The organism is Mycobacterium sp. AZCC_0083 (assembly GCF_014202335.1).
GTDB lineage: Bacteria > Actinomycetota > Actinomycetes > Mycobacteriales > Mycobacteriaceae > Mycobacterium.
This window is the reverse complement of sequence record NZ_JACHGP010000015.1, coordinates 112,341-169,608: the sequence shown is the minus strand read 5'-3', so window position 1 is coordinate 169,608 and position 57,268 is coordinate 112,341. Positions and strand designations below refer to the sequence as shown.

Here is a 57,268-nt window from a genome sequence, read left to right as displayed (position 1 = left end):
TCGCAGGGGATCGGTAGATCGAACAGCTGCGCGTTCTCGTCGAGCTCCGCGCGGCTGCGCGTCCCGGTGAGGACCGCCGCGACGCTGGGATGGGCGATCGGAAACTGCAGCGCCGCAGCCTTCAACGGCACCCCGTGGCGCTGGCACACTTCCGCCAGCCGATGGGCGCGCGCGATGAGGTCGGCCGGTGCGGGATCGTAGTCGTAGCGTGCGCCCGCGCCTGCGTCGGCCAACAAACCGCTGTTGAAGACGCCCCCGGCGACGACGGCAATGCCCCGCTGCGTGCACAACGGCAGGAACGATTGCAGCGCAGTCTGTTCCAGCAATGTGTATCGACCGGCGAGCAGAAACATGTCGGGATCGGACTCGCGGGCGAACCGTTCCAGCGCCGCGGTCTGGTTCATGCCTGCGCCGATCGCGGTGACGACCTTCTGGTCGCGTAGCTCGATCAGCGTGGGCAGCGCCGTCGCCAACGCCTCGTCGACGTAGTCGTCGGGATCGTGCGCGAGGGCGATGTCCAGACGGTCGGTACCGAGGCGAGTCAGACTCTCCTCGATGGAGCGCAGCACGCCGTCGCGGGAGTAGTCGTACACCGTGGCGACGTCGGGCGCCCCGGCGTCGTAAGGGCGGCCGGTCGAGTCGAAATCGTCGGGGTGGGGCGGCGCGTCGGCACGCAGCAGGCGACCGACCTTGCTGGAGAGCACATAGTCCTCGCGTGGGTAGCCGGCCAGTCCACGGCCCAGTCGCACCTCGCCGTTGCCGCGCCCATACTGCGGCGCGGCGTCGAAGTAGCGCAGTCCGGCCGCCCATGCCGCCGCGACGGTGTCGAGTGCGGCGTCGTCGCTGACCTCGGTGTACATCCCGCCGATCGCGGTGGCCCCGAATCCGAGCGCGGTGACCGTCAACGCGGTCCGGCCCAACCGAACCGGGGTGTCATGCGCCATCTACCGCACCGTTCCGTCGGGGTGCAGTTCGGTGACCGTCTCGACACCGTCGTAGAGCGCGGCGACGACCTCGGTCGTCTGGGTCTCGTCGGGGCCGAGCAGTCGGGCGCGGCCGGCCGCGACGGCCTCGTCAAGGGGACTCGGGTAGCCGGTCCACGGTTCGATCAGGGCCTGCTGATACCCGCGCCACCCGCCGTACACCAGGCAGAACCACACCACGGGAAACAGCTCGTGATCGAAGCACAGTCCGAAGCCGCGCCGGTCGGCGACATCGGTGGCCGCGACCCACCCTGCCGTCAGGCCGGTCAGGTAGTGCAGCGCGAACGCGCCGACGTCGATGTCATCGGCGAGGCGCAAGTCGTGCTCACGCAGGACCGGCCAGGCGTATTCGTCGCCGGGACGGCCGAGCAGCTCACCGCCTGCTTCGTCGACGAGGCCTCGAGTGGCCGGGATGTCGAACCGCATTCCTGGTCTGATGGCCAGGCTGGGATGCACGCCCCAGTTGTAGTCGAAGGGCATCGTGCCGATGTTGCGCAGCGCGTAGCTCAAGGTGAAGCGCTGCTCGTCTGCGCGCAACGTGATCGTTCGGGTGAGCTCGGCAGGCGTGATCGGGGTGCGCACCGTGGTGGTGAGCGCGACTTCGTCTGCGGCAACGTGCATTTGATAGTCCGCAGGGGCGGTCCACACCTCGCCCATGTAGGGCAGCAGATCGCCATAGCGGTTGCGGCTGGATCGTCCGCCGGGGAAGGCGTCGTCCCAGCCCCCGGCCCAGTGGTCGTCGAAGTCGGCGTGAACAGCCGCGACATGGGGCGCCACGCGTGGCGACTTCCACAGCAGGTCGATGTCGCGGTGCTTGTCCAGTACCCGAAAGATGTTGGCGCCGCGCTGAGGAAGCACGTCGAGGGCCAGGTGCTGATTCTGCAGCCGCACCACCCGCATGCCGTGGTAGGTCCAGTTGTCGTCGATGTCGAGATGACGTTGCATGCGGGTCATTGGGTCATCGGGGTTTTCGCTGCGTCATGGCGCTGCAGGTGATCCTCGACCTCGTCGACCGCGACGGCCAGATAGCCGGCCTCGGTGGACAGCCCCTCGTCGCGGCTCAACGACTCCGCGATCCGGCGAGTTGTCTTGGGGGCGGCGATGATGACGGCGATGATGGCGATCACCCAGACTGCGGCAATGACGATGTTGGCGCGGCCGGGAGCGGTGGCCGGCCAGGGTACGACGTTGCGGAACGTGGTGTAGGCGATTACGGCGACGGCCAGCACGGGCACCACGTAATCGAGCAGGGCCGCCTTGTGGCCCTGCCGGGGCGCCCGGATGCACAGGTAGTACCACGCTCCGACGGAGAACAGCGCGTAGGCGACCAGCAGCACCAGTGTGCCGACGGTGCCGGACCAGGCGAACAGATTGAAGGCCGTGTCGGTGACCGCGACGCGCATCACCACGATGATGGCTGCAGCCAGCCCGCAGACGAACAACGTCGCCGAGATCGGGGCCCCGGACTTGGCGGAAACCTTGGTGAATCCGCGGCGTTCGAACGCACCGCGGTTCAGCGCGAACAGCAACCGCGACGCCGCGACCGCGGTCGCCAGCGCGCAGCCCATCGCGGAGATGGCGGTGCCCAATGTGACGAGGTCACCGATCACTGGGCCGATGTACTGCTCGCCCAAGGTGCCGAAGAGGGAGGCCGATTTGGAGAAGGCGTCGACCCCGGCAGCGTCGGTGCCGAAGCCCAGCATCTCCACGGTCGTGCCGATGACGTAGAACAGGCCGCCGAAGAGTGCGACGCCGAAGATGGCGATCGGAATCGCCCGTCTGGGGTTGGTGGTCTCCTCACCAAGGGAGGCGGCGGCCTCGAAACCCGCGAACGACAAGAACCCGAACACGATGCCAAGGAACAGGGTGCTCGTCGAGATCTCCGGCGGCACCGTGAACATGTCCAACGTGAAGCGTTGGCCGCCAGGAGCGCTACCGCCCACCACCCTGAACACGACGACTGCCGCGATGATGACGATGATCGCGGTCGTCACGATCTCCACCCATAGCAGCGTGGCCATCGACTTCTTCACCGGGGAGATGGCGAGCAACGTCGCGATGCCCACTGCCACCAGGGCGATGATCCAGGGCACGATGCCGGGTGTCGTCTCGTAAAGACCTATGCCGCGCAGGAATTCGGCGCCGAAGATCCCGGCCGTCATCGAGGTCGTCAGCATGAAGCTGAGGTAGGCGCCCAGCAGCGACCACCCGGCCACCACACCAGCGCGCGGACCGATGGTGATGCCCGTCAGGCCGAAGACCGAGCCGGCGTGGCTGAGGCGGCTGCAGACCCTGGCGAATCCGTAGGCGACGAGCAGCACGCCCACGGTCGCGAGAATGAAGGTCAGCGGAACGGCCCGACCGACGGTCGCGCCCGCCCCCTGCGGGTTGATGTTGATCGCCAGGCTGGCGCCCATCGCGGCGACCGACAGCGAGATCGCCGCCCACGTCGCCAGCGTCCGCCGCAGTTTCGGCTGGGATCCGGTCGGGTTCTCTGCTCGTGAAGTCATGGTTCCCATTTCTCTTGCGGCCGTTGCCCAGCCGTGATGTCGCCGGTTCAGTCGCGGCGCTGAGCCGCATCTGCATCTGGACGGTGACAACCACGCCAACGCAACGTTGCGATGAACCCACCGTTCGGAGTGGGTCGACCGTATGACCGCGTCACCCGGTACACAATGACGAACCTGCACCCCCATTGTTCGGCCACACCGAACTATGCGGCTTTCCGTCAGGCACCGGACTCCGTGGGTCCGGTGAGTTGGTCGGACACGGCACTGAAACCGGTGGCAATCGCAACGAGATCGGTGACCTTCGCGGTGTGCTCGGGCCACCACGCCAACGCGACGACGCACGGCGGGATGTCGCGGATGCGACGGAACGCCACTCCTGGGCGGTCGTAGAAGCGCTGGGCACCGGCCGACGTGACGCTGATCCCGACGCCGCGGGCCACCAGATGCAGCTCGGCGTCGCGGGTGCTCGCTTCGTCGACGACGGGCGCAGGGGTGGTGCGATAGTCGGTCAACAACCAGTAATCCCGCCACGGCCCAGGCGCCTTGGGCGCGGCGATGATGGGTTCCTTCAGCAAGTCGGCGACGCTGACGCTGTCTTGACTCGCCAGCGGATGGCCTTCGGGTACGCACACCACTCGGTCTTCACTGAGCAGCTCCAGAGTGGTCAACCCGGCCAACCCCGTCGGCGGTCGGATGATCGCGGCATGCACCGAGGAGTCCCGTAGACCGGCAGTGGGATCGCTGAAGTCGAACTCCACCGACCGCAGAGGCCGCCCCGGAAATTGGGCGGCGAACGACCGCAACAGCCACGGAACGACTTCCAACCCCGCACCGATGGTGTAGCCCAGAGTCAGCGTCGACCCGTCCCTGTCGGCGGTGCGTTGCGCAGCCTTGATCGCCGCGTCGAGGTCATCGAGCACCTGTGCGGCCATGGTGGAGAACACCACGCCTGCCTCGGTCAACTCGACGGATCGGGTAGTGCGGACGAACAACTTGAGCTTGAGTTGCCGCTCGAGGTCCTTGATCGTCTCGCTCAGCCATGGGTTGGACACCAGCAACTGCTCGGCCGCGCGGGAGAAGCTGCGGTGTTCGGCCACCACCAGGAAGGCTCGCAACTGGCGCAAGGTGACGTTGGGCTGCGTCATGTGGCGAGACGCTACTCGGCACTCGTCAAAACTGTTCGGCGACCGCGAATAATGTGCCGACGCATCCGTCATTGTTCGGCACGGGGTCTCTACCTACTGTCGGTGGAGCGTGCCGCCAGTGTGCAGTGCGCCCGTTACGAATTGAGGACGTCTTGGTTTCCGCATTGTGGTCGACAGCGCAGGCGAACATCTCCCTGCTGTTCGGCGAACTCCCGTTCGAACGCAGGCCCGCAGCGGCGGCTGCCGCGGGCTTTCAGACAATCGAGTGCTGGTGGCCGTTCGCCAGTGCCACCCCCACCTCGACCGAGGTCGACGGGTTCGTCGCGTCCATCACCGACGCCGGCGTGCAGCTGCGCGGCCTGAACTTCTACGCCGGCCACATGGCTGGTGGAGAACGCGGCATCGCGTCGCATCGCCAGCGACGCGGGGAGTTCGACGACGCCGTCGCCGCTGCCGTCGACATCGGCGCCCGACTGGGCGTCACCGGGTTCAACGCGCTCTACGGCAACCGGCTGCAGGGGGTGAGCGCCACCGACCAGCACGACGCCGGACTGCAGGCACTCACCGCGGCCGCCGAGCACGCGGACTCCATCGGGGCGACCGTGCTGGTGGAACCCGTCAGCGGAATCGAGGCCTACCCACTCAAGCTCGCAGCCGACGCGCTGACCGTGATCCGTGGCGTCCGCGAGCGGATGCAGAGCGGTCGGATCGCCTTGCTCGCCGACCTGTACCACCTGACCGTCAACGGCGATGACGTCGCCCGCGTGATCACCCAGCACACCGATGAGATCGGGCACGTGCAGGTGGCCGACGCGCCGGGCAGGCACGAACCTGGGAGCGGGAGCGTACCCATCGTCGAGCTCGTCGACTTGCTTGGTCAGCACGGCTACACCGGGGGCATTGGTCTGGAGTACGTCCCATCCGGAGAGACGGTCGCGGGTCTGTCCTGGCTCCGGCAGCTGGTTCCCGCTTTCGGAGACGGCACCGCAGCGCATGTCGAGGTGACGCAATGAGCTCGCAGGCGCGCAGTGAATTGACGGTCGGCTTCATCGGGTTCGGCATCATGGGCGCTCCGATGGCAGCGAACTTGTTGAACGCCGGGCTGGACGTAGTTGGGTACAGTCGCACCCGCGCCAAGGTGGAAGCGCTGATGCCCCAAGGACTCCGGGCCGCCGAGGATATCGCAGCCGTCGTGCGTGACGCCGATGTCATCATCACGATGCTGCCCGACTCGCCCGACGTCGAGGCGGTGGCGCTCGGGTCCGGGGGAATCCTCGATCACGCTCGATCAGGCGCGCTGTACATCGACATGAGCAGCATCCGTCCCGATACTGCACGCACCATCGGTGCACGGGCCGAGACCCGCGGCCTGCGGTATCTCGACGCCCCGGTCAGCGGGGGAGAGCAGGCCGCGATCGACGGCACCCTGTCGATCATGGTGGGCGGTCTCGCCGACGTGGTGAGCGAAGCGACCCCCGTGCTCAGCCACCTCGGCAAGACCATCGTGCACGTCGGATCCGTCGGTGCTGGCCAAACCGTCAAGGCAGCCAACCAATTGATCGTCGCAGGCAACATCGAACTGGTTGCCGAGGCACTGGTATTCCTCGAAGCCCACCACGTCGACACCGAGGCGGCGATCTCGGTACTCGAGGCCGGCTTGGCAGGCAGCACGGTGATGGCGCGCAAGGCCCGCACCATGGTCGCCCGCGAGTTCTCGCCGGGGTTCCGTATCGCGCTGCACGACAAGGACCTTGGCATCTTCACCACCGCCGCCCGCGAGGCTCGCGCCGCCACCCCGCTGGGTGCGGTGGTGGCCCAACTGATGTCCGCGGCGCACGCCCAGGGCGACGGCGACCTCGATCACTCCGCCCTGTTTCGGCTAGTGGAGCGGCTCTCCGGCATCTCCAAGGAACTGTGATGACTGCACTGGACGTAAGCATCGACGTCGACACCGTCGCCATCAACACCATCAGAACACTGGTCATCGATGCTGTGGCACAGGCCAAGTCGGGACATCCCGGAGCGGCGATGGCACTGGCGCCGGTGGGCTACACGTTGTGGAATCACGCCTTGAACTACGACGTGTCCGATCCCCGGTGGATCAACCGCGACCGGTTCGTGCTCTCGGCCGGGCACGCCTCGATGCTGCTGTACGCGTTGCTCCACCTAGCCGGAGTGCGTAGTGCCAACACCGACCGACTCTCGATAGAACTGGACGACATCCGCCGCTTCCGCCAGCTCGGTAGCCCGTGTGCCGGACACCCCGAACACGATCTGGCCGACGGGGTCGAATGCACGACAGGACCATTGGGCACCGGCATCGCCACCAGCGTCGGCATGGCGATGGCAGGCAAATGGCAAGGCGCGCACTTCAACCGGCCCGGCTTCGACATCTTCGACTACCGCGTCTATGCACTCGCCGGCGACGGTGACCTGATGGAGGGCATCGGCCAGGAAGCCGCGTCGCTGGCCGGTCATCTCAAGCTCGACAACCTCTGCTGGATCTACGACAGCAACGCCATCACCATCGAGGGCGAGACGTCGTTGGCCTTCACCGAGGACGTCGCCACCCGATTCCGGGCGTACGGATGGACCGTCACCCACGTGGCCGACGCCAACGACACCGCCGCCCTGCGAAGAGCATTCGACCGATTCGCCGAGCACACCGGATCCCCGATGCTCATCGTCGTCAACAGCATCATCGGCTACGGCGCGCCGACCAAACAGGGCACCGCGTCGGCGCACAGCGAACCGCTGGGCGAGGACGAGGCCGTGGCGGCGAAGCGCTTCTACGGATGGCCGCTCGACGATCTCTTCCACGTACCCGACACCACCTACGAGCAGTTCGAGCTGGGCGTCGCCGCCCGCGGGGCCAGCCGCCGGAGCCAATGGGACGCAACGTTATCGGACTACCAGGCAAGCCATCCGCTCCTGGCTGCGGAACTCACCTCGATGCTGAGCAGAACGCCACCGGAAGGTTGGGATGGCGACCTGCCCGAGTTCTCGCCCGAGGACGGACCGATCGCAGGCAGGATGGCCAACCATCAAGTGCTCAACGCCGTCGCGGCCACCGTGCCCTGGCTGATCGGCGGCGCCAGCGACCTGGCACCATCCACCAAGACCCGACTCGACGGTGACAGTGGGGATTTCGGCTCCGGCGACTACAACGGTCGCAACCTCCACTTCGGAGTCCGCGAAGCCGCCGCCGCGGCCTCTGCCAATGGTCTGGCGCTCTGCGGTCTGCGCCCCTTCCAAGCCGGTTTCCTCGTCTTCTCCGACTTCCAGCGTGGACCGCTACGCCTCAGTGCCCTGATGCGGCAGCCAGTCATTCACGTCTACACCCACGACTCCATCGGCATGGGCGAGGACGGTCCGACTCACCAGCCGGTCGAGCAGCTCGCCTCACTCAGGGCGATGCCCAACCTGATCGACCTTCGCCCTGCCGATGCCAACGAGATCGGTGAAGCATGGCGGGTCATCATGTCCACCACCGACCGGCCCGTCGCCCTGGTGCTGTCCAAGCAGGACCTGCCGATCTTCGACCGAAGGGACACCGGCGCCGCGTCCGGCCTGGCCCGCGGCGCATACATCCTGGCCGACCCCGTCGGTGGCGAGCGCCCGGACGTGCTCATCATCGCCTCCGGCAGCGAAGTGACCTTGGCCATGCAGGCCCGAGAACTGCTTGCGGACAACGGTGTTGGTGCCCGCATCGTCAGCATGCCGTCCTGGGCGCTGTTCGAAGGCCAGGACAAGGCGTACCGCGATACCGTCCTCCCGCCCGACGTCACCGCACGCGTTTCCGTCGAAGCCGCGTCCGGGTTCGGCTGGGAACGTCACGTCGGACCGAAGGGGCGCATCATCGCGATGAACGGCTTCGGCGCCTCCGGCCCAGCCGCAGATCTCCGAATCCACTTCGGCTTCACCGCAGAGAACGTCGCCGATGTCGCTCGCGAGTTGGTCGGCCGCTGAACCAGGGGAACATGATGCCTGCAACGGCATCAGCACCGACGGCGTTGCCGTGCTGTTCAGGCGCCGGGCACGGTGAAGCCGCCGAGCGGACTACCGGTCGCCGCTCCAGTGATCGACGACAGCGGGTTGGCACCTGCGGTCGCCGCTCCGGTGATCGATGACAGTGGATTGGCACCTGGCGTTGCCATTCCCATCATGCTTGCCGCGTTGGTCAGCACTGAGAAGTCTCCGTTGGCCAACGACGTCATGAAGTTCGGGCACTGGGACTGAATCACCAGGCCCGCCACCCCGCCTGCGAGCTGTGATCCCAGCCCACCGTTACCGGTTGCCGTCGTCGCCGTGCTGACAACCTGGCTGCCCGGTTGTACGAGCAGTGGGCACAGCGACGTGGCGACCTGCGCGATGGCTTGGCTGATCGTGCTGTTGTTGCCGATCCCGACGTCGTTGAGCAGTGTCGTGGTCTCGGGATCGGCGTGGGCGGGCGCAGGCACGGCGATGGTCAGGCCGATCAATGCGCCCACGGACGCGAAGAGGCACACAGCAGTCGAGGTTCTGTGGACCACGGACCAGCGGTGATGGGTCGGGGTCAGTGTCTGGGTAGCCATTTGTGTGCCTTCTGTCATCAGATGGTTGCGCTCATGATCAAGCACATGCGTCACTCAGATAACAATCTGACACTTTGGTAACGTTTGTAACACGACTCGGTCACCGTATGAGACCTATGCGTTTTGTGTGAACCGTCCAGGGCGTCGAGGCTGTAAACGGCCAGCCGCGTGAACTCCTACGCGGTATCGCGGGCGCGCTGATAGAGCGTGGGGTCGTGGGCGTTGACGATGAACAGGTCGGGGTCCTGGCGTTGATACAGCTCGGCGAGACGAGAGTGGTTGTCCCGAACCTTCTTCAGATCCCACGCGACGACGGACTCCATGGCCGTGAGCGCGCGAGGCACGCGCGACGAGCCATCGAGGGTGCCGTAGTGGTAGAAGGCGTCGCCGCAATGTAGTACCCAGCGATGGCCTGCGTCGACGGCGACGCACGCGTGACCGCGGGTGTGGCCGGGGAGCGAGATGAGCGCTATCCCTGGGGAGACGTCGTCGAGTTCCTTGGCAGCGGCGAATCCGCGCCACTTCTCGCCAATCGGATGGTGCTCGACGATGTCGGGATCGTGCGACCACTGGGCGGGGCGGAACCGCAGCTTCTCGCGCCACGATGGCGACCTGATGGCGCCGAGCGCCTCGGCCGCCGTGACATGGACTTTCGCCGCAGGAAAGTCCGACAGGCCACCGATGTGGTCGGCGTCGAAGTGCGTGATGATGATGTGCCGCACGTCGTCTCGCCGAAAGCCGAGTCGTTCGACTTGATGACCGGCGGTTTCCCGGTGTTCGAAGAGCGGCCTGATGAGGTGGCGAGTGGGACCGACGCGTTTCGCCGGGTGTTGACAATCATCGGAGCCGTACCCGGAGTCGATCAGAACGAGGCCGTTGTCGGTTTCGACGAGCAGGACGTGGCACACCATCGGTGCCGTCGGCATGTTCATGGTGCCGCAGTTGAGATGATGCACCTTCATGATGGTGAAACCCCTTCAGCCATGGGTGGGTTCGCCTTCGGTGGTCACCCCGAAGGTGTTGAGGAAGTTGCAGACCAGTTGGTAGAAACCCACCGTCATCACCAGATCCGCGAGTTGCGTGACGGTGAGCGACGACAAGGCGTCGTCGCGGTCGGAGCCGCTCAGGGTGTGGTCGTCCAGGAGCCGGTCGGTCCAGGTGAGGATGTTCACCTCGTCTTGGGGCAGCCCGTCGAAGTCACTGCTGGCCGCGGCGGCGATGGCCTCGGCCGACAACCCGGCGTAGCCGGCGATCATCTCGTGCTGATGGGTTTCGTAGGGGGCGGCGTAGCGGTATCCAACCCGAAGGATCGCCAATTCACGCAGGTGCGGTGGGAGCGAATTGGCTTGGAACATCGCGTCGGCCATCACGAAGAACCCTGGCGCCAGCCCCGGTGAGTGCATGACCATCCGGTAGACGTTGACGGGGGCGTGCTGGGCGAGGGTGTCCTTGAGGTTCTGCGGTAGGGCATCGAGGTCGGGGTAATCCATGGTGCTCACTCCCGACCACGGATCGGGTCGCTGCCGTCCCAGGTCGAGGCGACGTCGCGGATGTATTGGAAGAATTGGCCTTTGGGTCCGCTGATGTCGGAGATCTCGATGACGGTGCCCTGTTCGACTTCGGTGTCGAGGTAGGCGAAGCGGCCTTGCCCGCCGCCGATGCTGCCTTCCTGCCCGATGGTGTAGCCCTCGGCCAGCGCCCGATCCAGAAGGGCTTGGAAGTCGTTGGACCAGTAGGCGATGTGTTGTGCTCCTTCGCGTCCGGAGTCGAGGAAGTCCTTGTACATCGACGGAGCGTCGTTGCGTGGCTGGATCAGTTCGAGTTGGACGTCACCGGAGTTGGCAAGGGCCACGCTCATCTGCATGTCGGAGTCGGCGCCACGGTAGCGGAAGTAGTCGGTTTGCACGCGGTCGACGTAAAACCATGGCCCGACACCGTGTTTGACCCAGTTGTCCATGGCTGCATCGATGTCGCGGACGACATACCCGATCTGGGCGATGTTGCCGAAGATTCGGCTCATCAGTGACCTGCTTTCTGCTCGGTGGTCAATCGGTGGATGACGAGGGCCTCGACTTCGCTGCGGGCGCCTTCGAGGTCGACGTGATCGTCGATGAGGGATTGCAGCGCCACGCCGCGGAGCATCGCGACGATCACGGTGGCCAATCCGTGCGGATGAACCGTGCTCGGCACCTGCCCCGCGGTGACCCCTACTCTGATTCGCTTCTCGATCTCTTCGCGAAACTCCCTGTCGGCGGCGACCATTCGGGTGCGGGTGTCCTCGTCGGGATTGGCGACCGTGTCGGCCCACAGCACCAGCCGTGCCCGGTTGACGGGTTGCAGATCGGTGACGACGTCGAAGTAGATGCCGATGAGCGTGCGCAGTTCAATGACCAGGTCGTCGGCGCCGCCGCGGTCGAACATCGCGTCACGGAACTGGTGGGTCACGGCTTCGACGAGGCGCTGCATCAGGGCACCCTTGGAGCCGAAGTGATGCGTGGCCAGGCCGCGGCTGTAACCGGCGCGTTCCCCGACGTTGGCCAGGGTGACCTTGGCCGGTCCGAGCTCGCCAACGAGGTCGGCGGCCGCAGCGATGAGGCGGTGTTCGGCCTCGGCACGTCGGACCTCTTGCGTACGTGGTCCCGTCATCGTCTTCTTTCCACCACTGATCGATGTACCACTAACTTGTTGGCCAACAAGTTACGGTACTAAGGCGTACCGCGTCAAGATGGGATCGACGCGCTCAGGCCGTTCGTACCCGCCGTGATCAACGACGACTGAACGTCGCGAGGCGCCCCGTTCGGCGGAACGAGTTGCGCGACATGGAACTTGGCTACTGATCGGCGGCGGCCGGTGCCCGCTGTGCACTAAGGTGACCGTCCATGGGTGCGCTTGATGGTCGCGTCGCGTTCATTACCGGAGGGGCACGCGGGCAAGGGCGTGCGCATGCCTTGGCACTAGCCGCCGAAGGGGCATCCGTCGTGATTGCCGACGCGCCCCAGCCGATGACGGATCTGACGTATCCGCTCGGCACCGAGGCCGACCTTCGCGACACGGCCAAGCAAGTCGAGGAGCTCGGCGGCCTGTGCCTTCCGATCGCCATGGACGTGCGCGACCCAGCCGCTGTGGGTGCGGCAGTCGAGGAGACCGTGAACAGGTGGGGGAGCCTCGACATCGTGGTGGCCAACGCCGGGATCGTGAGCACCGGGCCAGTGGAAGAGGTCACCGACGAGATGTGGCACCAGCTCGTCGACACCAATCTGACCGGTGTATTTCATACTCTGCGAGCCGCGATACCGGTAATGCGGCGGCAACGCTTCGGCCGGATCGTCGTCACGTCCTCAATGGGCGGCCGCATGGGCATTCCAGAATTGTCGGCATACAACGCCACCAAGTGGGGAGTCATCGGGCTCGCCAAGTCCGTGGCCTTGGAGGTCGCCAAGGAGGGCATCACCGTCAACGTCATCTGCCCGACCACGGTGCAGACACCGATGGTGCAGCCCGAGGGCGCCGACGGCGTTCCCGACGAACTCGTCCGTCGGATGATGAGGGCAAACCCGATTCCCCAGCCGTGGCTCGCGCCTGAGGACGTCAGCCGCGCGTTGCTGTACTTGGTCACGGATCCGGGTGTCGTCACCGGCAGCGTCCTCGAGGTCGGCCTTGGCGGCAGCGCTCGAATGCATTGATTGCTCAGCCGACCCGTTGGTCGCTAGTGCCCGACTACACCCATCGCCGGTCGTGGCGGTTTCGCTGTAGGCACACATTCCAACCGAGACTCTCGGACTTTGCTGAGCCAGTTCTCAGTCCACGCTCAGGGATCGCGGGCACCTTGTGCTTAACGCACTGTGCTATTTGGCGATTCAGAAAGAGAACGAGACGCAATGACGAACCCTCCGCGGTATTCGACGGACCAGCCCGACCACCGACCAGATCCGAGTTACTCCGCGGGACAGCCGTACCCGGGCCCACAGACCCACGTTCCCTCACATCTGCGCTATGACTGGCGCTACGCCCAACAGCCGACCGAATCACCGTACGGCTCCTATCATGCGGCGCACCAGGCGATTACGGCACCAATTCCCGTCGTTCGGGTGAAGAAGTCTCGCCGTGGCAAGATCGTCGCCGCGGCACTGGCCGCGGCTGTGGTCGGCGGTGGAATCGGTGCTGCCACGATGGAGATCACCGGGCGATCCAACGACGTGGCCACCTTGAAGGGCGTCATCGCCCAGGCACCCGACCTACCCAAGCCCGCAGCCCAGCTGCCCGGCGGCTCGGTGGAACAGGTTGCGGCCAAGGTGATGCCCAGTGTCGTCAAGCTAAAGGTCGACTTGGGCGGTCAAGGCGACGAAGGTTCTGGCGTCGTGTTGACCGCCGACGGTTTGATCCTGACCAACAATCACGTCGTGGCCCCCGCCGTAGGTGGCGACCAAGGTGCCCAGCCTGCCGCGACCGGCTCACCCGACGGAGGCGGGGCCACCACGACCGTGACCTTCTCCAATGGCCAGACGGTGCCGTTCACCGTCGTCGGCACGGACCCCGCCGGCGATCTGGCCGTCGTGCGCGCTCAAGGGGTTTCGGGATTGACGCCGATCACCATGGGATCGTCCAAGGACGTGAAGGTGGGCCAGCAAGTCGTGGCCATCGGCTCGCCGCTGGGTCTGCAGGGGACCGTGACATCCGGCATCGTTAGTGCATTGAATCGGCCGGTCGCAGCAGGCGACGAACCCGGCGGCAATGTCACCGTACTCGATGCCATTCAAACCGACGCTGCGATCAATCCGGGCAATTCCGGTGGCGCACTGGTGAATATGAACGGCGAATTGATTGGGGTGAACTCCGCGATCGCGAGCATGGGCGGCAGCGATGCCGGCTCGGGCGGCGGTCAGAGCGGGTCGATTGGGCTGGGCTTCGCGATCCCGGCCGATCAGGCCAAGCGCATCGCCGATGAGCTGGTTTCCACCGGCACCGCCACCCATGGTTCGCTTGGTGTGCAGCTCAGCACCGACGCCACGAAGGGCAGCGGCGCGGCGATCGCCCAGGTCGTCGATGGTGGCCCCGCAGCCGCCGCGGGACTGCCGAGTAGTGCCGTCATTACCAAGATCGACGGCCAGGTGATCGACGGTCCGGAAGCGCTAGTGGCCGCGGTTCGATCAAGGGCCCCGGGAGACCAGGTCTCCGTGACCTACCTCGATGATTCCGGGGCCCCCCAGACGACGCAGGTCACTCTCGGCAAGGCGTAGTCGACGAGGCGTCGCGGCCCGGCGAGTCAGGTTGGTCACCACCACGGCGCAGGCGGTTCCGCTGGGCTGCGCTCGATCCAGGTCCACGCGAGTTCCCTGCGGCTGAACTTCCATCCCTCGTCAGTCAATTCGTATACATCGCGGTAGAGAATTGGAGCCAGGATCACCTAAAGGCTGTCGTCGGCCTTGCGTAACAGGTGTCGCGCGGTGCAATACGTCGTTCCCGTTGCGTGATCGCCGTCGATTTCGACGATGTGGTTGTGGACGGCGTGGAAGGTTCGCTCGAACATCTGGTTCCCGCTGGGGCCGTACTTGATCTGTTCCCTGCCGCGTGCCGTGATCGTTTCGCTCGACCCCGGGGTCGACATGACGAACTCGCCATCCAGCGTGAATAGCGACCCGAAACGTTCGAGGTCGGCCGTATCTGAGGCGAGCGCGTATTCGTCAACCAACGCGCGCAGCGCAATTCGTGCGGAGTCGACCGTGTGTAGTTCGGTCATGATGAGTTCCTCGTCTGTCGGTTTCGGTGGGTCGATCGGAAAGTGCTGGTGCAGTGTGGCTTCGAAGTCGTCAGCTGAAGCTTGCGGGTAGTCGCGGTCGGCGCGCGTGCAGAACGAAGGCAGGCGGTAGATTGCGCCACACCGTGCGGCTGGCAATGACTTCCTCGAAGTGTCGGGCGGAGAGCTCCCGGAATCGCCGCGCACCCGGCATCGGCGCCGCGTGCAGGTAGGCGAACGTGGAGAACACGCTGTGCGGCGCAAGCACGTCGAGCACCGCCTTCAGTAGGAGATCCTGTGCCGCAGGCTCGAAGATGGTCCACGGCAAGCTGCTGATCACGACATCGGCGTGGCGCAGGCCGCGCTCATCGAGCAGTGACGGCAGAAGGCAGGCATCGCCTTCGATCACCTCGGTCTTCGCGAATCGGTTCCGCAGCAATTGCGCGAGTTTGGGATTGATCTCTAGGGCGAGGTGACGCCCTCGTCCGGCGAGTCTGCGCTGGATCTCGGTGGTGAAGGGGCCGGTGCCTGCGCCGAGTTCCACCACGACCGGGTCTCCGTACTCCGGTATTGCGGTGGAGATCGCGTGGGCCAGCCGAGACGAGCTGGGTGCGATCGCACCGATCTGCCCCGGCGTGCGCAGCCACTGCTCGAGAAACACCGCTGAATCGCAGTCGGCTACATTGGCGACCCGAGTAGGTTCAGGTGACACTGTCATCTTTCTAGACTACGGTTTGAGATGACAATGTCAACTTGATTGGCAAATCGGTGGGGACGGAGGAATCGTGAAGCGCATCGAGTCGGCGGCCGCCACGCGCCGTGCCCTGCTCGACCAGGCTGCCGCGCTGCTCGACCGCGGAGGCCCCGACGCCGTGACGTTGCGCGAGGTGGGTGCACGTGCCGGCGTCAGCCGCGGCGCGCCGTACCGGCACTTCTGCGACAAGCAGAGCCTGCTCACCGCGATCGCTGCCGAGAGTTGGGAGCGCCTCGCAGATCACATGCGCGAGCTGCAGGGAGATCGGCGGCTGCTACCCGCCGACAGGATGCGCGCGGCGCTCACCGGCGTCATCACCATCAGCCGCCAGCAGCCCCACCTCTACCAACTGATGTTCACCACACCGGCAGGCGACCCGACCGCGGTGGCCCGGGCGGCGGAGCGCATGTGCGACGAGTTCCTCACCATCGTCGCGGCCGTCGTTGGCGAACAGGACGCTGCGCGCTATGCCGCCGTCCTCTTGACCGGGGCGCACGGTGCCGCGGGCCTGGAATCGAGTGGCCTCCTGACCACCGACAAGTGGCACACCACCGCCGACGAACTCGTCGACACTCTGCTCGCCACGGTCGCAGTGGCCGACCGACGTTCCTGAACGGGTTGCCCACTGCCGCTGCGATCCGCGTCACCCTGTGGACCTGGCCGTGACCGGACCCACATAGTTGAGTCCATCTAACTCTTAGTCGATCTAATACATTGGTTTGATGGGTCGGGATCCCCTTGTTTACAGTCATGCCGCGGAACTGACGGTCGAGAATTACCTCGACAGCGCGGGCAACATCGCGCTGCCCGAGGGCATCACGCTGATGACGAGTCTCCACCGCAATATCGCGGAGCTCGGCGACAGTGTGTCGTACCGCTATCTGGACTACAGCCGTGGGCAAAGCGCTGTCGCAGTTGAATTGACCTGGACTGAGCTCGGAGCCAGGATGCGTGCGATCGGTGCCCGGTTGCAGCAACTCAGTCGGCCCGGTGACCGCGTAGCGATACTCGCCCCGCAAGGCATCGACTACGTCGTCAGTTTCTTCGCCGCCATCGGCGCAGGCAATATCGCCGTTCCGCTGTTCGCCCCGGAACTGCCAGGACACGTCGAGCGGCTCGAGGCGGTACTTGCCGACGCCACTCCCGCTGTCGTTCTCACGACGACCGCCGTTGCGGAGTCGGTCACCGATGTTCTGCGCAAACTTCCGCGTCAGCGTCGCCCTCGGGTCATCGCCGTCGACGCGGTACCCGATTCGGTGGGAGTGACGTTCGTCCCGGCCGCCATCGATACCGATGACATCGCGTACCTGCAGTACACCTCGGGGTCCACCCGAGTGCCCGCCGGTGTCGAGATCACCCACCGCGCCGTGTGCACCAATGTCTTGCAGATGATCATCGCCGGCGGACTGGACACCAACATCCGCAGCGTCAGTTGGCTACCGCTCTACCACGACATGGGGCTGGTGATGATCATGTTCCCCGCGTTGTGTGGCGGCCACATCACCCTGATGTCGCCGATAGCGTTCGTGCGGCGTCCGCATCGGTGGATCGCTGCTCTTGCAGCGGAATCCGCGCACGGGCGAACGTTCGCGGCCGCGCCGAACTTCGCCTTCGAACTCGCTGCCCAGCGGGGACTGCCGGCCGAGGGGGAGACCCTGGACCTCTCGAATGTCGTTGGCCTACTCAACGGATCCGAGCCGGTCACCATGGCCGCGATCGACCGGTTCAATGCGGCGTTCGGCCCCTACGGGTTGCCGCCCACGGCGATCAAACCTTCCTACGGGATGGCCGAGGCCACCCTGTCGGTCGCCAGCATCGCCCCCAACGCGCAGGCGACTGCGGTCGCGCTGGACCGGGACCGCCTGGCCGAGGACCTGGCGGTGCCGGTATCGCCCGAGCATCCCAATGCTGTACAGGTGGTGTCGTGCGGGCAGGTCCTCTCCAGCCAGTGGGGGGTCATCGTCGACTCCGGGCGCGGCACCGAGCTTCCCGACGGCAGCGTCGGCGAGATCTGGTTGCATGGCGACAACGTCGGCCGCGGCTACTGGGGCCGCGACGACGAGACCGACCTGGTGTTCCGCAACAAGCTGCAAGTCGCATTGGCATCGGGCAGCCACGCCGAAGGAGTTGCAGCCGAAGGACTCTGGATGCGGACCGGGGATCTCGGCGTCTACCTCGCCGGTGAGCTGTACATCACCGGGCGTGTCAAGGACCTGGTCATCATCGACGGCCGCAACCACTACCCGCAGGACATCGAGGCGACGGTCTCGGCGTGCTCGCCGGCGATCCGCAGTGGGTTCGTGGCGGCGTTCACCGTGGCGGCCGCCGATCTGCCGCTTGGGATGGCCACCTCCTCGGGGGAGCAGCTGGTGATCGTGGCCGAGCGCGGCACTGGCGCCGGCCGGACCGAGTTGAGCCCGGTGGCCGACACCGTCCGTGCGGCCCTTTCGCGACAGCACGGCCTCGCCACCGCCGATTTTCGGCTCGTCGCTGCAGGGGTCATTCCTCGTACCACCAGTGGCAAGCTCGCCCGCCGTGCCTGCCGGGCTGCGTATATCACCGGGGCGCTTTAGCCGGGCCGCTCGTTGGATTGACGCGTCTGCCGGCATCTAGACCGGTCGTGCGGCCAGGAGAACGCCGGTGACGGGTGCCGTGCTCGGCCAAGTCACCGGAAGAGCGGCAACAAGGCGCCGGGGTCGGGGCGGCTCGTCCCTCCCTAGGTCTTCTCCGGTACCGGATCGGTGAGGTAATGCGTCAGAACGGGTTTGAGCCAGAGCGCCAGTGTTTGGTCATCCATCGCGACGAGCGGCGGAATGCCAATGATGTAGCGGCCGACCGCGATGCCCAGCAACTGCGATCCGATCAGTGCGGCCCGCTCGGCGGGCCGGTCGATCGCGACCTTGGCCAATGCCGGCGCTACTTGCCGGGCGAACACGTCGAGGAGGGCCTCCGCCGCCGCCGGGCTTGACGAGGCGGCACGCAGCAGTGGCAGGAACGGGCCGTCGGGTCCCCACACCTCGGCGAACAACGGCAACATGACCTCGGCCACGTCCTCTGGCTCGACTCTGGACAGGTCCGGAGGCGAAATGTCGAGGCGCGAGACCTCGCCGAAGAGGGTGTCCTTGTTCGCGAAGTAGTGCATCACCAGTGCCGGGTCGACACCCGCCGCCGACGCAACCGACCGGATCGTCGTCCTCTCGAAACCATTCTGTCCGAACTGCATCCTCGCGGCAGCCAAGATGGCGGCCTTCGTTGCCGCCGGATCCCGTGTTCTTGAAGCCATGCGCGCAGTCTATTCAACAACTGTTGACAACGTCCTGGAACGGTCTTAACCTCAGTTCAACAAGCGTTGAACTGAGGGAGCGCGACATGACCGTCACCGCAATCCAGATCGGACTCCATCCCGACGTCATCGATGTCGAATCGGCTGACTTCGCCCAGTTCAGAGGCCTGACGCGGGAGAAGCTGGCCAAGGCGAACAGCGACAACGTGACCGGGCTACGGGCAGCCGGATACGACGTCGACAACTGCCTCATCGACTTCGGCGAGGCAGGGGTCGAGAAGGCCCGCATCTGGCTGGGCGCCAAGCGCTACGACGCCGTACTCATCGGCGCAGGCGTGCGTCTGGTCGCGACCAACACGCTGCTGTTCGAGGCGATCGTCAACGCGGCGCACAGCGCCAATCCCCACTGCCGGTTCGTGTTCAACTACTCGCCCACCTCGACGCCCGACGACATCCGCCGCTGGTATCCGAATCCGGCCGATCCAATCCCGGCGCGCTGATCATGACCACTCCACAGCGCGTCGACGTCCTCGTCATCGGTGCCGGACCTACTGGATTGACCGCGGCCGGAGACCTGGCCCGCTGCGGCCGATCGGTCGTCGTGCTCGAACGCTGGCCGAACGTGAACCCGTCCAGCCGGGCCTTCGCCACGATGGCCCGGACACTGGAGGTTCTCGACGCCCGCGGTCTTGCCGATGACGTCCTCGCCAAGTCGCACCACGCACCGGGCGTCTCCATCTTCGCCGGTGCCCGAATCGATCTGACACACCTGCGTTCGGAATTCCCGTTCGTCGCGGTCACACCGCAGACCAACGTCGACCAAGCACTCGCCGGCTACGCCACCTCCCAGGGCGCCGACATTCTGCGCGGTGTCGAAATCGTGGCACTGGAACAGGATTCCGACGGCGTCACCGTCACCGCGCGACCCAAGGACGACGACGATCCGGATCATCGCGCGACGTGGCGGGCGGACTACGTGATCGGTGCCGACGGCGCGCACAGCACCGTGCGAGACCTGATCGGGGTGGACTTCCCTGGGAAGACCATCCTGTCGTCGATCGTGCTGGCGGACGTCAAACTCGCCGATGGCGCAGGCGACGGCGGGCTCACCCTCGCCAGCAGTCGCGAACGGTTTGCCTTCCTCGCACCGTACGGACGAGGCGATGACGATGGCGAGTGGTATCGGACGATGGTGTGGGAGCGCAGCCACCAGGTGCCCGACACCGAGCCCGTGGATCCCACCGAAGTGATCGACGTGCTGAACCGGGCGATGGGACGCGATGTCGGCGTGCGCGAGGTCGGCTGGTTGTCGCGGTTCCACTGTGATGAGCGCCAGGTCGCCCAATACCGTTACGGCCGGGTGTTTCTCGCCGGTGACGCCGCGCACGTGCACTCTCCGATGGGCGGCCAGGGCATGAACACCGGCATCCAGGACGCGGCCAATCTGGCGTGGAAGATCGATGCGGTCTTCGCAGGCGCACCCGACGACGTCCTCGACACCTACCACGCTGAACGCCATCCGATCGGCAAGCGGGTGTTGGTCCAATCCGGTCTGATGGCGCGCGGCGTGACGCTGCGTCCGCGGATCGCCCGCGGGATGCGAAACCTGATCGCGCCGAGGCTGCTTCGCCGGCCACGCGTACGCGACACGATTGCAGGAAGTTTCGCGGGTACCGAGCTGCGCTACCCCCACGAACGTGGGCAAGACCGGCTCGTCGGTACCCGTGCCACCGAAATCCCGCTCCTGCAAGCAAAGTTGACGCACCTTCAGCGGTCAGCGAGGTTCGTGCTGATCCGGGAGGCCGGGGCGGAATCGGTGGGCGTAGGCGGTCTGGTCGAGGCTGAACGGGCCGAGGCAGGTCCTGCCGTTCTGGTCCGTCCCGACGGCTACATCGCGTGGGTGGGGGACTCATCCGACCGCGAAGGCTGGATGACGGTGCTGCACCGGTGGCTGGGTAGCGCGTTGGATATCTCCCGTCCCGATCGCTCGATGTCGGGCACGCCGACGCAGACTGCGTAGAGCTGGGGTCAGGGATTCGAATCCCCTTTATGGTTAGCCGGTGGAGGGGAAACCGTTCGGCCGGTATCGGCTGATAGAGCTGCTTGGCCGTGGCGGCATGGGCGAAGTGTGGCGAGCATTCGACACCGCCATGAACCGGGTCGTCGCCTTGAAGGTGCTACCCGCGAACCTCGCCGACGATGCGCAGTATCAGGCCCGGTTCCGCCGGGAGGCGCAGGCAGCGGCCAGCCTGGATGAGCCCCACATCGTCCCGATCCACGACTTCGGCGAGGTCGACGGGCGCCTCTACGTGACGATGCGGCTGATCGACGGCAAGACCATCAATGAATTGGTTGCCGACGGCCCGGTGACCCCCCAACGCGCCGTCTCGATCGTCGAACAGATCGCCGCCGCCCTCGGCGCAGCCCACCGCATCGGACTGGTGCACCGCGACGTCAAACCATCGAACATCCTGGTGACAGAGGACGACTTCGCGTACCTCATCGACTTCGGGATCGCCCGTGCTGCCGAGGCGACCAAGCTCACCAGCACCGGCGCCACCATCGGCACCTTGGCCTACATGGCGCCCGAGCGATTCACCACCGACCGTGATGACGCGCGCGCCGACATCTACGCGCTGACGTGTGTTCTGCACGAATGCCTCACCGGGGTGCAGCCGTTTCCTGGCGAGAGTGTGGAACGCCAGATCAGCAGCCACCTGACACAGCCGCCGCCACGGCCGTCGACGATGCAGCCCGGGATCTCGCCACAGATGGACCAGGTCATCGCGACCGGGATGGCCAAGAGTCCGGACCAGCGCTATCAGACGACCAAGGATCTGGCGCTCGCCGCCCGCGCCGCCCTCACCGCGCCGATACCGCCCAGCCAGCCACCGCCTCCACCATTCGGCCCGCCGCCGACGCCCAGCTGGTCGACACCGGCTCCGTACCCCGTCACGGGACCGAGCGCCCCGCCGCCGCACGCGGCCACCCAGTACCAGACACCTGCCGGCCCCCCGGCGTGGTCACCGCCCCCGATGCCGAATGCCCAACAGTCACAGGCGCCATCTGCGTGGTGGCAGAACGCGGCCGTCTGGATTCTGTTGGCCCTCGTGACGGTCGTCGTCATCGTCGTGGCCGTCGTCGTCGTCATCATTTGGCCCGACGGGAGCTCAGATAGTCGCCCGACCACGAGGGCTCAGCCAACCGAACAGCGGCTGCCGTCCGGGTCGAGTACGAAGCCGTCGGCGCCGGGAACGAGCTCGTCCGATCCGAGCACGTCCGCACCGACGTCGACGCCTAAGGGGCCCGGACAGCTGCAAACCGCCGAGGGGCTGGCCAGCCTGCTGGACACCTTCCGCAGCAAGTTCGGGGACACCATGGGATTCCAGTTGGTCGTCTACCCCGACTATGCGATCACCGAGCGCGTCAGCCCCAAGAACAGCCACGTCGAACAGGACTTCATGTACCGCGACGGACAGTGGAGCGGTTGGGGGTCGGACACGACGACGTCCAGCTTCAACGTGCTCGCCGACCTGAGCGCGTTCAATGCTGACGCGGTGGCCGCGACGCTGGCCAGTGCGCCTCCGACCCTCGGAGCAACTGACGGCAGTGAGACCTACCTGATCGTCGAGGGGGTCGACGGCGGTGGCTTGGAGTTGGCCATCCATTCGGCCGAGGCCGGCACCGGGTACATGCAAGTCAACCCCGATGGCAGCGTCAAGCAGGTTTATCCGCCGTAATGAGTTGCCGCCCAGATTGGTTGGCCCATTCCCACCTCTACTTCTATCTGGAGTGCATCACCGACTGAGTTCCAAAAAACTGTCCCCTCCGTGGGTGTTGTGTGCCCTTACCCGTGTCAGTGGCCCGTCCCGGGTTGCGATCAGAGGAGAGGGAACACAGTCATGACCATCACCCACAACGTCCAGTCGAAGCGGTTCCTTGCAGCATTGGGGGTTGCGGCGGCCGCCGCGGCGACACCCGCGCTGCTGTTCGCCGGTGCAGGAACCGCGCACGCCGACGATCCCTGTTACGGGGATCTTGCCTACTCCTACTACTGCTCACCGGGGGCTGGTGCGTACAACCCCGAACCGGTAGCTCCGGCTCCCGCGCCGAGCTTGTGGACCGCACTGCCTGGGTGCACCGGTGGGGTTCTCGAAGCCCTGGACGGTTCTTGCTAAGAGACGCAGCCGAGGTCGGCCCGTCACCCAACTTGGGTGGCGGGCCGACCGCATTCAGTGGCCATCACGGCCCGGCTCCCCGCGATAGCCAGAAGTCCTCCCTGAAAAGTGTCCCCACTCCAATGGCTGGTTGCCCTTACCCAGTGAAGGTGGCCCAACCGGGCCCACCAAACACGGAGGACTACATCGTGACCAGCATCAACACTTCGAAACGGCGCGCGCGGATCATGGCGGGCGTTCTGCTCGTGACGGCCAGTGCGGGTGTCAGCGGATTGCTCGGCGCAGCCGCTCCTGCCAGCGCCGCGAATGACGGCTTCGTCGCTGCGGCCGTCGGGCTGCTCAACGACGCGCCTCCGGTGAACACGGTCGGCGGTCTTGGAATCGCGGCCGACCAGAATCAGGCCTATCAAGCCGCGCTCACCGACTGCGTGAACAAGGGCGGCCACCAGTGCGTGGTCGAGGCCGTCAAGCAGGGCGGGTGCGCCGCCGCCGCCTCCAACGACTTCGGCGAAATGGTCGGAGGCACCGACATCACGCTGCGAAAGGCTGGGGAGAACGCCAGGGCCAAGCTGCAGAACAAGCAGGGTGTGCGCGTCGTGGCGGCAGGATGCTCCAACGGCGACACGTTGCCCCCGCCGCCCCCGCCCTCGGCTCCGCCGGCGCCAAAGCTGGGTCCGACGGTCTCCTTCAAACCGATCTTGGGCGGACTGGAGGCCGACATCACCGACCGCAGCGGCGTCGCTTCGCAGTGCACCTACGCGATGGACGACACCAACCGTGGCTTCGCGCTGGCGGCCAACTCGACGTTCAACCTCAGGATCATTCCGGCCATCCCAAGATTCCGGGACCGGAGCGTGACCATCACCTGCGACAACAACACCAAAACCCAAGTCACGACCCGCTTCTGAGCAATGTGATCGCCCCGGGGGCCGGCGTCGCCGCACTCCCCGGGGCGCTCGCACGCCCGAGTAACCACCATGCGTACCGAATGTGGAACAAACAAGAGGAGTGGCCAATGAACGTCGAAACGTGCTTCGGCATTGCGTTTCTCGTTGGACTTGCCGTGGGCATCGTGCTGGTGATCCACGGGACGATCGCCAAGAACAGGTGGGGGGTCAATCTCCACCGCGTCGAATGTCCGTCCTGCGGAGTCGTGATGGGGCCGGTGCGGATGCCCAACTCTCGCGAGCAGGCGTTGTGGGGCGGCTACACGTGCCCTACATGCGGATGCGAACTCGACAAATGGGGTCGGTCGATAGCTCGACCGGCCTGAAGGCATTGAACCGATCGGGCTTCAAGATCGTATTTCGACTGAAGCCAAAGCCGACCTTGGCCGCGCGGCCTGCGTGTGAGCCGCGCCCGAGGCCCTCTGACCTGCTGTTTGGAGACCAACGTCGATGTCCGTGCAGATCGATTGGAACGTGGCGGGCGACGCCGACCTCGTCGGTGCCGCCATCGCGGGTGACCGCGCGGCCTTTGCCGGCATCTACGACCGCTACGCCGACCGGCTCTACGACTTCTGTGTCGGCATGGTGGGTGCCAGTGATGCCGCCGACTGCGTCCAGGAGGCGTTCTGCCAGGCGGCGGTCGCTCTGTCGACACTGCGGGATCCCGAGAAGCTGCGTCCCTGGCTGTATTCGGTCGTCCGGCACCAGGCGCTGCGGGCGCTGCGCGCCCGTAAACGTGAACTGACGTCCGATGAGTTACCCGAAGAACCGTCCGCAGATGCCGGCCCCGACGTGCTAGCCGCACGCAACGAACTTGCCGAACTGGTCGCCCAGGCAGAGGGCGGGCTCTCCGACCGGGACCGTGAAGTTCTGAATCTGGCCTACCGACACGGCCTGACCGGTGCGGAACTCGCACAGGCGCTTGACGTCAGCAACGAGTCCGCCAAGAAGATGGTGCAGCGGCTCCGCGATACGGTCGAAAAGTCCTTGGGCGCACTACTGGTCGTCCGCCAAGCCGACTCCGGGCACAACCGCTGCCCGGAGATGGCGGCGATCGTCGCGGGCTGGGATGGGCAGTTCACCATCCTGCTGCGCAAGCGGGTTTCACGTCACATCGAGTCCTGCCCGAACTGCGACGAGGAGCGCGGCAGGCTCGTCAACCCGAGGGCTCTGCTGGGCTCGTCGGCAGTGTTCGTGCCTGCCCCTTACTGGCTGCGCGAAAACACGTTGACTCAGGTGCAACTCGCCCCCACCACCGCCACAGGCGCCGTCGGAACGGCCGCGCACGGTACCGCCCGCCTCTCCATGCTGACCGGCCGATTCGTGATGTGGGCTGCGGCATTCGTCGCCATTCCGGCGGTAGTACTGGGTGTGACGGTCGGCTTGCCTGCTCTGCGCGATGTGCAGAACCCTTCGGTCCAGATTCCCCAGTCCGTGTCCACCCTCTCGACATCGGTAGCACCGAATACTTCCGCGCCCGAATCGCAGGCGCCGCCAATGCAGCCGAATGTCTCGACGCCGGAACTGAATCCGCCGATGCCACCCTCGGGCGGACCTGCCGGCGGAAGCACTCCGGACACGAACGTTCCTGACACGACCGTGCCGGGGCCTGCGCCTGGTCTGCAGGCCCCGTCCGAGGCGCCCGCAGCCACGGCGGCTCCGCACGCGTCTGCAGCTCCGCCAACGACTCACTCCGCACCGACCACCCGGCCCTCGGCGTCTCAGGATGCCCCGCGGCCGCAGCGTCCAAAGCAACCGCCGGGCAAACACTGCGCCGACGGAAGCACGGTTAGCGGTGACGAGTCCTGCCCCACACCGACTCCTACGCCGACGTCGCCAGCGCCCGCGCCGCCGCAATGCCCGCACATCGCCGTGCCGAGCGGCTCCACTTGTGGCCGGACGGGGTCGGGAGGCTGAGCAGTAAGGCTTCAGCGGTCTGCGCCGCCTCACACGCCAGAGCCACGCCGCCTACTAGGAGTTGAACCGTAATTGGTTGTGGGTCTTGTGGTTTCATGGTCCTGCGATGGTTTGGAGGCAGTGGTTGATGGCTTGGCCGCGGCGGCGTCATTGACGCAGGGCGTGCGCTCGACCGCGCGGCGGAATTCTTGTCCCGATACTTGGCCGGCGGTTAGCCCCGACCTCCGTGAAGGGGAGAGAATGCATCATGGCTACTTCGACTGCTCCACATCTCGTCCGCTTCGCCGAGTGCACACCGGAACCGTGGGCCAACGGCGGGGGAGTGACGCGCGTTATCGCGAAGGGTCAGTTCGACGAGGGTTCCACGGACTACCACTGGCGCCTGAGCGTCGCCGACGTATCCGCCAGCGGAGCATTCTCCAAGCTGCTAGGGGTGGATCGTGTGATCATATTGACCGACGGGCCTGGCCTGCGGTTGACCGTCGATGGGCGCGAGCACACGCTTGGCCCGTTTCGTCCGCTGCCGTTCGCGGGCGAGGCCGTTACGGAATGCGAAGTCATCGAGCCGACACGCGATTTCAACGTGATGACCCGGCGCGGTGTGTGCGCGGCGACCGTCGACGTCTGCACCGGGTCGGAAACGCTGGCCGCGCCGGGCGATTCGATCGTCTACGTGATCTCGCTGAAGGGCGAAGCCGAGGTGCAACTGCCGAGTGGCGCGGTGAACCTGGACCAATTCGACGCCGTCCTTCTCGCGGCCGCCGGCACGCTTCGCGTGAAGGAGGACGGCCGAGCTGCCGTCGTGCGCATCGACGCGCTGTCTTAGGGGAGCTCAGGATGACGATCGCCTTGTCGATCTTCTTGAAGGGTTTGAACGTCGTTTCGGGAACGCCGAAGACCGCAGACAACACCCGGGGTGGAAGCGCGCTGAGGGACTCGCCCATGCCGATGTTGTCCTTGTGTTCGGGTGCACTCGTGTTCTGAATGATCACGATTTTCACGTCGCCAGGGCCCCGGTTCTCGAAGTAGTGCACCTGTAGCGCTGCTCAACTGGTGAGGTTCCGCCGTCCGGCGCGTTCGGCAAATGCGTCGAGTGCCCCAAGGACGTCTGGTGCGCGCCAGGCGCGGTTTCGCGTCCGGTCGGTGAACTCGACGATCACACCAGCTGCCACGAGAGGGTCAACGTATCTGCGGGCGTTGCCGGTAGTGATCCCGAGTTCACGCTGAAGCGTCAGCGCGTTGAACACGGGTTGTCTGATCATCAGATCCGCAACGCGGTGAACGGCGGAGTCGCGCCGTGCCTTGATCTGTGAATTCCATCGCTCGCGTATGGACCGGAGGTCACCAACGAGGAGACGACCGTTGACGACCGCGAGAATCGAAGCCGCAGAAAGCTGTTCGACGATTGGCGCGGGATCGCCTTCCCGGTATGAGCCGAGCGCCTCGAAGTAGGCGTCAGTGTTGGACTGCAGGCCCGCGGAGACGGGGACAGTGATCTGACGCGTTAGCCGCTTGTTGCGCAACATGGCCTGAACCAGGGCTCGACCGGTACGGCCATTGCCGTCGGTGAACGGGTGGATCGTCTCGAATTGTGCGTGGGCGATGGAGATCTGGGGCAGCGTCGGGATGTCTCCGCGTCGCGCGAATGCGAGTAGGTCCGCGATGGCGGGCCGAACCCGCTCGTGGTGCGGAGCGATGAAGTCGGCACCGCGGGGTCCGAAGGCGCCGCCACCGATCCACACCTGTTCGGAACGCCATCTGCCGGCCATATCCGGATCGCTGGTGCGCATTAGCGCGGCATGCATGGCCAGGATCGCGTCCTCGTCGATCTGATCCGCCAACGCCACGGCGGCTTTCATCGCCTCCGTATTGCTGACGATCAGGGCAACGTTCCGGCGGCCACTGTTGCCGAGGGCCTCGGCTTCGGCGATGGCGCGTGCTGACGCGGTGAGGTTCTCGATGTTCGAACTGGCCGCTGACTCGGATCGAAGCAATACCGAGGCGAAAGGGGCGATCTCGTCTCCCAGCTCCGCGTCGAACCGCGCGACTTCATGGCTGGCCTCATCGGCATCGGCGAGTGCGCCTGCCGGCAAGTTGACCTGCAGGTTGGCGATGATCGCAGGTATCGCCGCTCGGTACTCACCCGCTTGGCGTTGCGCCGCACGCAGATCCGCTAGTCCGTACCCGGCCTCGACGGGCGCCGGCCAATTGAGCGTTTCGTGGCGGATCGCCGTGCCTGTAAGTGATGCCACCCCGAGATCATAGCATCACTTACCAATCTAAGTGATGCTATCGAGATTCTTCGGCATCAGAACTCACGGGACCGACACACGAAACAGAATCTCGGCAAAAAAATGTGATTTCTGCGTGTCTTGCGGACTCCTACCTGTGTGCGGCCCGTCCCGGGCTGCGACCAGAGAAACCAGAGAAAAGGGAGAACAGACATGAACGCCACTCACGACATCAAGACCAAGCGGCTGATTGCGGCATTGGGGGCTGCGGCGGCTACCGCGGTGGCACCGGCCGTGCTGTTCGCTGGTGCAGGAACCGCGCAGGCTGATCCCTGTTACGGGGAGCTCGCCTACTCCTACTACTGCTCACCGGGGGCGAGCGCGTACACCCCCGAACCGGTGGCTCCGGCGCCGTTGCCGAGTATGTGGAATGCCCTGCCGGGGTGCACCGGTGGGGTTCTCGAAGCGCTGGACGGTGAATGCTAGGACGCGCAACTCCTACGGTCGGCCCGCCAACCTGCTTCGGTGGCGGGCCGGCTGCCTGTTCACGATTGGGGTGGCGTCGCGCCCGGCCGTCACCGCGAGGGCAAGCACACGAGCGGCCAAACGATAAGCGTCGCCGCGTGTCTCAACCGTGCGTGAGCGGACGCCTACGCCTTGTCCGAGTGCGTGACGGATACGACGCCGAGTCCGGAGCAGCGCACTGGCCGTCACGCCACAAAGGAAGCCGAGCGCGAAGACCCCGCGTGTCCGTCGCTTCCTGCGTCGCACCACGACCGATCCGAGGAATCCGGATGCTGCGGCGGTGATGGCGACCGCGACGAGCAGGACGATGAGCTGCGTCGGTCCGACCGCCTGCATGTGCCAACCTCCGGCGGTCGTCTACGTGGGCTTGCCTGCCCGATCCAACCACCGAGTCCGCCGGTGTAGCCATGCTGAATCGTGTTCGAGACCAAACCGACGGCAAAGTGTTAGTTCGCTGGTAACGATTGCCAATCTCATTGATTTCGAAACGACCTGGAGGCCCAACCGGCGCACCCGGGAACTCTACGGTTGCTCAGTGCAACGTCGAACGGCCCTGAAGCTACCGCTGGTCTTGGCATTGGGCGCGACGCTCGCACGAGCGCCTCACGCCTCTGCCGACGCCGGTCGCTGGCCGGTTGATCGCGCCAACGCCTGGTATCAAGCGCAAGGTTGGCTGGTCGGTGCGAACTACATCCCCGCCAACGCCATCAATCAGCTCGAGATGTTTCAAGCGGCCACCTATGAGCCCCGCCGCATCGATGGCGAATTGACCGTGGCTCGGCGAATCGGATTCAACACCGTGCGGGTGTTTCTCCACGATTTGCTATGGGCCCAAGACAAGGAAGGCTTTGCCCGCCGCCTTGCGCAGTTCGTCGCGATCGCGGCGAGTCACGGCATCAAGCCGCTCTTCGTCTTGTTCGACTCCTGTTGGGACCCGAATCCCGTGTTGGGTCCACAGCGCGCGCCGACGCCTGGCGTGCACAATTCCGGTTGGGTGCAGAGCCCGGGCTCTGCACATCTCGCCGACCCCGGCTATCAGCGCGTGCTGTACGACTACGTCACCGGAGTGTTGAGTCTCTTCCGCAATGACAATCGCGTCCTTGGGTGGGACCTGTGGAATGAACCCGACAATCCCGCAAAGGTGTATCGCAACGTCGAGAACAAGGACAAGGTCAAGTTCGTCGCCGCGCTACTCCCGCAGGTCTTCCAGTGGGCGCGTGCAGTCGGTCCCATGCAGCCGTTGACCAGCGGCGTCTGGCAGGGCAGCTGGGGAGCCGACCGCAGCGCGATCAGCGGCATTCAACTCGACAACTCCGACGTGATCACCTTCCACTCCTATGGCAAGCCGAACGAGTTCGAGGCGCGGATCGCCGAGCTGTCCCCACTGGGGCGGCCCATTCTGTGTACCGAGTATCTGGCTCGGCCGTTGGGCAGCACCGTCGAAGGAATCCTCCCAATTGCGCAGCGGCACAACGTCGGTGCGTACACCTGGGGCATGGTGGCGGGAAAGACCCAGACCTATCTGCCATGGGATTCCTGGGATCACCCGTACCCGGCGACTCCGAAGACGTGGTTCAGCGATCTCGTGACGCCAGATGGGGTGCCCTATCAGAACAGTGAGATCCAGACGATTCAGAAGCTGACGGGCGTGGTGGGGCAGCCGTAGCCGGCAATCCTTCGTTACGCCTTGCCGAGAGCGATCTGTGTCGTCTGGCCGCAGTCACGGCAGCCGCGGAAACGACGCGACGGGCGATGGTGCGCGCCGGTGCATCGACGACGACAGCCCGCACGGAGCGGCCGCGCTCAGCAGGGCACTGGTGTGGGTGACGGAACGCGCGTTCTACGAGGCCGTGAAGAGCGAGTCACCCCTCGACCACGTGGCAGAGACGGTGATTCACCTGTGGTGGGCAACGCTGCCCGAATGAGCAGGTCGCCGCCAACCGTGTCGGTGGTCGTCGACGTCACTCAGCGGTCGACGTGAAACTCTGGGTCCAGATCGATGTGGACGATGACGAATCCGCGGTGACCTCGGCGGCTGGTCGCGTGCCCGGTTCGGGTGGCATCGGGGAAATGCACGGTGATGGGTGCGCCGTCATCGAGGAAGTTGCGCCACCATCTCTTGCTGTCTGGTGAGGCGACTCGGATGTTGACGGTGTCACCATGCTCGGAGTACAGCACCGGTGTACTGAAGTATTTCCCTGACCGTCGGCCGGAGTAGCTGATGGTGACGATGAATCGCTCCAGCAACCATGACCAGCGGGACTCCAAAATGGGGACGGTGATGGCGTTGATTATGGGGTTGCCGACCCGTTCGATCGCGCCGATGAGATTCCGTGCGTTCATGCGAAATATGCGTCCCTTGAGTCTGTTTCGGTGTTCCGTTCTGGTCATGGGTTTCTCCTCAGGCTGGTCCATTCGGGGTGACTGGAGCCTCTCGGCACCAGGACCGGGTCCGTCCAACGGGGTGGGGTATGGCTGAAGGTGACTGCCGGGGCGAGCATGTGGAGGTGACCCAGCGGTGTGGCGGCATCGTGGGACGCGGGCTCGTGCAGGCGGTGCTCGTCGTCGACGCCGGCGTCGGCGGGTTCGACCAGACCGAGGCTTTGATACCACATCGGCGTGCGGGTGAGGTTGACGGTGACGTGCCAGCTGCCACCCTCGGTGGCTTGTTTGAGCAATCCGGCCGCGGCTCCGAGGGCGCCCATGTACCCGGTGATGAAGTCGTTGATCATGCCGGTGGGCGGGAGTTTAGGCCGGCCGTCGCCGCCTTCGATGGTCATCAGCCCGCTGGCCGCTGAGCCGTTCATGTCGAATCCGCCACGGGTAGACCAGGGTCCGGTGGATCCGTAGCAAGTGACCGACACGTGCACCAGGCTGGCATGGGATCGGGCGAGTTGGCGCGGGTCGATGCCGAGCTTCTCGAGTTTCGTTGCGCGGTGGTTGTTCACCACGACGTGTGCGTCGCGCAGGAGTCGTTCCGCGTTGGCCTTGCCCTTGGCTTGGGTGAGGTCTAGATAGGTGCTGCGGGAGCCGATGTTGGCCCCGGCGTAGATGAAGTCGTGTTCGAAGTCGTTGGGTCGGGTGGCGCACAACACGTCGGCGCCCTGTTCGGCCAGGACCCGTCCCACGGTGGGTCCGGAGATGGCGTGGGTGAACGACAGCACCCGCACTCCCTCGAAGGCCCGCTCGGCCGGTCCCAGGTCCCTGGGCGGCGCGTCACCGATGCGGGTCAAGTCGATGACGGGCTGACTCGCCAGCAGCTCGCCTTGCGGATGGTTCAGCCATTCGTCGGGGGTACGGGCTACGCACGTCGGTAGGCCGGCGTTGTTGGCTTCGTCCTCCAACTCGAAGGCGTCACGGCGGGCGATCGCTGCGGTCACTTTGGCGAAATCCAGTGGTATGTCGAGGAATCGGGACCACTTGGCAGCCAGATGCGGATACACGCCCATGGCGATGACACTCCGTCCGTCGCGGGTTTCGAACGGAACTCCCAGGAAGGGGTTGTCGGGCAGCACGAACGACGGCAGATGCCCGGCCAGGTTGGGATGCCAGTAGCTGTGTGGATTGATGTGGTGCACCGCTTGGCGCAGGTCGAGGTGCAGGGCTTGCGAGGGCCCGCCGCGGTGGCGCAGTAGTGCCGCCGCCGCGACCGCGTTGCCCATGATCGGGATCCCGATGCATGCTCCCATGCGGTGTCGCGCAGGCAGGATCGGGTCACTGCCCGCGAACGTCACCTGCCCGCCGGCATCCGCAGTGGATAGGCCCACGTCGCTGAGTAGGCCATTGAGCGCCACAAGGGGATCAAGTGCGGTGGCTGTTGTCGGTGTGAGGGTCATGATGCTCCTTGGTCTTGTCGCTATGGAAGTGAGAAGAATTTGGCCACCACGTCGGCAGCGCAGATGTCGCGCGTCGACGGACCCCAAAAGCGTTGGACGGGTGTACGTGTGGGGTTGTGCAGCACATGACCGCCGCCGTGTACGGCATAGGACCGCACCGACGCGGCGCCGGGGCCGGTGTAGTCATAGCGGGTCACCGACGTGGCCTTACCGGGGTCGGCCCGGTGCGCCAATGCGGTGACGACGGGCTCGGCGGTGATGCCGTTGCGGGCGGCGAAATAGCGTGCCGTGTCGGGAGCCGAGAGATGCATACCCTTGGAGAAGTGACCGTGCCAATCGATGGCGCCACCTGAGTAAGGGGCCACGGGGTCGGCGGTGCCGTGGATGGTCAGCACCGGCACACTCAGGCGCGGATCGCGGTCGATGACAAGGTTTTCCGGTGCCGGCACCGTCGCACTCAACACCGCCGCGCCGGCCAGCAGCTCGGGGATTTCGTGGACGAGCTGGATCGCCATCTGCCCGCCCACTGAGAAACCGGCCACGAAAACCCGTGCGGGATCGACGTGTTCGGAGATGATCGCATGCTCGATGACGGCGCGGATGAATCCGACGTCGTCGACCGACTTGGAGCGCTTGGACAACATCGCCGCCTTGCGCGCGCCGTTCCATTCTCGGGCGATTGCGTCGGGGTAGATGACGATCACGTCGCCGCCGACCGCAAGCTCGTCGAAGCTGTATCCGGCGAACGCGCGTATGCTGCTGCCCGTTTGCAGCGTGCCGTGCAACATCACCAACAGCGCCGGACGGGTCGCTTGGGCGCGACCCCGCACTGTGAGAAACGACCGGCGCATGCCAGCGACCGCCAGTGCACAGCGCTGCGCCCGCACCGCAGGCCGTGCCGGGGTTGAAGTGGTCACGTGTTCAGTCTGTTCAGCGTGACCACTGGACCCGCAGATCTGAAGGAAACTAGCTTGATTGGCCGATCAGACGATGGCTTTGGTCATCTGGGTGTCGGACCACGGGTTGACCGGCACCACATCGCGGGCATGCCCGTCGCCGTCGAGGAGCCTGCCGAATGACTTCACCGGCCGCAGCACCGCCCGAGAATTCAGCACGGTCACTCCGGGAAACGTGTGTCGCAGTCGCGCAACCACACCGTCGACGGCGCCGAGCTCGTGGACTTGCAGGGTGACGAACAGCTGTCCGGCACCGCCGATGATCGCCGCGCACACCCGCGCCTCGTGCCAGGTGACCAGCACCCGCCCTACCTCGGCCGCCGCCGTGGCTGCGGGCAGTCCCAATACGAGCACCACATTGGTTGGCCAGCCGGCTTCCGCCCGTGCGAAGTCCGTGCGAAAGCGCATCAACCCCGATCGGGTGAGTACTTGGAGGCGCCGACGCGCAGCGAGTTCCGTGCACCCCAATCGCAGCGCCACCTCGCGGTAGCTCAACCGGCCATCCTGCTGCAGAACCAAATACAGCTGGCGGTCGAAGTCGTCGAAGACGTGGCGCACGGGCCCCACCGCAGGCGGTGACACATCGGCAGCCTGATGTGCGCTGATCGCCCCCAGCCGCCAGTACGTGCCACTGAACATCCGAAACATCGTTGCGGTCTGCACTGCCCTGACGCCCACCACGCTGGGAAGGACATCGACGACGAGCCTCGCGAGCATCGATTCATCTGCTGCGACGATGAGCCCGTACACGTTGTATCGGCCCGTGGTGATGTGCACACTGGCGGCCTGCGGCACTGCCGCCCACTCCTCGGCCACCGCCTGCGCCTGACCGGGGTCGCAGTCGGCCTCGATCAAGGCCCCCGCCAACGGCAGCGCCGGTCCGATCGCCGACGACACCCATGCCCGACCCGCGCCGACCAGTCGGCGCCACCGCCGTGCCGCGGTCACCCCCGAGACGCCCAGCACCCGGCCTAGCTCGTCGAAACTGACACGAGGGTTGACGTGCAAACCGTCGAGCAACGCCAAGTCCAGCTCGTCCACATCACTCAATGTCGTAACCCCGATGAGTGTTCGGTACGCCGGCAGGACTCAGCTACCCTTGCAGTTGCATTAATGCCTCTATTATACTTTGTTGAGGTCGGACCGCTGGTGAGGCGCACCGATCCACCGAGCAGGAGAGGCAGCCTCACCTCGATGAGAGGAGTCGATAGCCTTCCAGCGCACCAATTTCACGGAGTGTCGACCATCTCGGTCGGGCCCCCGCCCAAGCGCTCGCCGAGGACAGGGCTTGCGCTGGTCGCTCCAATACATAGAAGTCTCCATGATTAACGGGAGTGCTGACACTCATCGTCTACCCGTCGACCCCTGTCCCTCTAGCACCCAAGGAGCTTGATGCCGGTGGCACCCATCGACGCGCAGGCCGCACTGGCCAACAGCGAGGCGATATTTGCCGAGGGCATGGTGAAACCCCTGCTCATCTCCGTCGCGCTGCCGCCGACCCGGCACATCGTCGACTACGCCAGGGCCATTCAAGACGCCGGCGCCCATCGACTCTGGTTGTATGACTCCCCGGCGGTCTACGGCGACATCTGGATCGCATTGGCCCGAGCGGCCGAGGCGACGACTCTGCAACTGGGCACAGCCGTGGCCGTGCCGTCGTTGCGACATCCGATGGTCACCGCGGCCGCGATCGCCTCCATCGAAGAAATAGCACCCGGGCGATTGACTGTGGCCATGGGCACCGGCTACACCGCCCGTCGCGCCATGGGACACAAACCGATCACGTGGGCAAACCTCGCCACCATCTTTACCCAGATACGACAACTGCTCGCGGGCAGCGTGGTCCAGATCGACGGCCGGCCAGTCCAAATGCTGCATGGCGGACAGTGCGGGCCGCCACGGCCAATCAGCACACCGCTGTGGGTAGCGCCGTCGGGCCCACTGGGCTGCCGGGTGGCGCGCGAACTCGGCGCCGACGGCGTCGTCCTTGTCGGCATCCCCGAACCGCAACACCGGCAGTGGCCCGCGGCGGCGCTGATGGTCAATGGGACCGTGCTCGAACCCGGCGAAGACCATGACAGTACCCGCGTCATCGAGTCTGCGGGCCCGTGGTTCGCGGCGATGTATCACGGTGCGTGGGACATGAACCCCGACCTGCTGGACCACTTGCCCGGCGGCCCGCAGTGGCGCGACACCATGATCGGGCTCGCCCCCGACGAAAGCCGCCACCTGGCCATCCATCGCGGCCACCTCACCGAGCTCGGGCCCGCCGACCTTGCCGGCATCACCGCGGCCGGACCCGCCCTGCTGCAAGCCGGCTGGACCGGTCCAACGTCGTCGATCAAGGGCCGAATCGAAGAGGCTCGGCAAGGTGGCATCACCGAACTAATCTATGCCCCAACGGGACCGGACATCACCCGCGAAGTATTCGCCTTTCTTGACGCCGCCCGATGAGCACCACCATCGCACGGCAATGCACGTTGTGTGAGGCACAGTGCGGAATTCTGGTGACCGTGGATGGGGACCAGGTCATGCGGATCCAAGGCAATCCCGAAGACGTGATATCGCACGGGTACATCTGCCCAAAGGCCATTGCGATGGGCGGGCTGCACCACGACCCGGATCGGTTGCGCACACCAGTGCGCCGGGTCGGCGACCGGTTCGAGCCGATCGGATGGGATGAGGCGTTCGAGGAGATCGGGCGGCGGCTGCGCCAGGTCCGCCACGACCACGGTCCCCACGCAATCGGGATGTACATGGGCAATCCGGCGGCACACACGTCCGCCGTGATCCACGCCGGACTGCTGCGTGCGGTGTTGGCGACCCGCAACTTCTACTCGGCGTCCTCGATCGACCAGCTTCCGCAGGAGTTCGTGGCGTGGCAGATGTTCGGGTCGAGTGTCCTGATGCCGGTCGCCGACATCGATCGCACGGATCGGCTGGTGATCATGGGTGCGAATCCGGCGGTATCGAACGGATCGGTGTCCACCATGCCCAACGCCAAGCAGCGCATTCGGGACGTGCGCAACCGCGGGACGGTAGTGGTCATCGATCCACGCCGCACCGAGACGGCGAGGCTGGCCGACGAGCACGTGGCCGTTGAACCCGGCAGCGATGTATACCTGCTGTTGGCGATGTTGCACGTGTTGGTCGCGGAAAACCTCTGCCATGACAGCAAGATTCGGGCGCAGTGCACCGGCTGGGACGAGTTGCGGGCGTTGGTCGCCGAGGCCACACCGGACATGGCCGCGCCCTTGACGGGTGTGGACGCCGAGACGATTCGACGGTTGGCGCGCGAACACGCGGCGGCCGATTCCGCAGTTCTGTACGCGCGGATCGGAGTGTGTCTGCAGGTCACCGGGACGCTCACACACTGGCTGGTCAACGCCGTCAACGCGGTGACCGGAAATCTGGATCGGCCGGGCGGGCAGATGTTCGCCAAGCCGGCGATCGATCTGCCCCGGCTCACGAAGGGGATGTCGCCGGGACACGGTACGTCGACGGATCGGTCCGGCACCTACAAGTCGTTCCGCGGCGAAATGCCGGTCGCGGCGTTGGTCGATGAGATCTTCAACGAGGGCGCGGAACAGATCCGCGCGATGATCATCTTCGCGGGCAATCCGGTGCTCTCCACACCGCAGCGCGGCAAGCTGGACGCAGCGCTGGAATCGCTGGATTTCTGTGTGGCCGTGGACATGTACATCACCGAAACGACCCGGCACGCCGATATCATCCTGCCACCCATCTCACCGCTCGAGCGCGAGGATGAAATAAACATCCTGTACACGGTGTATAGCGTGCGCAACAATCTCCGCTACGACGCACGGGTCTTCGAACCACCGCACGACGGGCTCGAGGATTGGCACATCATGGCCCGCTTGATCACCGAGATGGTCCCGATTCCGGCGCGCCGATTCACCTCTCGCGCGTTCCATCGCTTGATCAAGCAGCTGAGTCCGATGCGGTTGATGAGGCTGGGGGTGGCCACGGGTCCGTATGGCGTCCTGCGGCGGGGACGCAAGGGGTTGACCGTCGCGAAGGTGCGCGCGGCGGCTGGTGGCATCGACCTCGGCCCGCTGCAGCCCCGACTGCGTTCGCTGATCGGCACGAAGGACCGGAAAGTGCACCTGGCCCCCGACGAGTTCGTCACGGCCGCACGCACATTACTTGACCACGCGCGCAATGGCAGTAGCGAGACCGCGCCCGCGGATGGATACGATCTCAAACTCATCGGCCGCCGCCACCTGCGTAGCAACAACTCCTGGCTGCACAACGTGCCGTCGATGGTCACGGGCCGCGACCGTTGCACTGCCCTCATGCACCCCGCCGACGCCGCCGCCCGCGCCCTCATCGACGGCGCACCGGTCACGGTCACCTCGCCCGTCGGCTCGATCGCGGTCACCCTCGAGGTCAGTGATGACATCCGCCCCGGAACCATCGCCGTCCCACACGGCTGGGGCCACCGCGAGCCTGGCGTCGGCTGGCGACTCGCCGCGTCCTTACCTGGCGCGAATGTCAATCTGCTGCACGACCCTTCGCTCACCGACACCTTCACCGGCAACGCCGCAGTCAACAACACCTGGGTAGCTGTCACTCGGGCATGACTTGGCCGTATCTGTACCGCAGTCCAGTTTTGCCTGCGGGACAAACCGGCAGTCAATGATGGTTATTTGTACCGATTTTGAACTCGGGCCAGCCGGTGCATGGCGCAACTGAGTCGGATGCAGGAGTAGTAGATTAGACACTTGTCTAGCTAAGGTGTGTGTACGCCGATCGAAGGATCGCACGCTTCGCGGTGGGATCTATATCTGTTGGTAAGTGCGCGGTGCTCTAGCGCCGCCTCGCGATAGTGAAGGGCCTTGAAAGCATGTCCGTAATGCAACCCAGCCGGTACGCCATGCTGTCCCGAGAAGAACTGAGCGTCTTACTACCCGAGTTGCTACTGATCGGGTGCATGATCGATCGCGCCAGTTTGGTCTGGTGCCTCAAGGACCTCGGCCGCGAGGCCATGACCCGGATTGCGATCGACGAATGGGCGTCATCCAGTCCGCTCTACACCAAGAGAATGCAGCGGGCACTGCGCTACGAAGACAACGACGTCGCCACCATCTTCAAAGGTTTTCAACTCGACATCGGGTCTCCACCGCAATACATGGACTTCCGGTTCACGGTTGCGGATCGTTGGCACGGCGAGTTTCAGGTGAACGACTGCGGCGGCCTGAACGACTTCGAACCGCTAGGTGAAGAAATGGTGATTGGGATGTGCCACACCGTGGAGGACCCTACCTTCGATGCGACCGCAGTGGCCACCAATCCCAAAGCGCAACTGCGGCCGATCCATCGGCCACCCCGGCCGGCGGCCGATAGGAATAAGCCGCCCTGCGCGTGGACGGTGATCATCGACGAGTCTTACCCGGAGACGCAGCCACATCCTGGCCTCGCCACCATCGCCGCCAAACATGCGGCCCGCGTCGAACTGGCATCGATTGATGACACTGACGAAGGGTTGTCCGACTATTCAGGTCCGCTGCTGTCGGATCTAGACTTCGGCGCTTTTTCCAAGTCTGCGTTGGTCCGCATGGCCGACGAGGTGTGCGTGCAGATGCACTTACTCTCGTTGGCGTTCGGACACTCCGTGCAGAGCTTCACCGATGCGGAGACTGCCCGCGACGTGCGCACTCGATCCCTGATCGGCATCGCCGGACTGGCGGCCAAGCGGATTCGACATGCGCTGAACATGGCCGCCGACATCGACGGCGCGGCACAGGTAGTTGAACTGCACCCGCTGATCAACCCATCGGCATATGTCAATGCCGACGTCAACTCAGCCGAACTCACCGTCTATCGGTCTGACGCTCACCGCGATGATGCATGGATTTCGTTGTGCACGCCTGCCGATCCGCGCCCCTTGCAAGCCATCGTCACGGCCGTCGACGCGCACCTCGATGTCCGGATGTATGGCGACGACCAGGATTGGACTGCCGTCATCGTGCGTAATGACGTACCCGCCCCCGTGATGGCGGAGGTGTCCATCGCCGAGATTAGCTCTGGAGCACACTTCGAATTCCAATCCAGACAATCAATTCCGCTCACTATGATCTGAGCGTCGCCTCTCCGGACAGAGCCCAACTGATGGTAGTTACTCACGAGCATGAACACTCCTAATCGTTTAGTAGGGATGGGTTAGTGGTCGCAAGGCCGGATCTGTTCCTCGCGGGGCCTGCTGCCGGGTGATGCCACGTCTCCCGTTGTTCGACGACTTGTGAGAGAGCGGCGCGCCTGGGAGCAGATCACGTGGCGTGGTCACGGAACCATCGCCGTGCCGAATGGCTCGGGCCACAGCGAGCCTGGCGTCGGCTGGCAACTCGCTGCTACGTTACCCGGTGCGAATGTCAACCTGCTGCACGATCCTTCGCTCACCGACACCTTCACCGGCAACGCCGCAGCAACAACACCTGGGTAGCCGTCACCTCGACGCCGTGACGCCGCTAGGCGATGGTCGTCGGGCCGTGTCTGGATGGGTCGTTCCACGCAGTGGAGCTGTAGATGTCTTCCGTCCCACTCATCGTGGCGCCCGGAACCGCGGCTGCCGCAAGGGCATGTGCCTTGAATGCGCGGGCTGCGAGGCTGAGTCGATGTTGCCGCTTCTCGAGTCGACCCTGGAGGTCGCTGGGAAGGGACGGGCCCCAGAACGTGACCTCAACGGCATCCTCGTCGAGGGCATGTAGAACCACACCGCGAATGTGGTCGTTGGTTTCGAAGATGCCGGGTGCGACGGCAATGGAGGCGGTGCCATCGCTGATCGATCCGAATCGTTGATGGGTGACGAACGTTGGCACTCCGAGGATCTGGAGGGGGCGTAGGTCGCGCGGTTCGGAGACGGCCACGCTGACGTCCCAGCCGGCGAGGATCCGGTCACACATCCAGCCCCCGGCCAAGTCGACCAGCTCGCCGACGTCCTGAGCGCCGATGCATAAGTGGTAGCGCGTGGATCTCGCCACGAATTCCCGTGCGATGCCTTGATGTCTCATGATCTTGCGGCGCTATGCCTGTGCCGCTGCGAGGGCGGCCGCCCATCGGTAGTCGGCCTTTCCGGCGGGGGAGCGGATGATCATCGGCGCGCGAATGAATGCCTTGGGGATCTTGTAATCGGCGATGTGGCCTCGGCAGGTGTTTATGAGTTCGTGGTCTGCGACCGATGTTTCGGCGGCGAGAGCGATGATGGCGATCGCTTCACTGCCCCAACGCGGTGAGGGGCGGCCGACCACGATGACATCGCTGACTGCGGGGTGGGCGGCGATGGCGCGCTCGACTTCTTCGACGTAGATCTTCTCGCCACCGGAATTGATGGTCAGAGAATCACGACCGAGAAGCTCGATGCGCCCGTCGGGCAGGATGCGCGCGCGGTCGCCGGGCACCGACCACCGCGTTCCGTTGACAGTGGGAAAGGTTTGCTCGGTCTTGTCGGGATCGCCGAGGTAGCCGAGCGGGATGAGGTCGCGCCGAGCCAGCCAGCCGTCTCCTTCGCCGGGTGCGAGAATCCTGTCCCGCTCGGCCGAGAGGACGGCGGTGTCGGGTTGGGGAGGGAACGTCGCAGTCTCCGGCTGGCAGTCGTTGTTGGTGGACGCATTTAGTTGCATGCCCGATTCAGAGGCGCCAACGCCGTCGATGATCGACACGTGCGGCAAGGCCACCATGATCCGTTGACGCATCGGCGGTGACAGAGGTGCTCCGCCGTTGGAGATCGCGGCCAAGGACGTCAGGTCGTACTGCCGGTGTTCGAGGGCCTCGACAAGGGGCCGCGCCATGGCGTCGCCCACCACGGGGATGCTGAGCACTCTCTCGCGCTCCGCCAGCCGTAACACCTCGTGAGCGTCGAGACGGCGCACGTCGTCGGGAATGACGATGCGCCCGCCCATGGTGATGGCATGGAACGCGCCCCATTGCGCGGCGCCGTGGATGAACGGCGGCAACATCAACAGCGAGACTGCGCCAGCCGCCTGGCGTACGCGGTCGGCGAGTTCGGCATAGGACGCCAGGGGCCCAGCGCTGCCGAAGGGACGTCCACCCATCGCGGCGAGGAAGATGTCGTGCTGTCTCCACAACACTCCTTTTGGCATGCCCGTGGTGCCGCCCGTGTAGAGGATGTACAAATCCTCGCCGGAGGGTCCGGGCTGCGATGCCGTGGGTTGTGTTGCCGCGATGACGGTTTCGTAGTCGACTGCCCCTGGCAGCAGTTCGTGACCTGAGTCGTCGGCGACCTGGATGAGCACCCGCAGATGGGGCAGGTCTGCCCGGATGGCGGCAATGCGCGGTGCGAACTCTGCATGATAGGCGAGGGCACGCGCATTGGAATCGGCGAGCAGAAAGGTGAGTTCGTCCTCGACGTATCGGTAGCTGACGTTGAAGGGCGCGACGCGCGCGCGGTAGCCCGCGATCATCGCCTCGAGGTACTCGGTGCCGTTGCGCAGATAGATGCCGAGGTGGTCTTGCCCGGATTCATGCCGCGCCAGATCCTTCCGTTCGGTATGACAGCCGAGATCCGTCGTGCGTAAGTACGCGGCAATGGCATCGATGCGGCGATCGACCTCGCTGTACGTCACGCGGCGATCCCGCCACACAAGCATGTCTTGATCCGGGACGGCGGCAGCCACTGCGGAGAAGACCGAGGACAAGTCGAAGAGGGTGGGGCCGTTCATGGTGTTTCCTGGCTCTGTTTTGGGGGCAGGGACTTTACGGGCGTCCGACGCCGGGAACTGCGACCCGAAGCCGCAGGATGTGCCCGGCCGGCTGCTCGGAGATGTCGGACTTGTGCCAGGCGTCGGTGACACAGACGTAAAGGCTGCGTCGGTCGTGGTCGCCAAGAACGCAGGCCAGCGCGAAGTTTTCGAGGAGGTGTTCGTCGGTGATCGCCCCGTCGCAAACCCGAAACACGCGCTTGTTGATCGAGTCGGCCACCCAGCGGCCACCCTGCTCGTCGAGGCATATGCCGTCCGGCGCGCTGAACGGGACGGCGTCTGTGGCGGGCAGTGGTTCGGTGATGCGGTCGAGCAGCATGCCGCCGCGATGGGTGTAGCTGTTCAGCCGCGCGGCTCCGGATTCGGCGATCACGATCCTGGTTTCGGCGTCATCAATGGCGATGCCGTTGGGCACCATCAGGTCGTCGGCCGCCGCGCTCGCAGTGCCATCGGGGTCGACGCGGATCACCACTGTGGGCCGGGGTTCTGGTTGGGGCGCGTCGAGGTCGAAGCCGAGTTGGGTGACGAACGCCGTGCCGTCAGACGTCACGATCATGTCGTTGATCTGATGGGGTGCAAGCGGTCTCACGTCGGCGTGCACGGTGGCGACCCCGTCGGAGATCCGGTAGATGAGGCGTTTGGCCATGCCGGCCACCAGCAGATCCCCGTTGGGCAGCCAGCCCAGGCCCGCGGGTTCCTCGCCCGACGGGAAGCGGTAGACGACCGAGACGTGGCCGTCGTCGATGCGGCAGACGGTATCGCCGCGGATATCGGAGAACCACAGATGCCCGTCGTGCCAACGGGGGCACTCTGGCATGCGCAACCCGTCGGCCACGATGTCGATGGTGGAGTTGTGTCGGTTCATCAGCCTCGAGGCATCCCTAGGACGAAGGTGGCGATCGTATTCAGCTGAATCTCCAGTGTGCCCCCGCCGATGACCCAGGTCGGGATGTCGAGCTCGTGAAAGACGGGTTCACACTGGATTTCGCCGACTGCGCCCGCAGGGCCGATCAGATTCAGCGCAGCCGCGGCAGCGTCGACGTGCAGCATCGAGGCTGCGGCCTTGCCGATGCTGGTGGCAGGCCCGGGACTGTGCCCCTGCAGCCTGCGCAACGTCTCGCGCAGGTTCATCGCGGCGATCGCTGCCCCGCGTGCGCTGATGCGGCCCAGTGCGCGTAACGCGTCTTCGCGAGACCCGGCGTACCGGCTGTCGTCGACGATGTGCCGGATGCGCTGTTCGTTGCCGGTGTCGCGGTAGGTGCCGATGAACAGTCTTTCCTGGGCGAGGGTGTCGATGGTGAGCGCCCAACCCTCGCCCGGTTGTCCGAGCAACTCTGCATCGGGCACGAACGCTTCGTCGAAGAAGACCTCGTTGAAGTCTGCCTGGCCGTTGGCTTGTTTGATGGGCCGCACGTCCAACTTCGGGTTGGTCATGTCGATCAGGAACATGCTCAGGCCCCGGTGCTTGGAATCCTCGGCTCCGGTGCGCGCCAGGCACAACCCCCAGTCGGCGAGGTGCGCCTGGGTCGTCCAGATCTTCTGGCCGCTCAACAGCCATCCGCCATCGGTCTTCGTGGCGCGCAACGTCAGTGAGGCCACGTCGGAGCCGGCGTCCGGTTCACTGAACAATTGACACCAGATCAGCTCCCCGCACAGGGAAGGCGCTGTCAGCGCCGCGATCTGTTCGGGCGTTCCGTGTTTGAGCACGACGGGCAAGACCCATTGGCCGACGGCCATCGACGGCTGCTCGAGCCCGCGGCGGTCGAATTCCTCCTGCACGATCAGCTGTTGCAAGGGGCTGGCATCGAGCCCCCACGGACGGGACAAGGACGGGGTGACGAGCCCATTCTCGGCGAGTAGGGCACGGCGCGGGCCGGTGTTCACCGCGTCGTTGTCGCCCATCGGTGAAGGGTGCGGGTTGCTCAGTGCCGCAGCCTGATCGAGTACCCGGGCGACTTGCCGCCGGAACTCGTCCTCAGCGTCGGGCAGAGTCACGGCGAAGTCCCGCGGACCGTCGATGGCGGCCGCGCCGAGTCGCGCCTCCCATGACTCCACCGGCCCGGCCAGCCCAGCCAGTGCGATGGCGCGCCGCCAGTACAAGTGGACGTCGTGCTCCCAGGTGAAGCCGATGGCACCGTGCAATGCAAGACATTCCACCGCCGCGTGCACGGCTCGACCGAGGGCCATGACGGCCGCCCCGGCGACGGCGTGACTGCGTTGCCCTGAGGTGTCGGTGAGCCCTCGCACGCCGTCCCATGCCGCGGCCGTAGCCAGCTCGCTGGTGATGCGCAGTTGCGCTACGCGGTGTTGCACCGCTTGAAATGCACCGATCGGTCTGCCGAATTGACTGCGTGACTTGACGAATTCGGTCGCGGCGTCCGAGCACCAGCCGATGATGCCTGCGGCCTCGACGGCCATCATCGCCACGATGAAGTCGGCGGCTTGATCGGCGTCGATGCCGCTCAGACGTACCGCCTCGGAGACGTCGACGTCGCGGAACCGAACGGCCGCGAGATCGCGACCTAGGTCGACACCGTTCACGACGTCGACGTCGACGCCTGCACTCCGGCGATCCACCACGAACCACCTGGGAGCAGCCTCCGACGCGGTATCAGGCTGTGCGGCCACGACGAACAACTCGGCCGATGCTGCGCCCAGCGTTGCGGCGCTTTCGCCGTCGAGTCGCGCCCGTCCGTCGTGCTCGCTGATCGTCAGAGACGATCGGGGCCCAAGCACGGCGGCGGTAGTACCGTCGGCGAGGCGCTTGAGGACGCCGACGGCGGCGTCATCGATGTCGGCGGTCGACACGACCGCACTGGCGCACACCGTCGGCAACAGCGGACCAGGCAGCAGAGCGCGGCCCGCTTCGGCGACGACGACCGCGAGATCGTCGATCGAACCACCCTGGCCGCCCACCTCCTCGGATAGATGCACGGCGTGCAAACCCAAGTCAATCAGTTCACGCCAATGGTCCGGACGCTCGCCGGCTTTGTGATTGGCCGTGTCCTTGCGGGTGGACTCGCGTGCACCGTGGTGCTCGGCGAAGCCGGCGACGGTCTGCGCAAGTGCGCTCTGGTCATCGGTGAGTGCGACTGGCATCGGGCCTCTTGGGTGCGGTGGGGAACCGGTGCGACCCATCGATCGCCCGCGGGGCGGTGTTAATCATTGAGGGCTCCTTGATTCATCCGCGGAACATTGGCAGGACCGGCGCAGCTGTTCGGGTTGCAGTGCAACGCTGGTCGTTCGTACTCGTAGATCGGGTGCAAGATGTATCATAATGCCATTAATGAGAACTACAAGTGGCATCTACGATGAGCCGATGACGGCACCAGAAGGCAAGTTCAAGGCTGGTCGACGGCCGAACCGGCGCGGCGAGGCGTCACGCAAGCACGTCCTCGATGTCGCGCTGCACCGACTGGCCAGCGGCGGCCCCGAGGCGGTCAGCGTCAAACTGATAGCCAAGGAAGCGCACGTCACGTGGGGCACGGTCCAGTATCAGTTTGGCGACGCCGACGGGTTCTGGGCCGCCGCGATCCTGCACATCCTCGAAACCGCGGGACCGCACGTCTGGGGCCGCCCATCGTCGGGGTCGGTCGAAACGCGGGTCGCTGAAGTGATCGATCTGCTGTGGAATGCGTTCGACTCGCCGTACTACGCAGTCGTGACCAATTTGCGTACTGCGTTGGCCAAGGACCGCGTCGAGCTGGAACGCAACTTTCCCCACACTGCCCAAGCACTCGATGCGCTGGAAGACAATTGGCTCTCGCAGTTCCGCCAGTTCTTCGATGGAATCACCGTCGACCCGCGTCATGCACGGCAAGTCAGTGCCTTGTTGCCCGCGGCGCTTCGAGGCCTCCACGTCGAGCGCGCCTTCGGATCACACCTCGATGTCGACGACGCCCTTGCCGGCCTTCGCGAAGCGATCACCCTCTACATGACGCCAACTCCGTCGCGGCGCGAAGACTAACACCACACCTTGGAAGGGAGATTGGCGTTGGACAGTCACCGCGTCACCGAGCTGGAACCTGGGATCGTCCACCTGGAGCTGACCCGCCCGCATCGCCGTAATGCCCTGAGCAGCAACGCGGTCGCCGAACTGCATCGCGAGATCGACCGCATCGGCGGCGATCCTGACATCCGAGTGGTGATCCTAAGCGGGGCGGGAACGTCATTCTGCTCAGGTGCAGACATGAAGGCCGGTCCGACCGATTCGGATGCCACCGACAGCACCGCAATAGGGTCGCTATTCGGCACGGCCCGTGGCGATTTGGCCCGATCGTTTGCGGCGCAGGAGCTCATGGCGAGCCTCTTCGAGAAGATCCACCGGCTGCGTCAACCCGTCATCGCCGCCGTCAACGGGCATGCACACGGTGGCGGATTCGCTCTCGCGCTGGCGTGCGACATCCGCGTCGCCAGCCAATCCGCGAGCTTCGGCGCCGTCTTCATCAAACGTGGCATCTCGGCATGCGACATGGGGACCAGTTACTTCCTGCCACGTCTCGTCGGTGCGGCACGCTCAGCCGAGCTGCTACTGACCGGGCGGGTCTTCGACGCCGTTGAAGCGCGTGACATGGGACTGGTAACCGACGTCGTCGACGAGGCAGACCTCCTCGAAACAGCCCTCGGTACCGCACGCCTCATCACCGGGAATAGCCCGCTGGCGGTGTGGATGACCAAGGAAACCATGTGGCAGACCCTGGACGCACCGAGTCTGCGATTTGCTCTTGACATCGAGAACCGCACCCAGATCATGTGCACCACCAGCGGTGAAGCGACGACCGCGTTCGAGGCGTTCATCGAACGCCGGCCGCCACAATGGGCACCACTGTGAAACTCGGTCTGCAACTGGGATATTGGGGGTCACGGCCGCCGACCAGCCGCGCCGGGCTCGTCACGGCGGCCGAATCCGCCGGGTTCGATGCCGTGTTCACCGCGGAGGCGTGGGGATCGGATGCCTTCACTCCACTGGCGTGGTGGGGATCGTCGACGAGTCGTATTCGGCTAGGCACGTCGATCGTTCAACTCTCTGCGCGCACCCCGACGGCGTGCGCGATGGCATCGTTGACCCTCGATCACCTCAGTGGCGGGCGGCACATCCTCGGCCTTGGAGTATCCGGGCCGCAGGTCGTCGAAGGCTGGTACGGCCAGCGGTTTCCCAAACCCCTAACCCGTACCCGTGAATACATCGACATCATCCGGCAAGTCTGGGCACGCGAGAAGCCCGTTACCAATGACGGCCCGCAGTACCCGCTTCCGCTGTCTGGTGAGGGTACTTCTGGCATGGGGAAGCCGCTGAAACCGATCACCCATCCGCTGCGCGCAGACATCCCGATCCTGCTGGGCGCCGAAGGGCCCAAAAACGTTGCGCTGGCGGCCGAAATCGGTGACGGCTGGCTGCCCATCTTCTATTCGTCGCGAATGGCGAATACCTACAACGAGTGGCTCGACGAGGGTTTCGCGCGCTCAGGCGCCCGGCGTAGTCGTGAGAACTTTGAAATCTGTGCTACTGCCAACATCGTCATCACCGACGATCGATCGGCGGTCTTCGAGGCGATGCGGCCGTTTTTCGCGCTGTACCTGGGCGGCATGGGTGCGCAGGACACCAACTACCACGCCGACGTCTTCCGTCGAATGGGGTACGGCGACGTCATCGCCGACGTCACGCGGCTGTTTCGGGGCGGGCAGCAGGACGAGGCGGCCGCCGCGATCCCCGACGAACTCCTCGACGACGCCGCCATCATCGGGAACGACGAGCACGTCCGTAAGCAGATCAGTCGGTGGGAGGCCTCGGGCGTCACCATGCTCGTGGTCAACGCTGAAACCGATGAGCAAATCAATCAGTATGCGTCCCTGCTCTAGGGCGGGTGAAGGGATCAAGTCATGAGTTCTGAAGTGCTCGTCGTCATTGGCGTCGGCGGCATGGGCCAGGCAATTGCGCGGCGGCAGGGCGCGGGCAAGACCGTGCTCTTGGCCGACTTCAACCAGGAGACACTGGAGTTGGTTGCGAGCTCGATGATCCGTGACGGTTATGACGTCCAAACTCTGCAGGTCGACGTTTCCTCGTCGGACTCCGTCGATCGCCTGGCGCGGCGGGCAACCGAACTCGGAGCGGTGACCAAACTCGTTCACACCGCGGGCTTGTCCCCGACCCAGGCGTCGGCCGAGGCCGTGCTTCACGTCGACCTCGTCGGCGTAGCACTCGTCCTCGAGGCATTCGGCAGCATCATTGCGCCAGGCGGAGCAGGCATCGTGATCGCGAGCATGGCCGGCCATTTCTTCACCGTTTTCACCGCCGAGCAAGAGCGCGCCCTTGCCCACACACCCGCTGCCGAGCTACTCACGTTGCCGTGCGTCGACCCCGCCACCGTCACCGACTCGGCACTCGCCTACGGACTTGCGAAGCGAGCCAACCACATCAGGGTTCAGGCGGCGAGTGTGGCCTGGGGTCGGCGTGGCGCGAGGGTCAACTCGATCAGTCCGGGATGCATCGCCACCCCCATGGGCCATCTCGAACTCGACTCACCGGTCGGCGAGGGCATACGGGGCATGGTTGCCGCGTCGGCCATGGGACGACTCGGCACCCCCGACGAGATCGCTGCCGCCGCCGCGTTCCTGCTGGGACCCGACGCGACCTTCATCACCGGCATCGATCTCCTCGTTGACGGCGGGGTGGTCGCGGCAGTCAGCCATCAACCTGCGTGAGCTTGACCGGCATGGATATGACGACCGGCATGTTGATGCCGCAGGAGCCACTGGCGCTCACTGTTTCATCGAAGCCGCCGAGGACGCGCGACCCCCGGATCGCGAGTAGGCCGCGGTCGTCGACGGGGTAGAACCGGAAGAGTTGGTGCCCGTCGGAGGCGGTCCCATCTGGGCAGGGTTCCCAGTTCTTGATCGTGCGTTCGACGTGCCATTCACCGCTCTTGGTGAAGACGGGCGCTGTCCATCCCTGGTCGCTCGTCACCTGTCCGGAGCATTCCGACAGCGTGGTGCACGTCGACGTGATGGTCCAGGTGCTTCTGACGACCGCTTCGTCTCGGTAGACTTCGTTGGTCTTCGCCCACTGTCCGTTCGACACGACGAGGTAGGTCCCGTTGAGGGCCCAGTCGTCCGCCGCATCGGCGACCGCTTGCGGGCAGGCGATGGTTGAGACGAAGACCGCAATCGTCAATGCTGTTGTCCGCATCGGGTGCTCCTCGTGGTCTGGGTCGAACGGACGTCGACGTGACTAGATGGGCAACAAGTCCTTCCACGTCTGTGGCGTCGTGGAGGACGTCACCAAGTCGCTCTGCTGAAACTGCCGGCCATCGGGAGCCACGTACTTCCCGGTGCGTGGGTTGTACTGGACGACCGCCACCGCCGGCGAGCCGTCGGAGCCGCCAGTGAACGAACTCGGGGCCGCGGATGGGATCGACTCGTCCGACGGTCCTGGCGTCGTGGCTGCAGGGGGCGGGTCGTCCTGTCCGACAGTGGATTCCGGTGCTTGTTGTGGTGGGAGATCGCCGGCGGGTGTAGGCGCAAGCCCTGGGGCGGGGCCTTGGGCTGGCATCGGGTTTCCTTCGAGTGGGCCGTAGATGTTGTCGTTCAAGGTGGCCCGGCTGTCCGGCGGGACGCCTTGTGCAACCAGGTTCGGGTCGAAGGGATAGGCCCCCAGCGCGTGCTCACGCATCGCCAGCGGCTCGAAGGGTTTGTCGCTGTCACAGATCTGCACCGTAGGCGCGCGCTTGCCCGGATGCCCCATGCAGGGATAGTTGCGGGCTCCGCGCACCGCGATCGGAGAGTCCTGCGGGAGTTTGCAATACAGCCCGTCTGGCGTGTCGACCGTGTTCGTCTCGGCGGGGCTGCGCCATTGCGACGGAGGCAGGAAGCCCACAGTGCATGCGGGCGGGTCACCGAAGGTCAGGCCGAAGTCGCCGAGCGGAAGCCCGGTCGGATTGTTGGTGCCAAGTCCGTAGGTCTGTACGGTCGCCACGTACGGCGGCAAGAGCACGAACAACTGCTCGAGGGAAGGGTTGTAGGTGACGGCGATCTGACCGATGGTGGTCAGGTTCGCCAATAGCACCGGCAGGGTCGGTTTGATCTGATTGAGAAGCCGGGACGTCTCCTGTGCGAATGCCGGCCCCTTTTGCAGCAGTGTGCGTACCTGCGGGTCATCGATCACGACCTGGTCAGTGACACCGGCCAGACTGTGTGCCCACGTCCGAATGGAGTCGGCGGTTTCGGCTTGCGAGTCCAATAGCGGTCCGCTGTCATCGACCAGGGCGCGGACGTTGTCCGATGTGGCGTTTGCGTCACGAGTTACCGTTGCGCCGGAATCGAGTAATGAGCCGAAGTCATCGCCTGCGCCGTTGAACGCGGTGAACGATTCGTCGAGCATGTCGCCCAGCGTGTCCTTCGGGATGCTTGCCACCAGCGCGCTGACCTGGTCGAGCATGGGGCCGACGGCTTGGGGGAGCGTCGTGTCGCTCGCCGCGATTATCGAGCCATCGTGCAGGTATGGCGGGGAGTCGTTTCGTGGTAGCAGATCTAGGTACTGTTCTCCGACCGCCGAGAGGCTACGTACCGCCGCATGCAGGTCCGCTGGAATCTTCGACGACTTATCAAGAGACAGCATTGCTTCCACGCCGTCATCGGTCAGGTCCACTGAGGTGACACGGCCTACTTGAACACCGCGATAGGTCACGTTGGAGAAGCGATACAGCGCCCCGGTTGCGGGTAGCTCCAACTTCACCGTCATCCGGCCAAGCCCGACCAGGGTCGGGACCTGCATGTACGAGAAGACCATCAGCGCGACGGCGACGACCGATGCAATGGTGAAGATGATCAGCTGGTTTCGAACGAAGCGGGTGAGCATTAGCCGTTGCCCCCGTACGGTCCGGCAAAGATCGGTGTCGACGCTCCGCCGGGTGTGGTTGCAGCAACGCCGGGCAGCGGTGGAGGTGGTGCGACCGGCAGCACCGGTTCGACGACCGGCGTCACGATCCCCGCCTGAGGCGGCGGGGGCGGGTCTGCCACGGCCGCGCCCATCGGGTCGTAGCTGTAGTTCATATACCACGGATCCCCTGGGGCAGGCACGAGTTGGGCGCCCTCCTCACCCCAGCGAGTACCCAGGAACAGTGAGCTCTTCAACCTTGCCACCGTAAAGTCCATGACTGCGAACATGTTTGCGTAATCACCCTTGATCGCGCGGTCGATGAAACGTTGGCCGTAGGGGTATGTCGTGGCGAGCCCCAGAGCGAGGTCGAGGTCGGGTCCGACGTCGGCAAGGGCCTGCAAGGTCGGTTCCAGGTTCTGCAGATTCTTCACCAGGTCGGCCTGGGTGTCATCGATCAACTGGTTCAATGTGGCACTGAAGGTGCCCAGTTTCTCCAGCGCTGTCGTGATGCGCGGACGATCTTTGATGAGCACGTCCAGAGCGGGCGGGATCTGCTTCAACGCTTGGTCGATGACGTCGCGCCGACCGGCGAACGTCGCCGCCAGACGATTGAGCGCTTCGATCGACGCAATCATGTTGTCGCGTTGGGCATCTAGCACGCCGACGAAGTCGTTCAACCGAGTCAGCAACTCACGGACCTCGGGTTCGCGTCCGTTCAAGCCGGCGTTGAAGTTGTGGATGATGTCGCCGATCTGTCCGAGTCCTCCGCCGTTGACGACTGCCGACAGTGACGACAGCGTCTGCTCAGTCGACGGGTACGTCGACGATCTGTTCAGTGCGATGGTGGCTCCAGGCTCGAGCCGTCCCACCGGTCGCTCGCCGACAGGCGGATTCAGGGCGAGATGCATCGATCCGAGCAAGCTGGTCTGGCCGACGCTGGCCATGACGTTGGCGGGCACGATGACACCCGGTTTCACCGACACCTCGACGTCCGCGTGCCAGTTCTTCACCGACATCGTGCTCACGCTGCCGACTACCACTTCGTCGATCATGACTGGCGAATTGGGTTCCAAAGTACCCACATTCGCGACCTCAACGTGGTAGACGGCTGAGCCGGTGTTGCGTCCCACGGCGCCGGGCAGCGGCAGCGAGTTCAGACCTTGGAATGCGCACCCACTCACCGACAAGGCGATGCAGGACCCGATCACGACTAGGCGCCCAACCACATTCCGGCCGCTCATGGTGTTGCTCCGTTGGTTTGAGGTGGGCCTGCTTCGGCTGGCAGTGGTCCGCCGCGTCCAGGTGGTGGCGAACTCTCTGGAAGCAAGAGATCTCGGACGCTCGCCGCGGCGTCGGGGCCGGGCGCACCCGGATACACGGCAGGTGAGGGGGCGGCGGGTAGATGGTCTGTCAGCTGTCCGGGTCCCCATGCGGGGCCGAGGCCGTATCCCGGCGGCGGCGGCGCATCGCCGTCGCCGGTGAATGCCGAGACGGCCGGCGGGGTCTCCGGTGGAGAAGGGGATGCCCCAGCGCCGCCGGGCGCCAACGCCGGGTCAGTGTAGATGAGGTTGGCGGGGCTCGCGGACTTGCGCAGGTAGGGGTTGATGGGCGCCGGGGAGTAGTTGAAACTCAGCAGAGCCAGCGCGGGACCGAGGTACTGCGCACACAGCTTCCCGGACTCGGTCGCAGTGACATTCTCGACGGCGCCGATCATGCTGCAGAAGAACTGCACCGGATTGGAGAAATTGTTGAGCACGATCGAGCCGACCGCGGTTCCCGTATCGGGGTTGTAGATGTTGTACCCATTGGCAATTGCATTCGGTGCTGCGTGCAGCACGTTCTCCAGATCGATGCGGTGATCGACCAGGTTCTGGGTCACACTGCCCAGTCGCTGAATCTGTTCGGAGGTTTGGTCGCGGCTACCGGCGATGAAGCGCTGCACCTCACCCACGGCGACCGACAGATCGGATAACGCGGCGTCGATGTCGGATCTGCTGTCGTTGAGCACGCTGGTGATCGTGGCGAGCCGGTTCTGGAACGATACGATCTGCTGGGTGCTGTCGCGCAGTGTGGTGACGAAGGTCTGCAGGTTGTTGATGATGTCGACGACATTGGTGCTGCCGTCGGCGAGGATGCGTCCCACGCCCGCGAGCTGAGTCATTGTCTGTCGCAGCTTCTCGCCGTTGCCGTCGAGCGCGTTGGCGGCACTGTCGATGAATCGGCCGGCCGAGGTGCTCGACACTCCGTTGTCTGAACTGCCCGCCGGACCCAATTCCGTTGCCAGGCGCATCAACTGTTCCTTGACTTCATCCCATTCGACCGGGACCGCCGTCCGATCGACGGGAATCTGCGCACCGTCGCTCATGGTCGGCCCGCTGGTCCGATATGCCGGCGCAAGTTGCACATAGCGCGCCGATACCAGGTTCTGGGCCACGATCACCGCCTTGGCGTCGGCTGGCACCGGCACATCGCGATCCACCTTCAGCACGACCTTGGCCTGCGTCCCGACCGGCTGGATGGCGTCGATGGTCCCGACCTTGACACCCGACACCCGAACCTCGTCGCCCGGATACACCCCCGTGGCCGACGTGAAGTACGCGGTGATGGTCTTGGGTCCGAAGAAGGTCTGGCTGACGACATAGGCCGTACCGCCAACCAAGGCCACCGCCAAGGCGATTGCCGTGCCCACCGCCATCCACCGTTTGGCCGTCATCGCGAACCTCCCGGAATGCCATTGCGCGGGAAGGGGACTTCTGCTCGAGGCCCGGCGTTGTCCGGTGGTTGGCCGGCGTCGGTGCCGCGTCTGAACCCGAAGGCGTAGTCGAAGAACGGTTGAAACACCGTCCCGGGTGTCAGGTTCGAGATGAACGCGTTGTAGTAGGCGCCGTTGGCGACCGCCTCGCCCTGGGTGGTCTGATACTTGGCCAGGCCGGGTAGCGCCTTGGCGATGTTGTCGCGGTTGCGCTCCAACATCGCCGTCACCGAGTTGAGCTTCTCTAACGCGGGAGCCAGCGTCTTCTCGTTGTCGGACACCACACCGGTGAGCTGACGAGCCACGGCCGATGTGTTGGCCAGCAGACCCTCAATGGAATGCTGTCGGTCCACTAGAACGGCGAGGAGATCGTTGGCGTTCAGGATGAGGGTGTTGACCGCAGCACTGCGCTGCGATAGGACGCCGGAAACGTCAGCTGTGCTCTTGAGTAACTTGCTCAGGGTTTCGTTGCGGCTGTTGATACTTCGGGACATACGAGTTAGCCCGTCGAAGGTTGGACCGAGCTGCGGGGCGATCTGGTCCAGCGTCGTCGCCAAGGTGTCCAGCGACTGGTTGAGGGCCTCGGTGTCGGTCCCCTCGGTGTTGGTGGTGAACTCACTGACTGCCTCCGTCAGGGAGTAGGGCGATGAGGTGTGTGATAGTGCGATGACGGTGTTGGGCGACAATGTCGAGGTGCCCGCTGGCTCGAGGGTCAGCACCCGCTCGCCGAGCAGGGTTCCCGTGCGGATGTGGGCGGTGGTCTCCGATCCGAGCCGGCGCGTGCTGTCGACGGTGAACTTGACTAGTGCGTCACCGTTTTGGAGCGTGACGGCCGACACCGTTCCGACTTTGATCCCGGAGATGGTGACGGCGTTTCCTGGGGCCAGTCCGCCGGCCTCCGCGAAGAGTGCCGCGTGGCGTTGCGATGTCGCCCACTGGATCAACCGTTCGGGCTGCAGCCCGACGGCGATCACGAGCACGATGAGGACCGCGCCGAGAAATCCGGCGCGGATGAGGTGGGTTCCGCGGTATCTGAGCATCAGTTCTCCGCGCACCTTCCGGTTTCCTGCGTGAGCCACGGGAACACTGCGGTGCGGCCCTGCAGGTCGGTCACTCGCGCGGTTACGCCGCACATGTAGTAGTTGTAGAAGCCGCCGTACGCGCCGAGGCGGACGAGTTTGCGATAGTTCTCCGGCGCATTTTGCAGCGCCTCGTCAAGGCGTTCCTTGTCTTGATCGAGGAGAGGCGCAAGGCGGCCCAACTGTTCGACGGTTCCTGCCAATGGCGGTCGGGCTCGTGTCAACAGATCCGCCATCGAGGCGGTGCCCTTGTCGAGTGAGTCGATCGCCTCGCCGATGGGGTCGCGATCTTGCGCGATGCCAGTCACTAGCTGCTCGAGCCGGTCGATCGCACCGCCGAATTGGTCGCCGTCCTTGGCCAGGGTGTCTGCGACGGTGTGCAGGTTGTCGAACAGTTGCTCGACGACCTGATCCTTGTCGGCCAGAGCGTTCGTGAAGGACGACGTCCTGTCCAGCAGCGATTGAATCGTGCCACCCTGACCTTGCAGAACTTGCAATAACGATGATGTCAGAGCGTTGACGTCCTGCGGATTGAGGCCCTTGATGACGGGTTTCAACCCACCAAGTAGCAGGTCGAGGTCCAACGCAGGCATCGTGCGCTCGATGGGTATTTCGGCGCCGCTGGTCATCACCCGCGTCGAACCAGGACCATCGACCAACTCCAAGTAGCGGTCGCCCACCAAGTTGAGATAGCGAACCGCGGCCTTTGCGCCCGTGGTGAGCACGATGTCTCGGTCGACGTCGAACCCGATGTGAACGGTGTTGTCCGCCCGGAGGGCGACGTCTTCGACGGTCCCGACTCGGATTCCCGCAACTCGCACCGAATCTCCCGGCTTCAACCGCGAGGCGTCTGTGAACACGGCCGAATAGGCTGTGGTCGAACCCGTGCGGTACTGGCCGAAGATGAAGAAGAGGAAGGTGGTCAGCAGTGCCATGACGAGTCCGAAGATGCCGAACTTGACTGCGGTGCGCGTCATCCCGGTCATCCGGGCATTCCAATCTGCATTGAGTTGCGTGGTGGTCCTGCGATCGGGCCGAACAGGAACTGCTTGAGCGCATCGGAATTGAGCAGTAGTCCCTGATTGCCGTATTCCCACGGATTGGCACCGATGTCGGCGACCACGAATGGAGTCCGCTTCCCGGCAGGCACGACCGGAAGATCCGTGCACTGCGGGCCACCCGTTGCGGCGACCTTGGGCAGATTGGTGGGGTATCGGTAGCGTTCGCTGCCCAGTTGGAAGCTGGCATCGAACAGGGCGCCCGGCACTGGCAGTGGCGGGGCCTTGGCCAGTGGTATGAGTCCCGAGATGCCACAGTTCATTGCCGCGTGATACTTGTTGAGCAGATCGGTGGTCGGTACCAGCAGGTGCACGAGGTCAGTGATGGACTGCCGGTCGCCGCTGATCACGTCGTTCCCAACGTCAGCCAATCCGATTGTGCTGACCAGGAATTCGTCAAGTTGTTGCTGTTGATCGACGATGGTCCGGCTCAAACGAGTCGAGTTGTCGACGGTCTTGATGAGGTCGGGTGCCGCGTCGGCGTACGCGTTGAGCATTGGGACAGAGGTCTCGATGTCGTGACTCAGGCTCGGCAGGCTCGGTTCGATCTTGGCGAGGAACGCGTTGAGATCGGACAGTGTCTGACCGAACTTCTCGCCGCGGCCGTTGAACGCGGTAGCGATGGCGCCCAACGTCTGGTTGAGCTTCGCGGGGTCGATCTTGTCCAGGACCGCCACCAGCTGCTGGAACACCGTATTGATCTCGACGGTGACGTGTTGGCCTTGAATGACCTGTCCCGCATGCAGTTTCTGCGGAGACGGATTCGGCGGCGGGTCGAATTGTACGTACTTCGCACCGAAGACGGTCGACGAGGCGATGTCGACGCCGACGTCGAATGGGATGAAGTGCAACTGGGTGGGGTCGATCGCCAAGTGCAGCACTGCGGTGCCGTCGGACCGGGCCTCGATCGAGGCCACCTTGCCGACCTGCACGCCGCGCAACTTGACCTTGGCATCGGGGTTCATCACCAGGCCGGCGCGATCCGCGACGACGGTGATGGGCACCGGGTCGCTGAAGCTGTCCCGGAACAGCCCGACGGACAGCGCAATGATGGCTGCGATCGCGGTCACGGTTCCCAGGCCCACGAGCGCGCGCACGTTGTTCGGCTTCATCGACTCCCTCTCTAACCCGACAGGTTGAAGTTGCCGTTGGCGCCATAGACCGACAGCGAGACCAGCAGCGTCACCGAGACC

55 protein-coding genes (2 of these 55 only partly in view) are annotated in these 57,268 nt (G+C 65.1%); 26 read left to right on the top strand and 29 right to left on the bottom strand.

The genetic code is table 11. The features are described from left to right. From HNP02_RS31660 to HNP02_RS31645, 4 genes are all read right to left on the bottom strand, one after another. Positions 1-944: the 5' portion of an aldo/keto reductase gene (locus tag HNP02_RS31660; RefSeq protein WP_184444607.1), read on the bottom strand. Its footprint begins 67 nt before the window's first position; the window shows 944 of its 1,011 coding nt (coding positions 1-944); its start codon is at positions 942-944; the stop codon falls past the left edge of the window. Continuing rightward, positions 945-1,937 carry a hypothetical protein gene (locus tag HNP02_RS31655; protein ID WP_184444606.1) on the bottom strand — a complete coding sequence of 331 codons (993 nt, stop codon included), beginning with the start codon at positions 1,935-1,937 and terminating at the stop codon, positions 945-947. Further along, positions 1,934-3,493 carry an APC family permease gene (locus tag HNP02_RS31650; protein ID WP_184444605.1) on the bottom strand — a complete coding sequence of 520 codons (1,560 nt, stop codon included), beginning with the start codon at positions 3,491-3,493 and terminating at the stop codon, positions 1,934-1,936. The genes HNP02_RS31655 and HNP02_RS31650 overlap by 4 nt, the downstream gene beginning before the upstream one ends. 218 nt (positions 3,494-3,711) lie before the next feature. After that, positions 3,712-4,638, bottom strand: coding sequence for a LysR family transcriptional regulator (locus HNP02_RS31645; protein WP_184444604.1), 927 nt, complete (start codon positions 4,636-4,638; stop codon positions 3,712-3,714). A gap of 152 nt (positions 4,639-4,790) precedes the next feature. Between HNP02_RS31645 and HNP02_RS31640 the strand changes: the two genes are divergently transcribed. The 3 genes from HNP02_RS31640 to tkt are packed head-to-tail and all read left to right on the top strand — an operon-like array spanning position 4,791 to position 8,607. Beyond that, the gene (locus HNP02_RS31640; RefSeq protein WP_255507159.1) at positions 4,791-5,651 is read left to right on the top strand and encodes a hydroxypyruvate isomerase family protein; all 861 of its coding nucleotides are present in this window, start codon (positions 4,791-4,793) and stop codon (positions 5,649-5,651) included. After that, positions 5,648-6,556, top strand: coding sequence for a 2-hydroxy-3-oxopropionate reductase (locus HNP02_RS31635; RefSeq protein ID WP_184444603.1), 909 nt, complete (start codon positions 5,648-5,650; stop codon positions 6,554-6,556). The genes HNP02_RS31640 and HNP02_RS31635 overlap by 4 nt, the downstream gene beginning before the upstream one ends. Continuing rightward, positions 6,556-8,607, top strand: coding sequence for a transketolase (gene tkt, locus HNP02_RS31630; protein ID WP_184444602.1), 2,052 nt, complete (start codon positions 6,556-6,558; stop codon positions 8,605-8,607). Before HNP02_RS31635 ends, tkt begins: the two co-directional genes overlap by 1 nt. Positions 8,608-8,663: 56 nt before the next feature. Here tkt and HNP02_RS31625 read toward each other — a convergent pair whose 3' ends face one another. The 5 genes from HNP02_RS31625 to HNP02_RS31605 all read right to left on the bottom strand — a co-directional run bounded on the left by HNP02_RS31625 (position 8,664) and on the right by HNP02_RS31605 (position 11,858). Beyond that, complete coding sequence (locus HNP02_RS31625; protein WP_184444601.1) at positions 8,664-9,212, bottom strand: DUF732 domain-containing protein; 549 nt, start codon at positions 9,210-9,212, stop codon at positions 8,664-8,666. A gap of 176 nt (positions 9,213-9,388) precedes the next feature. Continuing rightward, complete coding sequence (locus tag HNP02_RS31620) at positions 9,389-10,174, bottom strand: MBL fold metallo-hydrolase (RefSeq protein WP_184444600.1); 786 nt, start codon at positions 10,172-10,174, stop codon at positions 9,389-9,391. Between the two features lie 15 nt (positions 10,175-10,189). After that, positions 10,190-10,702 carry a carboxymuconolactone decarboxylase family protein gene (locus HNP02_RS31615; protein ID WP_184444664.1) on the bottom strand — a complete coding sequence of 171 codons (513 nt, stop codon included), beginning with the start codon at positions 10,700-10,702 and terminating at the stop codon, positions 10,190-10,192. Positions 10,703-10,707: 5 nt separating this feature from the next. After that, positions 10,708-11,232: a VOC family protein gene (locus tag HNP02_RS31610; RefSeq protein ID WP_184444599.1), complete on the bottom strand. Its 525-nt coding sequence runs from the start codon at positions 11,230-11,232 to the stop codon at positions 10,708-10,710. Next, positions 11,232-11,858, bottom strand: a complete 627-nt coding sequence (locus HNP02_RS31605) for a TetR/AcrR family transcriptional regulator (RefSeq protein WP_184444598.1) — start codon at positions 11,856-11,858, stop codon at positions 11,232-11,234. The genes HNP02_RS31610 and HNP02_RS31605 overlap by 1 nt, the downstream gene beginning before the upstream one ends. Positions 11,859-12,091: 233 nt before the next feature. Here HNP02_RS31605 and HNP02_RS31600 point away from each other — a divergent pair, with 233 nt between their 5' ends. Continuing rightward, positions 12,092-12,895, top strand: coding sequence for a mycofactocin-coupled SDR family oxidoreductase (locus HNP02_RS31600; protein ID WP_184444597.1), 804 nt, complete (start codon positions 12,092-12,094; stop codon positions 12,893-12,895). 195 nt (positions 12,896-13,090) lie between these two features. Continuing rightward, positions 13,091-14,449, top strand: a complete 1,359-nt coding sequence (locus tag HNP02_RS31595; RefSeq protein ID WP_184444596.1) for a S1C family serine protease — start codon at positions 13,091-13,093, stop codon at positions 14,447-14,449. 167 nt (positions 14,450-14,616) lie between these two features. On the opposite strand, the gene HNP02_RS31590 is transcribed toward HNP02_RS31595, so the two are convergent. Next, positions 14,617-14,949: a nuclear transport factor 2 family protein gene (locus HNP02_RS31590; protein WP_184444595.1), complete on the bottom strand. Its 333-nt coding sequence runs from the start codon at positions 14,947-14,949 to the stop codon at positions 14,617-14,619. A gap of 70 nt (positions 14,950-15,019) precedes the next feature. Then, on the bottom strand, positions 15,020-15,664 hold the full coding sequence (locus HNP02_RS31585; protein WP_184444594.1) for a class I SAM-dependent methyltransferase: 645 nt from the start codon (positions 15,662-15,664) through the stop codon (positions 15,020-15,022). A gap of 67 nt (positions 15,665-15,731) precedes the next feature. Between HNP02_RS31585 and HNP02_RS31580 the strand changes: the two genes are divergently transcribed. Both HNP02_RS31580 and HNP02_RS31575 read left to right on the top strand, forming a co-directional pair. Next, entirely contained in the window at positions 15,732-16,313 is a 582-nt protein-coding gene (locus HNP02_RS31580; protein ID WP_184444593.1) for a TetR/AcrR family transcriptional regulator, read from the top strand. A 109-nt stretch (positions 16,314-16,422) separates the two neighbouring features. Further along, positions 16,423-18,273 (top strand): fatty acyl-AMP ligase, encoded by a 1,851-nt coding sequence (locus tag HNP02_RS31575; protein WP_184444592.1) that lies wholly within the window; start codon positions 16,423-16,425, stop codon positions 18,271-18,273. Positions 18,274-18,416: 143 nt separating this feature from the next. Here the strand turns inward: HNP02_RS31575 and HNP02_RS31570 are convergent, their stop codons facing one another. Then, on the bottom strand, positions 18,417-18,983 hold the full coding sequence (locus tag HNP02_RS31570) for a TetR family transcriptional regulator (protein ID WP_184444591.1): 567 nt from the start codon (positions 18,981-18,983) through the stop codon (positions 18,417-18,419). 86 nt (positions 18,984-19,069) lie between these two features. Here HNP02_RS31570 and HNP02_RS31565 point away from each other — a divergent pair, with 86 nt between their 5' ends. From HNP02_RS31565 to HNP02_RS31525, 9 genes are all read left to right on the top strand, one after another. Then, entirely contained in the window at positions 19,070-19,483 is a 414-nt protein-coding gene (locus tag HNP02_RS31565) for a hypothetical protein (protein ID WP_184444590.1), read from the top strand. 2 nt (positions 19,484-19,485) lie between these two features. Continuing rightward, positions 19,486-21,003, top strand: a complete 1,518-nt coding sequence (locus HNP02_RS31560) for an FAD-dependent monooxygenase (protein WP_184444589.1) — start codon at positions 19,486-19,488, stop codon at positions 21,001-21,003. A 40-nt stretch (positions 21,004-21,043) separates the two neighbouring features. Then, a complete protein-coding gene (locus tag HNP02_RS31555) occupies positions 21,044-22,723 on the top strand; it encodes a serine/threonine-protein kinase (protein WP_184444588.1) in 1,680 nt (559 codons plus the stop codon). Between the two features lie 162 nt (positions 22,724-22,885). Next, the gene (locus HNP02_RS31550; RefSeq protein WP_184444587.1) at positions 22,886-23,161 is read left to right on the top strand and encodes a hypothetical protein; all 276 of its coding nucleotides are present in this window, start codon (positions 22,886-22,888) and stop codon (positions 23,159-23,161) included. Between the two features lie 188 nt (positions 23,162-23,349). Then, complete coding sequence (locus HNP02_RS31545) at positions 23,350-24,069, top strand: DUF4189 domain-containing protein (RefSeq protein ID WP_184444586.1); 720 nt, start codon at positions 23,350-23,352, stop codon at positions 24,067-24,069. Positions 24,070-24,176: 107 nt separating this feature from the next. Further along, positions 24,177-24,434: a hypothetical protein gene (locus HNP02_RS31540; RefSeq protein ID WP_184444585.1), complete on the top strand. Its 258-nt coding sequence runs from the start codon at positions 24,177-24,179 to the stop codon at positions 24,432-24,434. A gap of 124 nt (positions 24,435-24,558) precedes the next feature. After that, the gene (locus HNP02_RS31535) at positions 24,559-26,025 is read left to right on the top strand and encodes a sigma-70 family RNA polymerase sigma factor (RefSeq protein ID WP_184444584.1); all 1,467 of its coding nucleotides are present in this window, start codon (positions 24,559-24,561) and stop codon (positions 26,023-26,025) included. Positions 26,026-26,272: 247 nt separating this feature from the next. Continuing rightward, positions 26,273-26,851 carry a HutD family protein gene (locus HNP02_RS31530; RefSeq protein ID WP_184444583.1) on the top strand — a complete coding sequence of 193 codons (579 nt, stop codon included), beginning with the start codon at positions 26,273-26,275 and terminating at the stop codon, positions 26,849-26,851. 11 nt (positions 26,852-26,862) lie between these two features. Further along, positions 26,863-27,009, top strand: coding sequence for a hypothetical protein (locus tag HNP02_RS31525; protein WP_184444582.1), 147 nt, complete (start codon positions 26,863-26,865; stop codon positions 27,007-27,009). A 62-nt stretch (positions 27,010-27,071) separates the two neighbouring features. Here HNP02_RS31525 and HNP02_RS31520 read toward each other — a convergent pair whose 3' ends face one another. Continuing rightward, positions 27,072-28,277: a Fic family protein gene (locus HNP02_RS31520; protein WP_184444581.1), complete on the bottom strand. Its 1,206-nt coding sequence runs from the start codon at positions 28,275-28,277 to the stop codon at positions 27,072-27,074. A 192-nt stretch (positions 28,278-28,469) separates the two neighbouring features. Here HNP02_RS31520 and HNP02_RS31515 point away from each other — a divergent pair, with 192 nt between their 5' ends. The 3 genes from HNP02_RS31515 (at position 28,470) to HNP02_RS31505 (ending at position 30,706) form a co-directional block, all read left to right on the top strand. Next, complete coding sequence (locus HNP02_RS31515; protein ID WP_184444580.1) at positions 28,470-28,742, top strand: hypothetical protein; 273 nt, start codon at positions 28,470-28,472, stop codon at positions 28,740-28,742. 574 nt (positions 28,743-29,316) lie between these two features. Next, positions 29,317-30,447, top strand: coding sequence for a cellulase family glycosylhydrolase (locus HNP02_RS31510; RefSeq protein ID WP_184444579.1), 1,131 nt, complete (start codon positions 29,317-29,319; stop codon positions 30,445-30,447). 37 nt (positions 30,448-30,484) lie between these two features. Continuing rightward, a complete protein-coding gene (locus HNP02_RS31505; protein WP_184444578.1) occupies positions 30,485-30,706 on the top strand; it encodes a hypothetical protein in 222 nt (73 codons plus the stop codon). A 40-nt stretch (positions 30,707-30,746) separates the two neighbouring features. Here the strand turns inward: HNP02_RS31505 and HNP02_RS31500 are convergent, their stop codons facing one another. The 4 genes from HNP02_RS31500 to HNP02_RS31485 all read right to left on the bottom strand — a co-directional run bounded on the left by HNP02_RS31500 (position 30,747) and on the right by HNP02_RS31485 (position 34,614). Beyond that, on the bottom strand, positions 30,747-31,124 hold the full coding sequence (locus tag HNP02_RS31500; protein ID WP_184444577.1) for a hypothetical protein: 378 nt from the start codon (positions 31,122-31,124) through the stop codon (positions 30,747-30,749). 44 nt (positions 31,125-31,168) lie between these two features. Next, complete coding sequence (locus tag HNP02_RS31495) at positions 31,169-32,617, bottom strand: CoA transferase (protein WP_184444576.1); 1,449 nt, start codon at positions 32,615-32,617, stop codon at positions 31,169-31,171. Between the two features lie 20 nt (positions 32,618-32,637). Beyond that, positions 32,638-33,534, bottom strand: coding sequence for a PHB depolymerase family esterase (locus HNP02_RS31490; RefSeq protein ID WP_184444575.1), 897 nt, complete (start codon positions 33,532-33,534; stop codon positions 32,638-32,640). Positions 33,535-33,600: 66 nt separating this feature from the next. Beyond that, a complete protein-coding gene (locus HNP02_RS31485; RefSeq protein WP_184444574.1) occupies positions 33,601-34,614 on the bottom strand; it encodes an Lrp/AsnC family transcriptional regulator in 1,014 nt (337 codons plus the stop codon). A gap of 351 nt (positions 34,615-34,965) precedes the next feature. Between HNP02_RS31485 and HNP02_RS31480 the strand changes: the two genes are divergently transcribed. The 3 genes from HNP02_RS31480 to HNP02_RS31470 all read left to right on the top strand — a co-directional run bounded on the left by HNP02_RS31480 (position 34,966) and on the right by HNP02_RS31470 (position 39,676). Continuing rightward, positions 34,966-36,027: an LLM class flavin-dependent oxidoreductase gene (locus HNP02_RS31480; protein WP_221318260.1), complete on the top strand. Its 1,062-nt coding sequence runs from the start codon at positions 34,966-34,968 to the stop codon at positions 36,025-36,027. Then, positions 36,024-38,177, top strand: a complete 2,154-nt coding sequence (locus tag HNP02_RS31475) for a molybdopterin oxidoreductase family protein (protein ID WP_184444573.1) — start codon at positions 36,024-36,026, stop codon at positions 38,175-38,177. Before HNP02_RS31480 ends, HNP02_RS31475 begins: the two co-directional genes overlap by 4 nt. Before the next feature lie 272 nt (positions 38,178-38,449). Further along, positions 38,450-39,676: a hypothetical protein gene (locus HNP02_RS31470; RefSeq protein ID WP_184444572.1), complete on the top strand. Its 1,227-nt coding sequence runs from the start codon at positions 38,450-38,452 to the stop codon at positions 39,674-39,676. A 385-nt stretch (positions 39,677-40,061) separates the two neighbouring features. Here the strand turns inward: HNP02_RS31470 and HNP02_RS31465 are convergent, their stop codons facing one another. The 4 genes from HNP02_RS31465 to HNP02_RS31450 are packed head-to-tail and all read right to left on the bottom strand — an operon-like array spanning position 40,062 to position 45,410. Then, on the bottom strand, positions 40,062-40,574 hold the full coding sequence (locus HNP02_RS31465) for a hypothetical protein (RefSeq protein WP_184444571.1): 513 nt from the start codon (positions 40,572-40,574) through the stop codon (positions 40,062-40,064). Positions 40,575-40,616: 42 nt separating this feature from the next. Further along, positions 40,617-42,272, bottom strand: a complete 1,656-nt coding sequence (locus HNP02_RS31460) for an acyl-CoA synthetase (RefSeq protein WP_184444570.1) — start codon at positions 42,270-42,272, stop codon at positions 40,617-40,619. Positions 42,273-42,306: 34 nt separating this feature from the next. Further along, positions 42,307-43,176 carry an SMP-30/gluconolactonase/LRE family protein gene (locus HNP02_RS31455; protein ID WP_184444569.1) on the bottom strand — a complete coding sequence of 290 codons (870 nt, stop codon included), beginning with the start codon at positions 43,174-43,176 and terminating at the stop codon, positions 42,307-42,309. Beyond that, positions 43,176-45,410: an acyl-CoA dehydrogenase gene (locus HNP02_RS31450; protein ID WP_184444568.1), complete on the bottom strand. Its 2,235-nt coding sequence runs from the start codon at positions 45,408-45,410 to the stop codon at positions 43,176-43,178. Before HNP02_RS31450 ends, HNP02_RS31455 begins: the two co-directional genes overlap by 1 nt. A 220-nt stretch (positions 45,411-45,630) precedes the next feature. Here HNP02_RS31450 and HNP02_RS31445 point away from each other — a divergent pair, with 220 nt between their 5' ends. The 4 genes from HNP02_RS31445 to HNP02_RS31430 are packed head-to-tail and all read left to right on the top strand — an operon-like array spanning position 45,631 to position 49,013. Further along, positions 45,631-46,278, top strand: coding sequence for a TetR/AcrR family transcriptional regulator (locus HNP02_RS31445; RefSeq protein ID WP_184444567.1), 648 nt, complete (start codon positions 45,631-45,633; stop codon positions 46,276-46,278). Between the two features lie 27 nt (positions 46,279-46,305). After that, positions 46,306-47,142: an enoyl-CoA hydratase/isomerase family protein gene (locus tag HNP02_RS31440; protein WP_184444566.1), complete on the top strand. Its 837-nt coding sequence runs from the start codon at positions 46,306-46,308 to the stop codon at positions 47,140-47,142. Beyond that, positions 47,139-48,170 (top strand): LLM class F420-dependent oxidoreductase, encoded by a 1,032-nt coding sequence (locus tag HNP02_RS31435; protein WP_184444565.1) that lies wholly within the window; start codon positions 47,139-47,141, stop codon positions 48,168-48,170. The genes HNP02_RS31440 and HNP02_RS31435 overlap by 4 nt, the downstream gene beginning before the upstream one ends. Positions 48,171-48,191: 21 nt before the next feature. Further along, entirely contained in the window at positions 48,192-49,013 is an 822-nt protein-coding gene (locus HNP02_RS31430; RefSeq protein WP_184444564.1) for an SDR family oxidoreductase, read from the top strand. On the opposite strand, the gene HNP02_RS31425 is transcribed toward HNP02_RS31430, so the two are convergent. The 8 genes in view from HNP02_RS31425 to HNP02_RS31390 are tightly spaced (at most 42 nt apart) and all read right to left on the bottom strand, a layout consistent with a single transcriptional unit that may run on beyond the window. Further along, on the bottom strand, positions 48,994-49,497 hold the full coding sequence (locus HNP02_RS31425; RefSeq protein ID WP_184444563.1) for a hypothetical protein: 504 nt from the start codon (positions 49,495-49,497) through the stop codon (positions 48,994-48,996). The two genes, HNP02_RS31430 and HNP02_RS31425, sit on opposite strands and share 20 nt — an antisense overlap. A gap of 42 nt (positions 49,498-49,539) precedes the next feature. Next, positions 49,540-51,165 carry an MCE family protein gene (locus HNP02_RS31420; RefSeq protein ID WP_184444562.1) on the bottom strand — a complete coding sequence of 542 codons (1,626 nt, stop codon included), beginning with the start codon at positions 51,163-51,165 and terminating at the stop codon, positions 49,540-49,542. Further along, positions 51,165-52,427, bottom strand: coding sequence for an MCE family protein (locus HNP02_RS31415; RefSeq protein WP_184444561.1), 1,263 nt, complete (start codon positions 52,425-52,427; stop codon positions 51,165-51,167). The genes HNP02_RS31420 and HNP02_RS31415 overlap by 1 nt, the downstream gene beginning before the upstream one ends. Continuing rightward, on the bottom strand, positions 52,424-53,899 hold the full coding sequence (locus tag HNP02_RS31410) for an MCE family protein (protein WP_184444560.1): 1,476 nt from the start codon (positions 53,897-53,899) through the stop codon (positions 52,424-52,426). Before HNP02_RS31410 ends, HNP02_RS31415 begins: the two co-directional genes overlap by 4 nt. Continuing rightward, positions 53,896-54,978, bottom strand: coding sequence for an MCE family protein (locus HNP02_RS31405; RefSeq protein ID WP_184444559.1), 1,083 nt, complete (start codon positions 54,976-54,978; stop codon positions 53,896-53,898). The genes HNP02_RS31410 and HNP02_RS31405 overlap by 4 nt, the downstream gene beginning before the upstream one ends. Next, the gene (locus tag HNP02_RS31400) at positions 54,978-56,003 is read right to left on the bottom strand and encodes an MCE family protein (protein ID WP_184444558.1); all 1,026 of its coding nucleotides are present in this window, start codon (positions 56,001-56,003) and stop codon (positions 54,978-54,980) included. Before HNP02_RS31400 ends, HNP02_RS31405 begins: the two co-directional genes overlap by 1 nt. After that, positions 56,000-57,187 carry an MCE family protein gene (locus tag HNP02_RS31395; RefSeq protein ID WP_184444557.1) on the bottom strand — a complete coding sequence of 396 codons (1,188 nt, stop codon included), beginning with the start codon at positions 57,185-57,187 and terminating at the stop codon, positions 56,000-56,002. Before HNP02_RS31395 ends, HNP02_RS31400 begins: the two co-directional genes overlap by 4 nt. A gap of 11 nt (positions 57,188-57,198) precedes the next feature. Next, positions 57,199-57,268, bottom strand: partial view of an ABC transporter permease gene (locus tag HNP02_RS31390; protein ID WP_184444556.1) — the 3' portion only. The gene runs 788 nt beyond the window's last position; the window shows 70 of its 858 coding nt (coding positions 789-858); its start codon lies beyond the right edge, outside the window — the gene reads right to left on this strand; it ends in the stop codon at positions 57,199-57,201.

Coding starts and splice junctions, on each gene's coding strand:
- HNP02_RS31455 (WP_184444569.1), bottom strand. CDS start 43,176: ATGAACCGACACAACTCCACCATCGACATCGTGGCCGACGGGTTGCGC.
- HNP02_RS31535 (WP_184444584.1), top strand. CDS start 24,559: ATGTCCGTGCAGATCGATTGGAACGTGGCGGGCGACGCCGACCTCGTC.
- HNP02_RS31595 (WP_184444596.1), top strand. CDS start 13,091: ATGACGAACCCTCCGCGGTATTCGACGGACCAGCCCGACCACCGACCA.
- HNP02_RS31650 (WP_184444605.1), bottom strand. CDS start 3,493: ATGACTTCACGAGCAGAGAACCCGACCGGATCCCAGCCGAAACTGCGG.
- HNP02_RS31560 (WP_184444589.1), top strand. CDS start 19,486: ATGACCACTCCACAGCGCGTCGACGTCCTCGTCATCGGTGCCGGACCT.
- HNP02_RS31480 (WP_221318260.1), top strand. CDS start 34,966: ATGCCGGTGGCACCCATCGACGCGCAGGCCGCACTGGCCAACAGCGAG.
- HNP02_RS31400 (WP_184444558.1), bottom strand. CDS start 56,003: ATGACCGGGATGACGCGCACCGCAGTCAAGTTCGGCATCTTCGGACTC.
- HNP02_RS31605 (WP_184444598.1), bottom strand. CDS start 11,858: ATGACGGGACCACGTACGCAAGAGGTCCGACGTGCCGAGGCCGAACAC.
- HNP02_RS31575 (WP_184444592.1), top strand. CDS start 16,423: ATGGGTCGGGATCCCCTTGTTTACAGTCATGCCGCGGAACTGACGGTC.
- HNP02_RS31525 (WP_184444582.1), top strand. CDS start 26,863: ATGACGATCGCCTTGTCGATCTTCTTGAAGGGTTTGAACGTCGTTTCG.
- HNP02_RS31635 (WP_184444603.1), top strand. CDS start 5,648: ATGAGCTCGCAGGCGCGCAGTGAATTGACGGTCGGCTTCATCGGGTTC.
- HNP02_RS31425 (WP_184444563.1), bottom strand. CDS start 49,497: ATGCGGACAACAGCATTGACGATTGCGGTCTTCGTCTCAACCATCGCC.
- HNP02_RS31550 (WP_184444587.1), top strand. CDS start 22,886: ATGACCATCACCCACAACGTCCAGTCGAAGCGGTTCCTTGCAGCATTG.
- HNP02_RS31415 (WP_184444561.1), bottom strand. CDS start 52,427: ATGAGCGGCCGGAATGTGGTTGGGCGCCTAGTCGTGATCGGGTCCTGC.
- HNP02_RS31515 (WP_184444580.1), top strand. CDS start 28,470: ATGAACGCCACTCACGACATCAAGACCAAGCGGCTGATTGCGGCATTG.
- HNP02_RS31460 (WP_184444570.1), bottom strand. CDS start 42,272: ATGAACGGCCCCACCCTCTTCGACTTGTCCTCGGTCTTCTCCGCAGTG.
- HNP02_RS31395 (WP_184444557.1), bottom strand. CDS start 57,187: ATGAAGCCGAACAACGTGCGCGCGCTCGTGGGCCTGGGAACCGTGACC.
- HNP02_RS31495 (WP_184444576.1), bottom strand. CDS start 32,617: ATGACCCTCACACCGACAACAGCCACCGCACTTGATCCCCTTGTGGCG.
- HNP02_RS31420 (WP_184444562.1), bottom strand. CDS start 51,165: ATGCTCACCCGCTTCGTTCGAAACCAGCTGATCATCTTCACCATTGCA.
- HNP02_RS31600 (WP_184444597.1), top strand. CDS start 12,092: ATGGGTGCGCTTGATGGTCGCGTCGCGTTCATTACCGGAGGGGCACGC.
- HNP02_RS31430 (WP_184444564.1), top strand. CDS start 48,192: ATGAGTTCTGAAGTGCTCGTCGTCATTGGCGTCGGCGGCATGGGCCAG.
- HNP02_RS31445 (WP_184444567.1), top strand. CDS start 45,631: ATGACGGCACCAGAAGGCAAGTTCAAGGCTGGTCGACGGCCGAACCGG.
- HNP02_RS31655 (WP_184444606.1), bottom strand. CDS start 1,937: ATGACCCGCATGCAACGTCATCTCGACATCGACGACAACTGGACCTAC.
- HNP02_RS31615 (WP_184444664.1), bottom strand. CDS start 10,702: ATGGATTACCCCGACCTCGATGCCCTACCGCAGAACCTCAAGGACACC.
- HNP02_RS31470 (WP_184444572.1), top strand. CDS start 38,450: ATGCAACCCAGCCGGTACGCCATGCTGTCCCGAGAAGAACTGAGCGTC.
- HNP02_RS31570 (WP_184444591.1), bottom strand. CDS start 18,983: ATGGCTTCAAGAACACGGGATCCGGCGGCAACGAAGGCCGCCATCTTG.
- HNP02_RS31530 (WP_184444583.1), top strand. CDS start 26,273: ATGGCTACTTCGACTGCTCCACATCTCGTCCGCTTCGCCGAGTGCACA.
- HNP02_RS31500 (WP_184444577.1), bottom strand. CDS start 31,124: ATGAACGCACGGAATCTCATCGGCGCGATCGAACGGGTCGGCAACCCC.
- HNP02_RS31625 (WP_184444601.1), bottom strand. CDS start 9,212: ATGGCTACCCAGACACTGACCCCGACCCATCACCGCTGGTCCGTGGTC.
- HNP02_RS31620 (WP_184444600.1), bottom strand. CDS start 10,174: ATGAAGGTGCATCATCTCAACTGCGGCACCATGAACATGCCGACGGCA.
- HNP02_RS31565 (WP_184444590.1), top strand. CDS start 19,070: ATGACCGTCACCGCAATCCAGATCGGACTCCATCCCGACGTCATCGAT.
- HNP02_RS31645 (WP_184444604.1), bottom strand. CDS start 4,638: ATGACGCAGCCCAACGTCACCTTGCGCCAGTTGCGAGCCTTCCTGGTG.
- HNP02_RS31405 (WP_184444559.1), bottom strand. CDS start 54,978: ATGCTCAGATACCGCGGAACCCACCTCATCCGCGCCGGATTTCTCGGC.
- HNP02_RS31585 (WP_184444594.1), bottom strand. CDS start 15,664: ATGACAGTGTCACCTGAACCTACTCGGGTCGCCAATGTAGCCGACTGC.
- HNP02_RS31590 (WP_184444595.1), bottom strand. CDS start 14,949: ATGACCGAACTACACACGGTCGACTCCGCACGAATTGCGCTGCGCGCG.
- HNP02_RS31410 (WP_184444560.1), bottom strand. CDS start 53,899: ATGACGGCCAAACGGTGGATGGCGGTGGGCACGGCAATCGCCTTGGCG.
- HNP02_RS31475 (WP_184444573.1), top strand. CDS start 36,024: ATGAGCACCACCATCGCACGGCAATGCACGTTGTGTGAGGCACAGTGC.
- HNP02_RS31540 (WP_184444585.1), top strand. CDS start 24,177: ATGAACGTCGAAACGTGCTTCGGCATTGCGTTTCTCGTTGGACTTGCC.
- HNP02_RS31450 (WP_184444568.1), bottom strand. CDS start 45,410: ATGCCAGTCGCACTCACCGATGACCAGAGCGCACTTGCGCAGACCGTC.
- HNP02_RS31610 (WP_184444599.1), bottom strand. CDS start 11,232: ATGAGCCGAATCTTCGGCAACATCGCCCAGATCGGGTATGTCGTCCGC.
- tkt (WP_184444602.1), top strand. CDS start 6,556: ATGACTGCACTGGACGTAAGCATCGACGTCGACACCGTCGCCATCAAC.